Origin of the sequence: Azospirillum sp. TSH58 (assembly GCF_003119115.1) — a bacterium.
GTDB lineage: Bacteria > Pseudomonadota > Alphaproteobacteria > Azospirillales > Azospirillaceae > Azospirillum.
Map to the genome: position 1 here is coordinate 2502714 of NZ_CP022364.1, position 52502 is coordinate 2555215.

63 protein-coding genes and 2 tRNA genes (2 of these 65 cut by a window edge) are annotated in these 52502 nt (G+C 68.6%); 44 read left to right on the forward strand and 21 right to left on the reverse strand.

Annotation, left to right across the window (positions count from 1 at the left end):
- From rplV to TSH58p_RS15395, 17 genes are all read left to right on the forward strand, one after another.
- Window positions 1-197, forward strand: partial view of a 50S ribosomal protein L22 gene (rplV, locus tag TSH58p_RS15315; protein WP_035675046.1) — the 3' end only. Its footprint begins 199 nt before the window's first position; the window shows 197 of its 396 coding nt (coding positions 200-396); its start codon lies beyond the left edge, outside the window; the stop codon is at window positions 195-197.
- Window position 198: 1 nt separating this feature from the next.
- Window positions 199-975: a 30S ribosomal protein S3 gene (rpsC, locus tag TSH58p_RS15320; protein WP_014241032.1), complete on the forward strand. Its 777-nt coding sequence runs from the start codon at window positions 199-201 to the stop codon at window positions 973-975.
- 15 nt (window positions 976-990) lie between these two features.
- Window positions 991-1422 (forward strand): 50S ribosomal protein L16, encoded by a 432-nt coding sequence (gene rplP, locus TSH58p_RS15325; RefSeq protein WP_014241031.1) that lies wholly within the window; start codon window positions 991-993, stop codon window positions 1420-1422.
- Window positions 1419-1625: a 50S ribosomal protein L29 gene (gene rpmC, locus TSH58p_RS15330; protein WP_109070629.1), complete on the forward strand. Its 207-nt coding sequence runs from the start codon at window positions 1419-1421 to the stop codon at window positions 1623-1625. Before rplP ends, rpmC begins: the two co-directional genes overlap by 4 nt.
- Before the next feature lie 12 nt (window positions 1626-1637).
- Entirely contained in the window at window positions 1638-1892 is a 255-nt protein-coding gene (rpsQ, locus tag TSH58p_RS15335; RefSeq protein WP_014241029.1) for a 30S ribosomal protein S17, read from the forward strand.
- Window positions 1893-1909: 17 nt separating this feature from the next.
- A complete protein-coding gene (gene rplN / locus TSH58p_RS15340; RefSeq protein WP_012973215.1) occupies window positions 1910-2278 on the forward strand; it encodes a 50S ribosomal protein L14 in 369 nt (122 codons plus the stop codon).
- Window positions 2275-2595: a 50S ribosomal protein L24 gene (rplX, locus tag TSH58p_RS15345; protein ID WP_109070628.1), complete on the forward strand. Its 321-nt coding sequence runs from the start codon at window positions 2275-2277 to the stop codon at window positions 2593-2595. The genes rplN and rplX overlap by 4 nt, the downstream gene beginning before the upstream one ends.
- A gap of 11 nt (window positions 2596-2606) precedes the next feature.
- Entirely contained in the window at window positions 2607-3149 is a 543-nt protein-coding gene (gene rplE, locus TSH58p_RS15350) for a 50S ribosomal protein L5 (protein WP_094303024.1), read from the forward strand.
- A 19-nt stretch (window positions 3150-3168) separates the two neighbouring features.
- Window positions 3169-3474, forward strand: coding sequence for a 30S ribosomal protein S14 (rpsN, locus tag TSH58p_RS15355; RefSeq protein WP_038526805.1), 306 nt, complete (start codon window positions 3169-3171; stop codon window positions 3472-3474).
- 13 nt (window positions 3475-3487) lie between these two features.
- Window positions 3488-3886, forward strand: coding sequence for a 30S ribosomal protein S8 (gene rpsH, locus TSH58p_RS15360; RefSeq protein ID WP_035675041.1), 399 nt, complete (start codon window positions 3488-3490; stop codon window positions 3884-3886).
- Window positions 3887-3899: 13 nt separating this feature from the next.
- Window positions 3900-4433, forward strand: coding sequence for a 50S ribosomal protein L6 (gene rplF, locus TSH58p_RS15365; protein WP_014241025.1), 534 nt, complete (start codon window positions 3900-3902; stop codon window positions 4431-4433).
- An 8-nt stretch (window positions 4434-4441) separates the two neighbouring features.
- Window positions 4442-4804 (forward strand): 50S ribosomal protein L18, encoded by a 363-nt coding sequence (rplR, locus tag TSH58p_RS15370; RefSeq protein ID WP_014241024.1) that lies wholly within the window; start codon window positions 4442-4444, stop codon window positions 4802-4804.
- Window positions 4805-4816: 12 nt separating this feature from the next.
- Window positions 4817-5398 carry a 30S ribosomal protein S5 gene (gene rpsE / locus TSH58p_RS15375; protein WP_035675037.1) on the forward strand — a complete coding sequence of 194 codons (582 nt, stop codon included), beginning with the start codon at window positions 4817-4819 and terminating at the stop codon, window positions 5396-5398.
- 2 nt (window positions 5399-5400) lie between these two features.
- Window positions 5401-5592 (forward strand): 50S ribosomal protein L30, encoded by a 192-nt coding sequence (gene rpmD, locus TSH58p_RS15380; RefSeq protein ID WP_014241022.1) that lies wholly within the window; start codon window positions 5401-5403, stop codon window positions 5590-5592.
- Window positions 5593-5596: 4 nt separating this feature from the next.
- Window positions 5597-6082, forward strand: a complete 486-nt coding sequence (gene rplO / locus TSH58p_RS15385; RefSeq protein ID WP_014241021.1) for a 50S ribosomal protein L15 — start codon at window positions 5597-5599, stop codon at window positions 6080-6082.
- A 118-nt stretch (window positions 6083-6200) separates the two neighbouring features.
- Window positions 6201-7541 (forward strand): preprotein translocase subunit SecY, encoded by a 1341-nt coding sequence (gene secY / locus TSH58p_RS15390; protein WP_109070627.1) that lies wholly within the window; start codon window positions 6201-6203, stop codon window positions 7539-7541.
- Window positions 7541-8188, forward strand: coding sequence for an adenylate kinase (locus TSH58p_RS15395; RefSeq protein WP_109070626.1), 648 nt, complete (start codon window positions 7541-7543; stop codon window positions 8186-8188). The genes secY and TSH58p_RS15395 overlap by 1 nt, the downstream gene beginning before the upstream one ends.
- Window positions 8189-8304: 116 nt before the next feature.
- Here the strand turns inward: TSH58p_RS15395 and TSH58p_RS15400 are convergent, their stop codons facing one another.
- Window positions 8305-9063, reverse strand: a complete 759-nt coding sequence (locus TSH58p_RS15400) for a FadR/GntR family transcriptional regulator (protein WP_247874090.1) — start codon at window positions 9061-9063, stop codon at window positions 8305-8307.
- A gap of 109 nt (window positions 9064-9172) precedes the next feature.
- Window positions 9173-10087, reverse strand: coding sequence for a DMT family transporter (locus tag TSH58p_RS15405; protein ID WP_109070624.1), 915 nt, complete (start codon window positions 10085-10087; stop codon window positions 9173-9175).
- 185 nt (window positions 10088-10272) lie between these two features.
- Here TSH58p_RS15405 and TSH58p_RS15410 point away from each other — a divergent pair, with 185 nt between their 5' ends.
- The 5 genes from TSH58p_RS15410 to TSH58p_RS15430 all read left to right on the forward strand — a co-directional run bounded on the left by TSH58p_RS15410 (window position 10273) and on the right by TSH58p_RS15430 (window position 16561).
- On the forward strand, window positions 10273-11145 hold the full coding sequence (locus TSH58p_RS15410) for an N-formylglutamate amidohydrolase (RefSeq protein WP_109070623.1): 873 nt from the start codon (window positions 10273-10275) through the stop codon (window positions 11143-11145).
- A gap of 6 nt (window positions 11146-11151) precedes the next feature.
- Window positions 11152-12282, forward strand: a complete 1131-nt coding sequence (locus TSH58p_RS15415; RefSeq protein ID WP_109070622.1) for a carboxylate-amine ligase — start codon at window positions 11152-11154, stop codon at window positions 12280-12282.
- Window positions 12283-12454: 172 nt separating this feature from the next.
- A complete protein-coding gene (locus tag TSH58p_RS15420) occupies window positions 12455-13765 on the forward strand; it encodes an O-acetylhomoserine aminocarboxypropyltransferase (protein WP_109070621.1) in 1311 nt (436 codons plus the stop codon).
- Between the two features lie 10 nt (window positions 13766-13775).
- On the forward strand, window positions 13776-14573 hold the full coding sequence (locus TSH58p_RS15425; RefSeq protein ID WP_109070620.1) for an alpha/beta fold hydrolase: 798 nt from the start codon (window positions 13776-13778) through the stop codon (window positions 14571-14573).
- A 131-nt stretch (window positions 14574-14704) separates the two neighbouring features.
- On the forward strand, window positions 14705-16561 hold the full coding sequence (locus TSH58p_RS15430; protein ID WP_247874089.1) for a PAS domain-containing protein: 1857 nt from the start codon (window positions 14705-14707) through the stop codon (window positions 16559-16561).
- A gap of 95 nt (window positions 16562-16656) precedes the next feature.
- On the opposite strand, the gene TSH58p_RS15435 is transcribed toward TSH58p_RS15430, so the two are convergent.
- Entirely contained in the window at window positions 16657-17118 is a 462-nt protein-coding gene (locus TSH58p_RS15435; RefSeq protein ID WP_109070618.1) for an Hsp20 family protein, read from the reverse strand.
- A gap of 291 nt (window positions 17119-17409) precedes the next feature.
- On the opposite strand from TSH58p_RS15435, the gene TSH58p_RS15440 reads away from it, so the two are divergent.
- Entirely contained in the window at window positions 17410-17817 is a 408-nt protein-coding gene (locus TSH58p_RS15440) for a DUF1465 family protein (RefSeq protein ID WP_109070617.1), read from the forward strand.
- A 97-nt stretch (window positions 17818-17914) separates the two neighbouring features.
- On the opposite strand, the gene rpmE is transcribed toward TSH58p_RS15440, so the two are convergent.
- Window positions 17915-18139: a 50S ribosomal protein L31 gene (rpmE, locus tag TSH58p_RS15445; protein ID WP_014241009.1), complete on the reverse strand. Its 225-nt coding sequence runs from the start codon at window positions 18137-18139 to the stop codon at window positions 17915-17917.
- A gap of 237 nt (window positions 18140-18376) precedes the next feature.
- Between rpmE and TSH58p_RS15450 the strand changes: the two genes are divergently transcribed.
- Both TSH58p_RS15450 and TSH58p_RS15455 read left to right on the forward strand, forming a co-directional pair.
- Complete coding sequence (locus TSH58p_RS15450) at window positions 18377-20209, forward strand: ABC transporter transmembrane domain-containing protein (protein ID WP_247874088.1); 1833 nt, start codon at window positions 18377-18379, stop codon at window positions 20207-20209.
- A 64-nt stretch (window positions 20210-20273) separates the two neighbouring features.
- The gene (locus TSH58p_RS15455) at window positions 20274-21068 is read left to right on the forward strand and encodes a DUF2243 domain-containing protein (RefSeq protein ID WP_109070615.1); all 795 of its coding nucleotides are present in this window, start codon (window positions 20274-20276) and stop codon (window positions 21066-21068) included.
- Between the two features lie 15 nt (window positions 21069-21083).
- Here the strand turns inward: TSH58p_RS15455 and TSH58p_RS15460 are convergent, their stop codons facing one another.
- The gene (locus TSH58p_RS15460) at window positions 21084-22610 is read right to left on the reverse strand and encodes a class I SAM-dependent methyltransferase (RefSeq protein ID WP_109070638.1); all 1527 of its coding nucleotides are present in this window, start codon (window positions 22608-22610) and stop codon (window positions 21084-21086) included.
- Between the two features lie 296 nt (window positions 22611-22906).
- Between TSH58p_RS15460 and TSH58p_RS15465 the strand changes: the two genes are divergently transcribed.
- Window positions 22907-22982 (forward strand) — tRNA-Lys (locus TSH58p_RS15465).
- Window positions 22983-23058: 76 nt separating this feature from the next.
- Window positions 23059-23134, forward strand: a tRNA-Lys gene (locus TSH58p_RS15470).
- Between the two features lie 85 nt (window positions 23135-23219).
- Here TSH58p_RS15470 and TSH58p_RS15475 read toward each other — a convergent pair.
- The 7 genes from TSH58p_RS15475 to TSH58p_RS15505 form a co-directional block, all read right to left on the reverse strand.
- Window positions 23220-23675: a MaoC family dehydratase gene (locus TSH58p_RS15475; protein ID WP_109070614.1), complete on the reverse strand. Its 456-nt coding sequence runs from the start codon at window positions 23673-23675 to the stop codon at window positions 23220-23222.
- A gap of 219 nt (window positions 23676-23894) precedes the next feature.
- Window positions 23895-24218 carry a DUF1153 domain-containing protein gene (locus TSH58p_RS15480; protein WP_051657784.1) on the reverse strand — a complete coding sequence of 108 codons (324 nt, stop codon included), beginning with the start codon at window positions 24216-24218 and terminating at the stop codon, window positions 23895-23897.
- A 214-nt stretch (window positions 24219-24432) separates the two neighbouring features.
- Window positions 24433-25161 carry a flagellar hook assembly protein FlgD gene (locus tag TSH58p_RS15485; protein ID WP_109070613.1) on the reverse strand — a complete coding sequence of 243 codons (729 nt, stop codon included), beginning with the start codon at window positions 25159-25161 and terminating at the stop codon, window positions 24433-24435.
- 40 nt (window positions 25162-25201) lie between these two features.
- Window positions 25202-27271: a flagellar hook-length control protein FliK gene (locus TSH58p_RS15490; RefSeq protein WP_109070612.1), complete on the reverse strand. Its 2070-nt coding sequence runs from the start codon at window positions 27269-27271 to the stop codon at window positions 25202-25204.
- Window positions 27272-27496: 225 nt separating this feature from the next.
- On the reverse strand, window positions 27497-28012 hold the full coding sequence (locus TSH58p_RS15495; RefSeq protein WP_035675012.1) for a hypothetical protein: 516 nt from the start codon (window positions 28010-28012) through the stop codon (window positions 27497-27499).
- Window positions 28005-28388, reverse strand: coding sequence for a rod-binding protein (locus TSH58p_RS15500; protein WP_109070611.1), 384 nt, complete (start codon window positions 28386-28388; stop codon window positions 28005-28007). Before TSH58p_RS15500 ends, TSH58p_RS15495 begins: the two co-directional genes overlap by 8 nt.
- Window positions 28388-29581, reverse strand: coding sequence for a flagellar basal body P-ring protein FlgI (locus TSH58p_RS15505; protein ID WP_371732424.1), 1194 nt, complete (start codon window positions 29579-29581; stop codon window positions 28388-28390). Before TSH58p_RS15505 ends, TSH58p_RS15500 begins: the two co-directional genes overlap by 1 nt.
- 252 nt (window positions 29582-29833) lie before the next feature.
- Here TSH58p_RS15505 and TSH58p_RS15510 point away from each other — a divergent pair, with 252 nt between their 5' ends.
- Together TSH58p_RS15510 and dksA are read left to right on the forward strand one after the other, a co-directional pair.
- Window positions 29834-30250 (forward strand): flagellar assembly protein FliX, encoded by a 417-nt coding sequence (locus tag TSH58p_RS15510; RefSeq protein WP_014240995.1) that lies wholly within the window; start codon window positions 29834-29836, stop codon window positions 30248-30250.
- A 210-nt stretch (window positions 30251-30460) separates the two neighbouring features.
- A complete protein-coding gene (gene dksA / locus TSH58p_RS15515; RefSeq protein WP_035675009.1) occupies window positions 30461-30880 on the forward strand; it encodes an RNA polymerase-binding protein DksA in 420 nt (139 codons plus the stop codon).
- Between the two features lie 650 nt (window positions 30881-31530).
- Here dksA and flgH read toward each other — a convergent pair.
- Genes flgH through flgF form a run of 4 tightly spaced genes read right to left on the reverse strand, consistent with a single transcriptional unit; the run spans window position 31531 to window position 34679 of the window.
- Complete coding sequence (flgH, locus tag TSH58p_RS15520) at window positions 31531-32316, reverse strand: flagellar basal body L-ring protein FlgH (RefSeq protein WP_199230147.1); 786 nt, start codon at window positions 32314-32316, stop codon at window positions 31531-31533.
- 13 nt (window positions 32317-32329) lie between these two features.
- Window positions 32330-33100, reverse strand: coding sequence for a flagellar basal body P-ring formation chaperone FlgA (gene flgA, locus TSH58p_RS15525; RefSeq protein WP_109070610.1), 771 nt, complete (start codon window positions 33098-33100; stop codon window positions 32330-32332).
- Between the two features lie 44 nt (window positions 33101-33144).
- A complete protein-coding gene (gene flgG / locus TSH58p_RS15530) occupies window positions 33145-33930 on the reverse strand; it encodes a flagellar basal-body rod protein FlgG (protein ID WP_109070609.1) in 786 nt (261 codons plus the stop codon).
- Window positions 33931-33956: 26 nt separating this feature from the next.
- Entirely contained in the window at window positions 33957-34679 is a 723-nt protein-coding gene (gene flgF / locus TSH58p_RS15535) for a flagellar basal-body rod protein FlgF (protein ID WP_109070608.1), read from the reverse strand.
- 496 nt (window positions 34680-35175) lie between these two features.
- Here flgF and TSH58p_RS15540 point away from each other — a divergent pair, with 496 nt between their 5' ends.
- From TSH58p_RS15540 to TSH58p_RS15580, 9 genes are all read left to right on the forward strand, one after another.
- Complete coding sequence (locus TSH58p_RS15540) at window positions 35176-35697, forward strand: flagellar basal body-associated FliL family protein (RefSeq protein ID WP_109070607.1); 522 nt, start codon at window positions 35176-35178, stop codon at window positions 35695-35697.
- An 18-nt stretch (window positions 35698-35715) separates the two neighbouring features.
- On the forward strand, window positions 35716-36798 hold the full coding sequence (fliM, locus tag TSH58p_RS15545; protein ID WP_035674995.1) for a flagellar motor switch protein FliM: 1083 nt from the start codon (window positions 35716-35718) through the stop codon (window positions 36796-36798).
- On the forward strand, window positions 36795-37505 hold the full coding sequence (locus tag TSH58p_RS15550) for a DUF6468 domain-containing protein (RefSeq protein ID WP_109070606.1): 711 nt from the start codon (window positions 36795-36797) through the stop codon (window positions 37503-37505). The genes fliM and TSH58p_RS15550 overlap by 4 nt, the downstream gene beginning before the upstream one ends.
- Window positions 37502-38455: a MotE family protein gene (locus TSH58p_RS15555; RefSeq protein WP_109070605.1), complete on the forward strand. Its 954-nt coding sequence runs from the start codon at window positions 37502-37504 to the stop codon at window positions 38453-38455. Before TSH58p_RS15550 ends, TSH58p_RS15555 begins: the two co-directional genes overlap by 4 nt.
- Window positions 38456-38657: 202 nt before the next feature.
- The gene (locus tag TSH58p_RS34675; protein ID WP_109070604.1) at window positions 38658-38996 is read left to right on the forward strand and encodes a general stress protein; all 339 of its coding nucleotides are present in this window, start codon (window positions 38658-38660) and stop codon (window positions 38994-38996) included.
- 462 nt (window positions 38997-39458) lie between these two features.
- A complete protein-coding gene (locus tag TSH58p_RS15565; protein ID WP_109070603.1) occupies window positions 39459-40169 on the forward strand; it encodes a protein phosphatase CheZ in 711 nt (236 codons plus the stop codon).
- Window positions 40170-40173: 4 nt separating this feature from the next.
- Window positions 40174-40860, forward strand: coding sequence for a hypothetical protein (locus TSH58p_RS15570; RefSeq protein WP_247874087.1), 687 nt, complete (start codon window positions 40174-40176; stop codon window positions 40858-40860).
- Window positions 40857-41594: a flagellar motor protein MotB gene (locus TSH58p_RS15575; RefSeq protein ID WP_109070602.1), complete on the forward strand. Its 738-nt coding sequence runs from the start codon at window positions 40857-40859 to the stop codon at window positions 41592-41594. Before TSH58p_RS15570 ends, TSH58p_RS15575 begins: the two co-directional genes overlap by 4 nt.
- A gap of 5 nt (window positions 41595-41599) precedes the next feature.
- The gene (locus TSH58p_RS15580; protein WP_109070601.1) at window positions 41600-45073 is read left to right on the forward strand and encodes a hypothetical protein; all 3474 of its coding nucleotides are present in this window, start codon (window positions 41600-41602) and stop codon (window positions 45071-45073) included.
- 98 nt (window positions 45074-45171) lie between these two features.
- Here TSH58p_RS15580 and TSH58p_RS15585 read toward each other — a convergent pair whose 3' ends face one another.
- The 5 genes from TSH58p_RS15585 to TSH58p_RS15605 form a co-directional block, all read right to left on the reverse strand.
- A complete protein-coding gene (locus tag TSH58p_RS15585; RefSeq protein WP_109070600.1) occupies window positions 45172-47070 on the reverse strand; it encodes a potassium transporter Kup in 1899 nt (632 codons plus the stop codon).
- A gap of 213 nt (window positions 47071-47283) precedes the next feature.
- Window positions 47284-48057, reverse strand: coding sequence for a flagellar type III secretion system pore protein FliP (fliP, locus tag TSH58p_RS15590; protein ID WP_162600041.1), 774 nt, complete (start codon window positions 48055-48057; stop codon window positions 47284-47286).
- Window positions 48054-48419 (reverse strand): flagellar biosynthetic protein FliO, encoded by a 366-nt coding sequence (locus TSH58p_RS15595; protein WP_109070599.1) that lies wholly within the window; start codon window positions 48417-48419, stop codon window positions 48054-48056. The genes fliP and TSH58p_RS15595 overlap by 4 nt, the downstream gene beginning before the upstream one ends.
- A gap of 8 nt (window positions 48420-48427) precedes the next feature.
- The gene (locus TSH58p_RS15600; RefSeq protein WP_109070598.1) at window positions 48428-48805 is read right to left on the reverse strand and encodes a hypothetical protein; all 378 of its coding nucleotides are present in this window, start codon (window positions 48803-48805) and stop codon (window positions 48428-48430) included.
- Window positions 48802-49137 (reverse strand): EscU/YscU/HrcU family type III secretion system export apparatus switch protein, encoded by a 336-nt coding sequence (locus tag TSH58p_RS15605; RefSeq protein ID WP_109070597.1) that lies wholly within the window; start codon window positions 49135-49137, stop codon window positions 48802-48804. The genes TSH58p_RS15600 and TSH58p_RS15605 overlap by 4 nt, the downstream gene beginning before the upstream one ends.
- A 225-nt stretch (window positions 49138-49362) precedes the next feature.
- Between TSH58p_RS15605 and flgB the strand changes: the two genes are divergently transcribed.
- The 6 genes in view from flgB to flhB are tightly spaced (at most 57 nt apart) and all read left to right on the forward strand, a layout consistent with a single transcriptional unit that may run on beyond the window.
- Window positions 49363-49767 carry a flagellar basal body rod protein FlgB gene (gene flgB / locus TSH58p_RS15610; protein ID WP_109070596.1) on the forward strand — a complete coding sequence of 135 codons (405 nt, stop codon included), beginning with the start codon at window positions 49363-49365 and terminating at the stop codon, window positions 49765-49767.
- A gap of 57 nt (window positions 49768-49824) precedes the next feature.
- On the forward strand, window positions 49825-50235 hold the full coding sequence (gene flgC / locus TSH58p_RS15615) for a flagellar basal body rod protein FlgC (RefSeq protein WP_109070595.1): 411 nt from the start codon (window positions 49825-49827) through the stop codon (window positions 50233-50235).
- Between the two features lie 37 nt (window positions 50236-50272).
- On the forward strand, window positions 50273-50572 hold the full coding sequence (fliE, locus tag TSH58p_RS15620; RefSeq protein ID WP_014240969.1) for a flagellar hook-basal body complex protein FliE: 300 nt from the start codon (window positions 50273-50275) through the stop codon (window positions 50570-50572).
- Window positions 50573-50617: 45 nt separating this feature from the next.
- Window positions 50618-50938, forward strand: coding sequence for a flagellar biosynthetic protein FliQ (locus tag TSH58p_RS15625; protein ID WP_109070594.1), 321 nt, complete (start codon window positions 50618-50620; stop codon window positions 50936-50938).
- Window positions 50935-51705 (forward strand): flagellar biosynthetic protein FliR, encoded by a 771-nt coding sequence (gene fliR, locus TSH58p_RS15630; RefSeq protein ID WP_014240967.1) that lies wholly within the window; start codon window positions 50935-50937, stop codon window positions 51703-51705. The genes TSH58p_RS15625 and fliR overlap by 4 nt, the downstream gene beginning before the upstream one ends.
- A gap of 15 nt (window positions 51706-51720) precedes the next feature.
- Window positions 51721-52502: the 5' portion of a flagellar biosynthesis protein FlhB gene (gene flhB / locus TSH58p_RS15635; protein ID WP_109070593.1), read on the forward strand. It continues 295 nt past the right edge of the window; only the first 782 of its 1077 coding nucleotides appear in the window; it begins with the start codon at window positions 51721-51723; its stop codon lies beyond the right edge, outside the window.

Below are 52502 nucleotides of genomic sequence, written 5' to 3' on the forward strand. Positions count from 1 at the left end.
TCGCCAACGCCGAGAACAACCATCAGCTCGATGTGGACCGCCTGTACGTCTCCTCGGCGACGGTCGGCCGCGCCCTGGTGATGAAGCGCTTCCACGCCCGTGCCCGTGGCCGCGGCGCGCGGGTCGAGAAGCTGTTCTCCAACCTGACGATCATCGTGCGTGAGCGCGAAGCCGCCGCTGCCGAAGGGGCCGAGTAAGATGGGTCAGAAAGTCAATCCGATCGGGCTGCGCCTCGGCATCAACCGGACCTGGGACAGCCGTTGGTTCGCCAAGCGCGACTACGCCAACCTGCTGCACCAGGACCTGAAGCTGCGCGGCTATCTGCAGGGTCGCCTGCAGCAGGCCGGCTGCTCGCGCGTCATCATCGAGCGTCCGGCCAAGAAGGCCCGCGTCACCATCCACTCGGCCCGTCCGGGCGTGGTGATCGGCAAGAAGGGCGCGGACATCGAGAAGCTGCGCACCGAGCTGTCGAAGATGGCCGGCGGCGAGGTGAGCCTGAACATCATCGAGATCCGCAAGCCGGAGATCGATGCCAAGCTCATCGCCGAGAACATCTCCAACCAGCTCGAGCGCCGTGTCGCCTTCCGCCGCGCCATGAAGCGCGCGGTCCAGTCGGCCATGCGTCTGGGCGCCCAGGGCATCCGGATCAACTGCTCCGGTCGTCTCGGCGGCGCTGAGATCGCCCGTCTGGAGTGGTACCGCGAGGGCCGCGTTCCGCTGCACACCCTGCGTGCGGACATCGACTACGGCACCGCGACCGCGAAGACCACCTACGGCACCTGCGGTGTCAAGGTGTGGGTCTTCAAGGGCGAGATCATGGCGCACGACCCGATGGCCCAGGACAAGCGCATGGGCACCGAACCGGTGTCGACCGATGGCGAGCCGCGTCGCGAGCGTCGCGAGCGTGGTGACCGTGAGGAGCGTGGGGGCCGCGGTCGCGGCGACCGTGACCGCTCCGAGCGGGCTGACCGCTAGTAAGGGGCACGAGCGATGCTTTCTCCGAAGCGTACCAAGTACCGCAAGGCCCACAAGGGCCGCATCCACGGCAACGCGAAGGGCGGCACCCAGCTGAACTTCGGCTCCTTCGGCCTCAAGGCCCTGGAGCCGGAGCGCATCACGGCCCGTCAGATCGAGGCGGCCCGCCGCGCGATCACCCGCGCTATGAAGCGTCAGGGCCGCGTGTGGATCCGCGTGTTCCCCGACCTGCCGGTCTCCACCAAGCCCGCCGAAGTCCGCATGGGTTCCGGTAAGGGCACGCCCGAGTACTGGGCGGCCCGCGTTCATCCCGGCCGCATCCTGTTTGAGCTGGACGGCGTGCCCGCGGATGTGGCAAAGCAGGCGTTCGCCCTGGCGGCCGCCAAGCTGCCGATCAAGACCAAGCTGGTGACCCGCCTCGGCGGCGGTGAGGAGGTGGCGGCATGAAGCCCGTCGACGTTCGTGCGAAGAGCACCGAGGAGCTGAACGATCAGCTCCTCCAGCTCAAGAAGGAACAGTTCAACCTGCGTTTCCAGCGGGCCTCCGGCCAGCTGGAGAATACCGCGCGGGTGCAGGTGGTGCGTCGCGACATCGCGCGCATCAAGACGATCCTCGGCGAGCGTACGCGCTCGGCCGAAGCCGGCAAGTAAGGAGGGCTACCTATGCCTCGCCGCGTTCTGCAGGGCACGGTGGTCAGCGACAAGGGCGACAAGACGGTTATCGTCCTGGTCGAGCGCCGCGTCATGCACCCCGTGTACAAGAAGTTCATTCGTCAGTCGAAGAAGTACGCCGCCCACGATGAGGGCAACCAGTTCAAGGTCGGCGATACCGTTTCGATCATCGAATGCCGCCCGATCTCCAAGCGCAAGCGCTGGACGGTCGTGCTTGAGTCCGCCGCCGTTAGCGGCGCCGCGTAAACGGAAGGGTACAAACCATGATCCAGATGCAAACCAACCTGGAAGTCGCCGACAATAGCGGGGCGCGCCGGGTGCAGTGCATCAAGGTGCTTGGCGGGTCCAAGCGGAAGGTGGCCACCGTCGGCGACGTCATCGTCGTCTCGGTCAAGGAGGCCATTCCGAAGGGCCGCGTCAAGAAGGGCGACGTGCATCGCGCCGTCATCGTCCGCACCGCGAAGGAACTGCGCCGGGAGGACGGATCCGCGATCCGTTTCGACCGCAATGCCGCCGTGCTGATCAACAAGCAGGGCGAGCCGATCGGCACGCGTATCTTCGGGCCGGTCACTCGTGAGCTTCGCGGCAAGAAGTTCATGAAGATCATCTCGCTGGCGCCGGAGGTGCTGTGATGGCCGCGAAGATCAAGACCAAGGACAAGGTCGTCATCCTTGCCGGCAAGGACAAGGGCAAGACCGGTGAGGTCCTCAAGGTCATCCCGGCGGAAAACCGTGTCGTCGTGCAGGGCGTGAACGTGGTGAAGAAGCACCAGCGTCCGAGCGCCACCTCGCAGGGCGGCATCGTTGAGTTCGAGGCGCCGATCAACGTCTCGAATGTTGCTCATGTCGACCCCAAGGACGGCAAGCCGACTCGCGTCGGTTTCAAGATCCTTGAGGATGGCCGCAAGGTGCGTGTCGCCAAGCGGTCCGGCGAAGTCATCGACGTGTGAGGACCGGACCAATGGCTGCACGTTTGAAGGAAGTGTACGACTCCAAGATCCGCGCCGCGCTCAAGGCTGAGTTCGGCTACGCGAACGACATGGAAGTTCCGCGGATCGAGAAGATCGTCATCAACATGGGTGTCGGCGAGGCCGTCGGCGACTCCAAGAAGATCCAGAATGCGGTGAGCGAACTGACGGCGATCAGCGGCCAGAAGCCGATCGTCACGAAGTCCCGCAAGTCGATCGCGCAGTTCAAGCTGCGTGAGGGCATGGCGATCGGGTGCAAGGTCACGCTCCGTCGTGACCGCATGTACGAGTTCCTGGATCGCCTGGTCACGATCGCGTTGCCGCGTGTCCGCGACTTCCGCGGCATCCCCGGCAACAGCTTCGACGGCCGTGGCAACTATGCCATGGGCGTGAAGGAGCAGATCATTTTCCCGGAGATCGACTACGACAAGATCGATCAGATCCGCGGCATGGACATCATTTTCGTCACCTCGGCGAAGACCGACAAGGAGGCCAAGGCTCTCCTGAAGGCCTTCGACATGCCGTTTGTGGCCTGATTGGCTGGAGCACGACCCCATGGCTAAGACCAGTGCCATCGAGAAGAACAAGCGTCGCACCAAGCTGGTGAAGCAGTTCGCCAACAAGCGTGCCCGCCTGAAGGCCATCGCTTCCGACCGTTCCCTCCCGCCGGAAGAGCAGTTCGCCGCCCGCCTCAAGCTGGCTGAGCTGCCGCGCAACTCGTCGAAGGTGCGCATCCGCAACCGCTGCGAAATGACCGGCCGTCCGCGGGCGTTCTATCGCAAGTTCAAGCTGTCCCGCGTCACCCTCCGTGAACTGGCCTCGACCGGCCAGATCCCGGGGATGGTGAAGTCGAGCTGGTAAGGAGGGTCGGAAAATGTCTTTGAGCGATCCGCTCGGCGATATGCTGACCCGCATCCGCAACGGTCAGCACGCCCGCATGTCTGTTGTGCAGAGCCCGGCGTCGAAGCTGCGCAGCAACGTGCTTGAGGTTCTCAAGCGCGAGGGTTACATCCGCGGCTACTCCGAGGAGGAGCTGCGCCCCGGCATCAAGAACCTGAAGATCGAGCTGAAGTATCACGAAGGCGAGCCTGTGATTAAGCAGATCGCCCGCGTGTCGAAGCCCGGCCGCCGCGTTTATTCGAAGATCACCGATCTGCCCCGCGTCTTCAACGGCCTCGGCATCGCGATCCTCTCCACGCCGCGCGGCGTGATGTCGGACAATGAGGCCCGCGCCGCCAACGTCGGCGGTGAAGTCCTCTGCCGCGTGTTCTAAGGGGGACCCTTCGATGTCGCGCATTGGAAAGCATCCCGTGCCGGTTCCGGCTGGTGTTGACGTTTCCGTCAACGGCCAGCAGGTGTCGGCCAAGGGCAAGCTGGGTTCGCTCAGCCTGACCCTCATCGACGACATCACGGCCAAGCTGGAAGACGGCAAGGTCGTGGTCGCCCCGGCGAACGACAGCAAGCGCGCCCGCGTCATGTGGGCAACCTCGCGCACCCTGATCAACAACATGGTCACGGGCGTCAACCAGGGCTTCACCATCAACCTCGAGATCAACGGCGTCGGTTACCGTGCCGCCGTGCAGGGCAAGGAGCTGGTCATGCAGCTCGGCTACTCGCACGACGTCAAGTACCCGATCCCGGAGGGCATCACCATCAAGTGTGACAAGCCCACCGCGATCTCGGTGTCGGGCTTCGACAAGCAGAAGGTCGGTCAAGTCGCCGCGGAGATCCGCGGTTGGAAGAAGCCGGAGCCCTATAAGGGCAAGGGCATCAAGTACGAGACCGAGACGCTCATCCGCAAGGAAGGCAAGAAGAAGTAAGGTCCGCCATGCTCAAGCCAAAGCAACTCCACGAGCGCCGCAAGCAGCGCGTGCGCGCGCAGATTGCCAAGAAGGCCGGCGGGCGGGCTCGCCTCTCGGTTTTCCGGTCCAATCTGCACATCTACGCCCAGATCATCGACGACGAGAACGGCCGCACGGTCGCCTCGGCGTCGTCCGTGGAAAAAGAGCTGCGCGAGCAGCTCAAGCACGGTGGGAACGTCGAAGCCGCCCAGAAGATCGGTGCGCTCATCGCCGAGCGCGCCAAGGCGGCGGGCGTCACCGAGGTCGTGTTCGACCGTGGTGGCTACATTTACCACGGCCGGGTCAAGGCCCTGGCTGACGCCGCCCGCGAGGGCGGGCTGTCGTTCTAAGGAGGCTCCGAAATGGCACGTGAAAGAGGCGAGCGGAGCGACCGTGATCGGCAGCCGCGCGATCGCGACCGGGAAGAGAGCGAGCTGATCGAAAAGCTCGTCGGCATCAACCGCGTCGCCAAGGTTGTGAAGGGTGGCCGTCGCTTCGGCTTCGCCGCCCTGGTGGTTGTCGGTGACGGCAAGGGCCGCGTCGGCGTCGGATCGGGCAAGGCCCGTGAGGTGCCGGAGGCGATCCGCAAGGCGACCGACCAGGCGAAGCGCGGCATGATCCGCGTTCCGCTCCGCGAAGGCCGCACGCTGCACCACGACTCCAACGGTCACTTCGGTGCCGGCAAGGTCGTGCTGCGCACCGCTCCGGCCGGTACCGGCATCATCGCCGGCGGTCCGATGCGCGCGATCTTCGAGGCCCTGGGTGTGCAGGATGTGGTGACGAAGTCCATCGGCACCTCCAACCCGCACAACATGATCAAGGCGACCTTCGACGCGCTGTCGCAGGTTTCCAGCCCGCGCAGCGTCGCCGCCCGCCGCGGCCGTCGCGTGAGCGACATCCTCGGCAAGCGTGAAACCGGCGCCGCCGGTGCGCAGGAGGCTTGATCATGGCCGAGAAGAAGACCGTCATCGTCACCCAGACCGGCAGCCCGATCGGTCGTAAGCACGACCAGCGCGAGACGCTGGTCGGTCTGGGTCTCAACAAGCTGCACCGGACCCGCGAGCTGGAGGACACTCCGGCCGTGCGGGGCATGATCGCCAAGGTCGCGCACCTGGTCCGCGTCGAGAACGAGGGCTGAACCCATGACGAAGCTGAACGATCTCCGGGACAACCCCGGTGCCCGTAAGGAGCGCATGCGCGTCGGCCGCGGTATCGGTTCGGGCAAGGGCAAGACCGGCGGCCGTGGCGTCAAGGGTCAGACCTCGCGCACCGGCGTGGCCATCAACGGCTTTGAAGGCGGCCAGATGCCCCTTCACCGCCGCCTTCCGAAGCGCGGTTTCCGCAACATCTTCGCGAAGGAATACTCGGTCGTGAACCTGGGCCTGGTCCAGAAGTTCATCGACGCCGGCAAGCTCGACGCCAGCCAGACCATCGATGCGGTGGCTCTGGAAGCGGCGGGCGTCACCGGCAAGGTGAAGAAGGACGGCATCCGTCTGCTGGGCAAGGGCGCCCTGACGACGAAGGCCAGCTTCACCGTGGCCGGCGCCTCCAAGTCGGCTGTGGAAGCGGTCGAGAAGGCGGGTGGCAGCGTCACGCTGACCGCGTCCGCCGCCGAAGCCGCCGAGTGATCGGAAGCCCGCGCTTGCGCGCGGGCACCTTCCGGCACTAAATGAAGCGAAGTTGCGAGGGGCGGCCTGCATCCTGCAGGACCGCCCCGTTCGTGCATTAGGGACAGGGATACGACCCATGGCATCAGCGGCCGAGCAGCTTGCCGCGAACATTAATTTCGGGGCCTTCTCCAAGGCGACCGAGCTGAAGAAGCGGATCTGGTTCACCCTTGGTGCCTTGATCATCTACCGCCTGGGCACCTACATCCCGATTCCGGGCGTCAACCCGCAGATCCTGGCCGATATTTTCCGGCAGCAGGGCGGGGGCATCCTGGGCATGTTCGACATGCTGGCCGGCGGCGCGCTGCACCGCATGACGATCTTCGCGCTCAACATCATGCCGTACATTTCGGCCTCCATCATCGTGCAGCTTCTGACCGCGGTGTCGCCGCAGATGGAAGCGCTGAAGAAGGAGGGCGAGTCGGGCCGCAAGAAGCTGAACCAGTACACCCGCTACGGCACGGTGCTGCTGGCGACCGTGCAGGCCTGGGGCCTTGCGGTCGGGCTTGAGGCGATGACCGGCGCATCCGGAGCCGCGGTTCCCGAGCCGGGGCTGTTCTTCAAGATCGCCACGGTCATCACGCTGGTCGGTGGAACGATGTTCCTGATGTGGCTGGGCGAACAGATCACCGCCCGCGGCATCGGCAACGGCATCTCCCTCATCATCTTCGCCGGCATCGTCGCCGAGCTGCCGCGCGCTCTGGTCAGCACGCTGGAGCTGGGCCGCACCGGCGCGCTGTCCACGCTGTTCATCGTCTTCCTGCTGCTGATGGCGGTGGGCGTCGTGTTCTTCATCGTGTTCATGGAGCGCGCGCAGCGCCGTCTGCTGATCCAGTACCCGAAGCGGCAGATGGGCAACCGCGTGTTCGGCGGCGAAGCGTCGCACCTGCCGCTGAAGCTGAACACCGCGGGCGTCATTCCGCCGATCTTCGCGTCGTCGCTGCTTCTGCTGCCGCTGACCGCGGTCGGCTTCGCCGGCGGCGAGGGTCCGGAGTGGCTGCAGACCGTCACGCGCTATCTGGCGCACGGCACGCCGCTCTACATGATCCTGTATTCGGCGCTGATCATCTTCTTTTGCTTCTTCTACACGGCCATCGTCTTCAACCCCGCGGACACGGCCGAGAACCTGCGTAAGTATGGCGGCTTCATTCCCGGCATCCGTCCGGGCAAGAACACCGCGGACTACATCGACTATGTGCTGACCCGTCTGACGGTGATCGGCTCCGCCTACCTTGTGGCGGTTTGTCTCCTCCCCGAAATCCTGATTTCCCAGCATTCGGTTCCGTTCTATTTTGGCGGCACCAGCCTGCTGATCGTGGTCACGGTGACGATGGACACGGTCGCGCAGATTCATTCCCATCTGCTGGCCCACCAGTATGAGGGGCTGATTAAAAAAGCGAAGCTTCGGGGGAGAAAGTAATGAATCTCATTCTGCTCGGACCGCCGGGCGCCGGGAAGGGGACCCAGGCGCGGCGTCTCGAAGACACACGCGGACTCGTCCAGCTTTCCACGGGCGACATGCTCCGCGCGATGGTCGCCGAGGGCGGTCCGCTGGGGCAGCAGGCGAAGGACATCATGTCCGCCGGCAAATTGATGCCGGACGCGCTGATGGTCGAAATCATCGCTGAGCGCATTTCCAAGCCGGATGTCGCCAATGGCTTCATCCTCGACGGTTTCCCGCGCACGGTCGCCCAGGCCGAAGCGTTGGACAGCATGCTGTCGGAGAAGGGTCTCAAGCTCGATCATGTCATCGAGATGAAGGTCGTCGACGACATCCTGGTGGAGCGCATCACCGGCCGTTACACCTGCGCCAAGTGCGGCAAGGGCTATCACGACGTCTTCGAAAAGCCGAAGGTCGAGGGCGTCTGCGACGTCTGCGGCAGCACGGAGTTCAAGCGTCGGGCCGACGACAACGCCGATACGGTGAAGACCCGTCTCGCCCAGTATCACGAGCAGACCGCGCCGATCCTTCCCTACTATCAGAGCCGCGGTGTTCTGAAGACGGTGGACGGCATGGCCGAGATCGACGACGTGACCAAGCAGATCGAGGGCATCCTGGCCGCCTGACCGGGATCGTCACGGTTCGCTGAACAGAAAAAGCCGCGGGGTTCTAAGAACCCCGCGGCTTTTTTCATGCGCCGATGATGGAGCGGGGAGGGCGGTCCTCCCCGGTTGCCTTGGCTCTATGGGTTGGCGTCGGTGTCGGGGCGGGACAGGTCTTCCGCCTTCCGGCTCAGGTCGTTGTAGCGGTCGAGCACCCAGCCGAGGTGATCGGTGGCCGCCGCCGCGGCGGCATCGGCGTCGCGGCGCCGGATGGCGTCATAGATGGCGCGGTGATGGTCGATCATCAGCGCCTCGCGGCCCAGCGCGAAGGGCTCGGTGTGATGGTACTCCATCATCTGGCCGAGGATGTCGCGGATGGTCGCCAGCAGATGCAGGTAGACCGGGCTTCCCGCCGCCTGGGCGACGGCGAGGTGGAAGTCCATGTCGTCGGCCGCCTGCTTGCCGTCGCGGCCCGTCTCGCCCATTGCGGCGAGGACCCGCCCGATGTGGTCGATCTGTTCCTGGGTCGCGCGTTCGGTGGCGCGCCGGGCCGCCCAGCTTTCCAGAGCCTGCCGGATTTCCACGAGATCGCAGAGGTTGGCGTGCTTCACCCGGACCATTTCGGTCAGGGCACCGTCCATGGCCCCGGCGGAGGACACCACCCGGGTGCCGCCGCCCTGCACGGCGGTCAGGAAGCCCTGGGTCTTCAGCTTCTGCAGGGCCGCGCGCACCGACACCCGGCTGACATGGAGCTGCTCGGCCAGCTGGCGTTCACCGGGCAGGCGCTCACCCGGAACGAGTTCGCCGCGGGCGATCCGTTCGAGGATCCGCTCCGCCACCCATTCGGAAATGCGCTGGGAGGAGGCCGGTACGTGGTGGGGTTCTTCGGTGTCGGACACGGTGGCATGCCCTTTCATCAGCAATCGGTCATAGGTCGTACCCGAGTCGGGCAAATCACGTCAACTCGCATCCGGACGGCGGCGTATGGTGCGCGTCGCCCGTGGCGCTTTATCGGCTCCCGCGGCGCGCCACCAGGATTCCGGCCAGCACGATGGTCCCGCCGACAGCCTGGAACGCCCCGAGCGGCTCGGCGAGCAGCGCCCAGGCCAGCACCGCCGCCGCCGCCGGCTGGAGCAGCAGGCTGACGGAGGAGAAGGCGGCGGGCAGATGGGCCAGCGCGTAGGCGATCAGGCTCTGGCCGCCGGCGTGGCTGACCAGGGCGAGCCCGAGAAGCACGCCCCAGCCGCCGAGCGAGCCGGCGATCAGGCTTTCGCCCGACAGCAGGGCGATGGGCAGCAGGGCGAGGCCGGTGACCACGCCGCTCCAGGTCATGATGGTGGCGGTGGAGAACTCCGACCGCAGGCGGCCGACCATCAGGAAGTAGCCGCTGTAGAACACCGCGGTCAGCAGCCCCAGTGCGTCGCCGAACAGATGGTCCGGGCTCAACTGCAGGCTCTGCCCCATCAGCACGATGGCCCCGCACAGGGCCAGCCCAAGGCCGGTGAGGAAGGTGCGGCTGAACCGCTCCTTGAACACCAGCCAGGACACCAGCGTCACGAAGATCGGCGCGAAATTGGCGAGCAGCGTGGAGTTGGCGACGGAGGTGTAGCGGATCGACCAGTGCCAGATGGCGAGGTCGCCCGCGAAGAACAGTCCCGCGGCGGTCAGCCGGGCGTAGTCGCTGAGCGACGAGGGCTTGCGGGACCGCACGCCGCCCTTCGGCTCCATGGCCATCCAGACCCACAGGGCCGGGATGGCGAAGGCCAGGCGCCAGAAGGCGGTGGCGCTCGGCCCCAGTTCGGAGAGGCGGACGAAGATGGGGGCGAAGGCGATTCCCAGCGCCCCGGTCAAGAGGGCGATCAGTGCGATCCGTTGCGCGGCGTCAGCGCGCGCGGCGGGGGCGAGGGTGCTGGCGTCCGGCATGGCGTCCGTTATAACGGACGCAACCTGCGCGCGCCACGTCCCCCCGCCGCATGGCTCATCTGCGGAAGGCCCGGATTGTGGGACATTGCCTTTGTCTCGGGATCATCCACCGGTCCGGGCCGTTGCCATCGGACCAGCCGGCGGGAACTTCCGCCGCGACCGAGACCCTGCAATACTGTGCCATCATGACGCAGCGATTCCCCAGCAAGCCCGCCGAACATCCCCGACCGGTGACCCTGCCGTCGCCGCCCCGCGCCGCGCCGGCCGCGCCGCTGCTGGGGCCTGACGATCCGCCGCCGGTCACCGTCCTGCGCCCGGAGTCGGACAGTCCCGTTCTGCTGCTGTGCGACCACGCCTCGCGGGCCATTCCGAAGGCGCTGGGGACGCTGGGGCTGGACGAGGCGAATCTGTGCCGGCACATCGCCTACGACATCGGCGCTGCGGAGGTGACACGGCGGCTGTCGGCGCGGTTCGGCGCGACGGCGGTGCTGTCCGGCTATTCCCGGCTGGTGATCGACCCGAACCGCGCGCTGGACGATCCCACGGCGATTCCGGTGGTCAGCGACGACGTGGTGATCCCCGGCAACCGGGCCTTGGACCGGACGGAGGAGGAGCGCCGGGTCGAGGCCATCTTCCGGCCCTATCACGAGGCCGTCGCCGCCGAGGTCGCCCGGCGGCGGGAGCGCGGGCAGGTGCCGGTGCTGCTGTCGATCCACAGCTTCACGCCCGCGATGCGCGGAGTCGCCCGGCCCTGGCACGTCGGCATCCTGTGGGACCACGACCCGCGCATCCCCATTCCGATGATCGAGCGTCTGCGCGCCGAAGGGCGCTGGTGCGTCGGCGACAACGAGCCCTATTCGGGCCGGACCACGCTGGGCGGCACGGTGGAAAGCCACGCCACCCCCGCCGGTCTGCCCAACGTCCTGGTCGAGGTGCGTCAGGACCTGATCGCCACGCCGGAAGGGGCGGAGCTGTGGGCGACGGTGCTGGGCGATGCGCTGGAGCCGATCCTGGCCGACCCCGATCTCTACCAGATCAAACTGTTCCCGCGGGAGTGAGCGTTCATGGAGCCGGCCTTCACGCTGGGGCTTGAGGAAGAGTATCTGCTGGTGGACCGCAACTCGCGGGACATCGCGCGCAACCCGCCGGACGAGATGCTGGCGGCCTGCCAGGAGCAGGCGCCGGGCCAGATCCATCCGGAATTCCTGCGCTGCCAGATCGAGGTCGGCACGCCGGTCTGTTCCGATCTGAAAGAGGCGCGGGCGGAGCTGGCGCGGTTGCGCGCCACGGTGGCCGGGGTGGCGCGCGCGCACAATCTGGCGCCCATCGCCGCCTCCACCCATCCCTTCGCCGCGTGGGAGCCGCAGAAGCACACCAACCGCGACCGCTACAACATGCTGGCCCGCGACCTGGGCGCTCCGGCGCGGCGTCTGATGATCTGCGGCATGCACGTCCATGTCGGGATCGAGGACGACGATCTCCGGATCGACCTGATGAATCAGGTCCGCTATTTCCTGCCGCATCTGCTGGCGCTGTCGACCTCCTCGCCCTTCTGGCGGGGGCAGGACATGCAGCGGAAATCCTACCGGCTGGCGGTGTGGAACGAGTTGCCGCGCACCGGCATGCCCGACAGCTTCCAGAGCTTCGGCGAGTACCAGCAGCAGGTAAATGTGCTGGTCAACGCCGGCATCATCGAGGACGCGAGCAAGCTGTGGTGGGACATCCGCCCGTCCCAGCGCTTCCCGACTCTGGAGATGCGGATCACCGACGTCTGCACCCGCCTGGACGACGCGGTGACGGTGGCGGCGCTGTTCCGCTGCCTGCTGCGGATGCTGTGGCGGCTGCGGCTGCGGAACGTGACGTGGCGGCCCTACAAGAACCTGCTGATCGGCGAGAATCGCTGGCGCGCCCAGCGCTACGGCCTGGACGAGGGGCTGGTCGATTTCGGGCGCGGCACCATCGTTCCCTACGCCGACCTGATGGAGGAGCTGATCGAGCTGACCCGCGAGGACGCGGAGCGGTTCGACTGCGTGGCGGAGGTCGCCAACGCCCGCGACATCATCCGCCGCGGCACCAGCGCCCACCGACAGGTGGCCATCTACCGCGAGGCGCTGGAGCAGGGCGCCACCGGCTGGGAGGCCCTGGCCCAGGTGGTCGATTGGCTGGCCGAGGAGACGATGGTCGGGGTGGAGTGAATTGCTTCGAAATCCGGGGCAACTTTCGGAAACCCACTACTTGACCTTTGCGTCATCCAGCCATACCCTCCCCGCAAATCAGCTCACCGAGTTGAGCAGGGCAGGCAAAAAAACGAAGCAGCAGGGGCCGCTCGCACCACGGGCGGCCCTTACCTTTTTCAGGGGGAAGGGAATGGCCGACGCCAAGTTCCTCAAGTTCGACACGCTGAGCCTGCACGCTGGCCAGAGGCCCGACCCGGCCACCGGGGCGCGGGCGGTGCCGATCTACCAGTCCACGTCCTACGTCTTCGACGACACCGACCACGCCGCCTCGCTGTTCAACCTGGAACGGCCGGGGCACATCTATTCCCGCATCTCCAACCCCACGGTGGCGGTGCTGGAGGAGCGGCTGGCGGCTCTGGACGGTGGCGTCGGCGCGGTCTGCACGGCCAGCGGCCAGGCGGCGCTGACGCTCGCCATCATGACGCTGATGGACGCCGGCGGGCACATCGTCGCCTCCTCCTCGATCTACGGCGGCAGCCGCAACCTGCTGGCCTACACCCTGCCGCGATTCGGCATCACCACGACCTTCGTGAATCCGCGCGACCTCGACGGCTTCCGCGCGGCCATCCGGCCGGAGACCCGGCTGCTGTTCGGCGAGGTGCTGGGCAATCCGGGACTGGAGGTGCTCGACATCCCCAGCCTGTCGGCCATCGCCCATGGGGCCGGCCTGCCGCTGATGGTCGATGCGACCTTCGTCACGCCCTATCTGTGCAAGCCGCTGAGCGTCGGCGCCGATCTGGTCATGCATTCCTGCACCAAGTGGCTGGCCGGGCACGGCGTCGCCATCGGCGGGGTGGTGATCGACGGCGGCACCTTCGACTGGGAGGCGTCCGGCAAGTTCCCGACCCTGACCGAGCCCTACGCCGGCTATCACGGCATCGACTTCGCGGAGGAGTACGGGCCGGCGGCCTTCGTCATGCGCGCCCGCGCCGAGGGGCTGCGCGACTTCGGCGCCTGCATGAGCCCGATGAACGCCTTCCAGATCCTCCAGGGCGTGGAAACCCTGCCGCTGCGCATGAAGGGCCACATCCACAACACCCGCAAGGTCCTGGGCTTCCTCGAATCGGAGGCTTACGCGGAGAACGGCAGCGTCGCCTGGGTCACCCATCCGGAACTGCCCGACCATCCCGACCACCGGCTGCGCGCCCAACTCCTGCCGCACGGCGCCGGGTCCATCATCTCCTTCGGGATCAAGGGCGGGCGGGAGGCCGGGCGGCGCTTCATCGAGAAGCTGGCGCTGTTCTCCCACCTCGCCAACGTCGGCGACGCCAAGTCGCTGGTCATCCACCCCGCCAGCACCACCCACGCCCAGCTCGACGCCGAGGCGCTCGCCGCCGCCGGGGTGGGGGAGGACATGATCCGCCTGTCCATCGGGCTGGAGGATTGCGACGACCTGATCGACGATCTGCGCCAGGCGCTGCGCGCCGCGACGAAGGCGTGAGGAGGCTGCCATGGACCTGACCGTCAACGGCCAGAGCGTTTACGCCCACACCGGCGGGCGGCCCTTCGACCCGCTGCTCCCGGCGATCGTGCTGATCCACGGCGCCGGCATGGACCACACGGTGTGGAGCCTGCAAAGCCGCTACCTCGCCCATCACGGTCGGTCGGTCCTGGCGGTGGATCTGCCGGGCCATGGCCGCTCCGCCGGGGCGCCGCTTCCCTCCATCGAAGAGTTGGCGGATTGGATCGTGGCGCTGCTGGACGCGGCGGGCGTGGCGAAGGCCGCGCTCGCCGGCCATTCCATGGGAGCCCTGGTGGCCCTGGAAACCGCGGCGCGGCATGGCGACCGCGTCGAATCGCTGGCCCTGCTGGGGGTGGCGGAAACGATGCCGGTCCATCCCGACCTGCTGGCCGCCGCGGCGCTGAACGACCCGTCCGCCATCGAGCTGGTCATCGGCTGGGGGCATGGCCCGCGCGGGCATGTCGGCGGTGCGGCGGCGCCCGGATTGTCGCTGGTTCCCGGCGGGCGCCGGCTGATGCAGCGGGCGCGGCCCGGCGTGCTCGGCGTCGATCTGGGGGCTTGCAACGCCTACGTCCGGGGCGGCGAGGCCGCGGCGGCGGTGTCCTGCCCGGCGCTGTTCCTGCTGGGCGGAGTCGACCGCATGACACCGGCGAAATCGGGCAAGATGCTTGCCGCCAAAGTCAGTGGTTCCGAAGTTATTCAGCTTTCCGGCATAGGCCATATGGTTATGACGGAAGCACCAAACGCAACCACAGATGCTTTTGCGACTCGGTTTTCTGCGCGCTAGGCCTGCTGTTTCTTCGTTGATTACAGCGCCATCATGAATCGTTAACAGATTCACGTCTTACTGTTCTGCGTTGGAGTGGCGATGCGGAATGGTGAACTGTGCGGAGTCTTGAGCGGTCTGTTCATGCCCTGATGGAGGCTGTTGGCGACGTCGTCGCCGTGCTGTCGCCGGACGGGCGGTTCGCCGAGGTGGGCGCCGCGTCGCTGCGCGTGTTCGGCACTCCGCCGGAGGCGCTGCTGGGGACCGCCGTGCTGGACCGTGTCCATCCGGAAGACCGCGACGAGGTCGCCCGCTGCCTCGCCCGACACGGCCACCGGGCCTCCGCCACCCCCATTGGCCCGTTCGCCTGCCGGCTGCGCCACGCGGCGGGGGGATGGCGCCGCATGGAGGTGACGGCGTTGAACCGGCTGGACGACCCCGACATCCGGGGGATCGTCCTCAACGCCCGCGACGTGACCGACCGGGTGGAGGCCGAGCAGCGGCTGCGGGCGAGCGAAACGCTCTACCAGACGCTGGCCCGCTCCGCCCCGGTCGGCATGTTCCAGACGGATCGCGACGGCGCCATCGTCTCCGCCAACCCGCGCTTCGCCGACATCGCCGGGCTGTCGCCCGACGCCCTGCACGGTCATGGGTGGCGCGCCGTGCTGCATCCGGACGACCGTGCACGGCTGGAGGCCGACTGGGCGGAAGCGTGGGCGTCGGGGCAACCAATTCTGCTGAACCTGCGCTTCCGCGGGGCGGATGGCGGGATCACCCACGCCCTGTGCCAGGTCTCGCCGCTGGCCGACGCGGACGGACGGGTGCAGGGCTGGGTCGGCACGCTGACCGACATGACCGAATATGTGCGGACCGCCGACGCGCTCCTGATGGCGGAGGCCCGGACCAACGCCATCGTGGACGCCGCGGCCGACGCCATCGTCACCATGGACGGGGAGGGCATCGTCCACAGCTTCAACCCGGCGGCGGAGGCGATGTTCGGCATTCCCGCCGCGGACATGCTGTGGAGCCGGATCGACCGGCTGATCCCGGACATCGTCGGGCTGCTTCAGGATGGCGGGCTGGCCGTCTACCAGCCGGGCGGCCAGGCCCAGGGCGCCGGCGCCGTGCGGGAGGCCGAGGCGGTGCGGGGCGGGGGCGGCCGCTTCCCCATCGAGCTGTCGGTGAGCGCGGTCGAGACGGGCGGGCGCCGCGTCTTCACCGGCATCATCCGCGACATCACCGCGCGCAAGCGGGCCGAAAGCGACCTGATCGCCGCGAAGGAGGCCGCCGAATCGGCGGACCGCGCCAAGTCGACCTTCCTCCAGATCATGAGCCACGAACTGCGGACCCCGCTGAACGCGGTCATCGGCTTTGCCCAGGTGATCGAAATGCGGCTGCTCGGCGCGCAGGAGGTGGACCGTTACATCGACTATGCCGGGTCGATCCGCCAGTCGGGCGAGCATCTGCTGGCGATCATCGACGACATCCTGGACATCACGACCATCGAGGCCGGCGGGCTGCGCCTGAACGAAACCCCCATCGCTCCGCCCGCCCTGGTGGGGGAGGCGCTGAATCTCGTCGCCATCCAGTCGGGCAAGCGCGGCGTGCCGATCCACATCGAGCTGGAGGATGGCCTGCCGATGCTGTCCGGCGACGCGCTGCGCCTCCGGCAGGTGCTGGTCAACCTGCTGTCGAACGCCGTCAAGTTCTCCAATCCCGGCGAACCGGCCGTCATCCGCGCCCGTCGCGCGGGGGATGGCGGGCTGGAACTGTCGGTGACGGACACCGGGATCGGCATCGCGGCGGAGGATATTCCGAAGGCGATGACCCCCTTCGCCCAGGTCGACCAGTCGATGGCGCGGCGCTACGAGGGGATGGGGCTCGGCCTGTCCATCTCGAAACGGTTGGTCGAGGCGCATGGCGGCACGCTGCGGGTCGACAGCGCGCCGGGGCGGGGGACCACGGTGACGGTGGCCCTGCCGCCGGGCCGGATTGTGGCCGACGCATGAGCAGGACGGCGGCCTCCGGCGGACACAAAAACGGCGCCCCGGTTTCCCGAGGCGCCTTTCGGACACGCGGTGCTCGGACCTGTGGAGGTTCGCCGTTACGCGGCCTGCTGGGTCAGCGCGGGCTTCGCCGCGCCGTTGGTGCCGATCTGGATGGTCCGGGGCTTCATCGTTTCCGGCACCTCGCGCACCAGATCGATGTGGAGCAGCCCGTTCAGCAGATTGGCGTTGCCCACCTTGATGAAGTCGGCAAGCTGAAAGCGGCGCTCGAAAGCGCGGCCGGCAATACCCCGGTAGAGGAATTGGCCGGTCTCCTGTTCCTTCTTAGCTTTCCCTGTGACCACCAAAGAGTTCTGCTGAGCGGTGATCTCCAGGTCCTCCGGGCCAAAGCCGGCGACGGCCATGGTGATCCGGTAAGCGTCGTCGCCCGTCTTCTCGATGTTGTAGGGCGGGTAGGACGCGGCGGCCTCGTCGCCGGTCATCGCGTTCTCCAGGAGACGCGAGAGGCGGTCGAACCCGACGGTCGAACGGAACAGGGGCGAAAGGTCGTAGGAGCGCATGACATATCCTCCAAATGAGCGATACAGCGATCGGAGACCACGATCATCGTCGGTCCCCCGGTTTGCGGTTCCGGCGAACCCCAACTGGGCGTCCGCCGACACCGCGACAGATAAGCGAGCCCCCCAGCCGTTCAAGAGGGGGGCTTTCAAGAGCGCGCTTTTTGAAATTCGCCGGTCCGCGCCGCCGTCCAGTGGGCGGGCGGTGGGGGACCACAACCACTCATCGATTGTTAATCAGTTGCGGCGAGGCTCGGAATCGGGCCATTCGGCCGCGGGAGGGGTACGGCCGTGATGGAAACACCGACCTTCTTCAACGGGACTTATGATGAGACGATGGCGCTGCTGATCGAGGCGCGCAATTACATCGCCTATCACGACGCCGTCAGCCATCGGGCGCTGCCGCCCCAGGTCCGGCTTCAGATCTCGTACGAATCCATGCGGGTGACCAGCCGCCTGACCCAGGTGATGGCCTGGCTGCTGGCGCAGAAGGCCGTCCATGCCGGGGAGATGACCCGCGAGCAGGCGGCGAGCGACGACTTCGCCCTGTCGGGCGGGGACATCTGCACCGATCCCTCCGGCCCCGACAACGAGCAGCTTCCGGAAGGCCTGCGCAGCCTTCTGGAGCGCAGCCACCGGCTCTACATGCGCGTCGCCCGGCTGGACGAGCGCGCCCGCGACGCGGTGGCGCTGGCCGGCTGACGGGCCGGCTTCCCGATAAACCGCAAGCAGAAGCCGCAAACGCGAAAAGGGCGCCCGGCGAACCGGACGCCCCTTTTCGTTTTGCGGGCGAAGAAGCTTACTTCTTCAGGCCGAAGCTCGCGAAGCGCTTGTTGAACTTGGCGATCTGGCCGCCCGTGTCCAGCAGCTTCTGCACACCGGTCCAGGCCGGGTGCGACTTCGGGTCGATGTCGAGGCGCAGCGTATCGCCCGGCTTGCCCATCGTGGAGCGGGTCTTGAACGTGCTGCCGTCGGTCATCACCACGTTGATCTCGTGGTAGTCGGGATGGATATCAGTCTTCATGGCCGGGGTTCCTGCAAAGCGAGCGCGGTCTATAGCAAAGCATGCGGCATGATGCAACCGCGTTCCTTCGCCGGAAAGGCGGCCGGTCCTTAAGGCTCTCCGCTGTGCTGTGCCGCCGTGCCTGCCTGGTTCAATCCGCCGACCGCACCATACCTTGTTCATAGGCCCCCCCCTTGCTATATGCCGGGTTTGCCCCCGTGCACCATCCGCACATTGTCCTGCCGCTGGGGAGCCCCGGTGTCCCGTCATTCGTCGAAGTCCGATCCGGTGTCCGAAGGGACGCCTTCCGCCGCAACGCGCCGCCGCAACCTGTCGCCGCTTCGCCGGCTGTTTCCCTTCCTGTGGCCCTACCGGCTGCAAATCCTGGGTGCCATGCTGGCCCTGACCGTCGCCGCCGGAACCGTGCTGGGGCTGGGGCAGGGCATGCGCGTCCTGGTCGACCAGGGCTTCGTCGCGGGCGATTCGGCGCTGCTCGACCGGGCGCTTCTGGTCCTGCTGGTGGTCATCGTGCTGATGGCCGCCTCGACCTTCGGGCGCTTCTATCTGGTGAGCTGGATCGGCGAGCGGGTGGTGGCCGACATCCGCCGCGCCGTCTACAACCACGTGGTGAAGCTGTCCCCCGGCTTCTTCGAGACCACCAAGACCGGCGAGATCCTGACGCGCCTGACCACCGACACCGAGGTGCTTCAGACCGTGGTCGGCTCCTCCGTCTCGATCGCGCTGCGCAACACGTTGATGTTCGTCGGCGGCACGGTGATGCTGCTGGTGACCTCGCCGAAGCTGGCCGGGCTGGTGTTCCTGGGCGTGCCGGTGGTCATCCTGCCGATCATCATCCTGGGCCGGCGGGTGCGCGCCCTGTCGCGGGCCAGCCAGGACAAGATCGCCGACCTCGCCTCCTTCGTCGAGGAGACGCTGGGCGCCATCCGCACGATGCAGGCCTACACGCACGAAACCATCGACCGCCGCCTGTTCGGCGCGCGGGTGGAGGACGCCTTCGCCACCGCCCGGCGGCGGGTGACGGTGCGCGCGATCATGACGATGATCGTCATCGTGCTGGTGTTCGGTTCGGTCGGCCTGATCCTGTGGATCGGCGGGCACGACGTGCTGGCTGGGCGGCTGACGGTGGGGCAGCTCTCGGCCTTCGTCATCTATTCCGTGGTCGTCGCCGGTTCGGTCGGGGCGATCAGCGAGGTGGCCGGCGACCTTCAGCGCGCCGCCGGCGCCACGGAGCGGCTGTTCGACCTGCTGGACACCGAGCCGGAAATCCGCGCCCCGGCCGTCCCGCGCGCCCTGCCGGAACCGGCGCAGGGGGCGCTGTCCTTCCGCGACGTGCGCTTCCACTACCCGTCGCGGCCGGACTGGGCGGCGCTGAAGGAGTTCTCGCTGGAGATCGAGCCGGGGGAGACGGTGGCGCTGGTCGGCCCGTCGGGCTCCGGCAAGTCCACGGTGTTCCAGCTTCTGCTGCGCTTCTACGACCCGCAGGCCGGGGCGGTCACCCTGGACGGGGTGGACGTCCGCGACGCCGACCCGGTGGAGGTGCGGCGCCGGCTCGGCCTCGTGGCGCAGGACCCCGTGGTCTTCTCCGCCAACGCCTGGGAGAACATCCGCTACGGCCGTCCGGACGCCACCGACGCGGAGGTGCTCGCCGCCGCCGAGGCCGCCCACGCGCTGGAGTTCCTGCAGGCGTTGCCGGAGGGGCTGGACACCTTCCTGGGCGAGAAGGGCGTGCGCCTGTCCGGCGGCCAGCGCCAGCGCCTGTCCATCGCGCGGGCCATCCTGCGCGACCCGCCGGTGCTCCTGCTCGACGAGGCGACCAGCGCGCTCGACGCGGAGAGCGAGCGCATGGTGCAGGACGCGCTGGACAAGCTGATGACCCGGCGCACCACCATCATCATCGCCCACCGGCTGGCGACGGTCCTGAACGCCGACCGGATCGTGGTGATGGAGCAGGGGCGCGTCGTCGCCACCGGGCGCCACGCCGATCTGGTCCGCGAGGGCGGCCTCTACGCCCGCTTGGCGGCGCTCCAGTTCGACCGCGCGGCGGACGAGGCCGGGCTGGTCGGCGGCTGAGGAGCCCTCCGCCGTTCGGACGCCGAATCGGGAACCCGTCCGCGCGTGCGGCGGTTGTCGGGCCATGTCCACCGACGCGGCGCATTCTCACTCACCGGCACGGGCGGCAGCGGGCCTCCCCTGGGCGGGGTACCTGCTGGGCTTCGGGCTGGGCGGCTTCTTCGACGGAATCCTGCTGCATCAGGTGCTGCAATGGCATCACCTGCTGTCGGCGGTCGAGTCCTCCGCCGTTCAGGACATCCGTGTCCAGATCCTGGCGGACGGGCTGTTCCACGCCGCGATGTACGTCGTCGCGGCCGGCGGCCTGTGGCTGCTGTGGCGGAGCCGGCGCCGCTTCGCCGAACCGGGGGCGGACCGCCTCCTGTTTGCCAACGCGCTGATCGGCTTCGGCGTCTGGCACATCCTCGACGGCGTTCTGTCCCACTGGATTCTCGGCATCCACCGCATCCGCATGGACTCGGCGACCCCGCTGCTCTGGGACCTGCTGTGGTTCGTCGTTTTCGGCGTCGCTGTCGTCGCGGCGGGCTGGCGGCTGCGGCGCGGCGGGGGAGGCGGCGGTGGCCGCGCCGCGCCCGTCGCCCTGGCGCTGGCGGTCCTGATCGCCGGGCCGGTCGCCGCCCTGCCGCCGCCGGGCGTGACGACGGTGATGGTGCTGTTCAAGCCCGGCACGACGGCGCCGGACGTGTTCGCCGCCGTGGCGGCGGTGGACGGGCGGACGGTCTGGCAGGACCCCTCCGGCCAGCTCTGGGCCATCGATCTGGGCGAGCAAGGCAACCCGACGGCGCTCTACCGGCACGGCGCCCTGCTGGTCAGCAACACGCTTCTGCCGACCGGCTGTCTCGACTGGTTCCGGACCTGACGCGCCGCCTTCCGGTCACGCCACGCCGAGGCGGTGCAGGGTGGGCAGCCGCAGGCGGGTGAAGCGGTCGAACCGGGCGCGCAGCTCCGCCACATTCGCCTCATCGCCATCGAGCCGCGCGCCGTCGCGCGACAGGGCGAGTCCATCCGCCGACAGCGCTTCCCAGGCGGTCGCCGCCGGGTCGGCGCCGGTGCGCCGGGCCAGCAGGAACAGCGCCTCCAGCCGCGACACCGCGACGCCGGAGCCGAGGACGGGCGACGCCAGCGTGTCCAGCGCGTCGTCGCGGCGGTTGCGGTCCAGGATGGCGGCGTTGAAGCGGTCCGCCTGGAGCGCGCGCGCCGCCTGACCGGTCTCGGGCAGGGCGGGCGCCACCAGGGCGAGGCTGGTCAGGATCATCAGCGCGCGCAGCACGGCCTCCTCGCCATGGCGAGCGAGGGCGGGCAGGGCGGCCAGCTCGGCGAGCGTGGGCGTGCCGGTGGCCAACGCCTCGGCCAGCGGGCCATGCAGGTCCTGCGGCAGCGGCACGCGCCCGACCGGGGCCAGCACCACCTCCGGCAGATCGTCGGGCGGCACCAGAAGGGCGAAGCGGGTGGCGCGCAGCCGGTCCCGCCGCTCCGCCGGGGTCAGCCGTTCCGCACCCTTCACGAACAGGTCGCGGCGGAAGGCGCGGTTGGTCAGCAGGTCGCGCAAGGTTTCGCGGTAAGCCGGGTCGCGCGCCTCGGCCAGCAGGGACAGGGCGTCCGGCGGCAGGGACAGCTCGTCCATCTGCTCCATCGGGACGGCGGGGGCGGCGAAGTCCAGCTTGGCCGCGGCCAGCTCCCGCGCCACGTCGGCGTGGTAGAAGGCCGTCCAGTCGCGGTTCAGATATTCGTGGGCGATGTAGTTGGGCGACTTGCGCTTCAGCGAGTCCAGCCGCGCCGGCAGCGCGTCGGCCTGGGCGAACCAGCCGGCGTTCAGGGCGGTCAGGCGGCTGGCGAAGGCCACGGCCTCCTCGATCCGCTCCGGCAGCGGGCCGGTGCGGTCGGCGCAATGCTCGACCAGGACGCGGCGCATCGGCATGTAGGCGAGCGTGCCGGGCAGGGCGTTGTAGCTGACGAAGACCAGCCCGCCGGGCTTCAGCCGCCGCTTCAGCAGGTCCACCAGGATCGCCCGGTTTTCTGCGCTGACCCAGGACCAGACGCCGTGCAGAGTCACGACGTCCAGGTCCTTGGCCCCGCCCTGGGCGTACTCGGCGAAGCTCTCCTCCAGGAAGGCGGCGTTGCCCAGCCCGGCCTCGGCGGCGAGCCGCTGGGCACCGGCGATGTGGCCGGGGTTGAAGTCCACCGCCTCGAACCGGGCGTCGGGATGGCAGCCCGCCAGGACGGCGCTGCTCACCCCGTGGCCGCAGCCGATCTCCGCGCAGGCGAAGGACCCCGCGAGGTCCATCGGAGGCCGCCAGCCGCGCAGGGTCAGCGCGAAGGACAGCAGCGCCGGCGACAGTTCCCGGTAGAAGGCGTGGATGTAGCCGATCCCGCCCACATAGCCCTCGGTCCAGCCCTGCATGATCCCCAACCCCTCCGTCATCCGCTGGGGAAGGGTGATAGCGCCGGGCTTGGCAGGCTGTCAAAGAAGGCGGCCAAAGAGGGCGGTCATGAAGGGTGAATCCGCAGCCGGAACGAGCCCCGCAAAAAAATGCGATCCTATCCATTTTGGTATCGACAAGCCCCGGACCCTTCGCTATAAACCGCGCCACACCGGCCGGGACGACGGCTTGGCCGGACAGGAACCCTAGTCGATACGGTCAGGCACCCCCTGACGCAGAGACGAAGGCTCCGGTGCCGGTGTGAACGAAAAGTGATGGGCGCATAGCTCAGTTGGTAGAGCAGCTGACTCTTAATCAGCGGGTCCAAGGTTCGAGTCCTTGTGCGCCCACCATCACTTTCCGGATCGAAAGGGATCACTCCCAGGACCCCTTTCACGCCGCCGGGCATTCCAATGCTCGGATGGGAATGGGCGCATAGCTCAGTTGGTAGAGCAGCTGACTCTTAATCAGCGGGTCCAAGGTTCGAGTCCTTGTGCGCCCACCATTCCCTCAGAGCGGCACGACAGCGATGCACACAAAAGGGCTGCCCTCGGGCGGCCCTTTGTGCGTTTGGGGCTCTGCTTACGCCATCAACTCCTACCGGCGCCGGGGCGGCAGGGGACGAGCAGGTTCGCGGTCATCTGCTGCACGATCTCGCCATCCTGGTTGAGGGTGGTGGTGCGCACGCGGGCGATGCCGCGGTCGGGGCGCTTGGCCGATACGCGGACCTCCAGGATCTCGCTTTCGATGCGCAGCACGTCGCCGGGGCGGGTGGGCTTGGGCCAGCGGATGTCCTCCACCCCCATCCCGACGAAGCCGCCGGCCAGGGCGCCGTCCCCCGTGACGATCATCCGCATGGTCAGCCCGGCGGTGTGCCAGCCGCTGGCCGCCAGCCCGCCGAAGACGCTGTCCCGCGCCGCTTCGGGGTCGAGGTGGAAGGGCTGCGGGTCGAACTGCCGCGCGAAGGCGACGATGTCCTCCTCCGTCACGGTCACCGGGCCGCCGGTGAAGCGGTCACCGGCGGTGAGGTCGTCAAGATAGCGCATTGGTCGGCGGACTCCCGTGGCTGGCTGCACCGTCGCTTTGCGTTAACCTTTGCGGGGCGGGAACGAAAACGATACCTGCCACGTAAAAATTGCAAAGCAGCCGGGACGCAAAATGTCGGGGCGGAAAACGCCCGCCGGCAGGGCGCCGGGACACAAAACAACGACGCCGCAGGGCGGGCCTGCGGCGGTCTGGTCCGGTCGGACGGCGAGCGGAATCGCTTATTCGGCGGCGGTGCTGGCCATGCGGCTGCGCACGGACGGCGGCGGCTGGTTCCCGCGATAGTCCTGCAGCCGCGTGGCGCGCAGGCCCCGCATGCCGTGGCTGTCGATCAGCCGTTGCCAGGACAGGAATTCTTCCACGGACAGGGTGTAGCGGCGGCACGCCTCCTCGAGGCTGATCAGCCCCGAACGCACGCCGGCCACGACCTCCGCCTTGCGCCGCATCACCCAGCGCTTGGTGTCCGGAGGGGGAAGATCATTTTCTGTCATCGGCCGTCCTGCTGGACCGATGACCGACGCTCCACTGGAGCCATCGTCGCTCATTTCAAGCTCGCGAGATGACATGCGCGGACGCTCCACCATCAGCAGTGTATTCCACGATTTGGTGGTAACCTACCCCTTCTCCGCTTAACAAAAGCCTAAACGATAGGGTTAATGTTTTAAGCATAAAAGGCGTGGCGCATAGGTCCATCCGGACCCATGCCCATGCCTTTGCCCATGCGTTCGGACGACGCCTATGAGGGTTTTGAGAAGGCCCTCAGTACACTTTGGAGAGCTTGGACAGCGGAACCTCGACGCTGCCCACGGAGACCACCGTTTCGCCGTCCTTGTTGGACCCGATGCCGTTGACCGTGCCGAAGGTGAAGGGGGTCGCCTTGATGATGTCGTCCTTCTTCTCGGACACCGGGGCGATGTTCAGGCGGTACTGGCCCGGCTGGACGGCGTTGCCGCCGTCGTCCTTGAAGTCCCAGTTCACGACATGCTTGGTGCCGGCGGTGGTCTCACCGGTCATCGACCGGACGACGCGGTTCTTGCTGTCCAGGATGTCCACGCGCACCGACTTGGCGGACTTCTCCAGCTCGTAGGCCAGCGGGGCCGCCGTCATGCCCTGGGTGTAGTCGAAGCTGTCGCCCTCGAAGGTCACCGTGCGGCCCAGATAGGCGAGGTTGGTCGAGTTGGTCGAGGCGTTCTGCAGCTTCAGCAGCTTGTCCAGGCGGCTGTTGGTCCCGATGTTCTGCTCCACGTTCGCGAAATCGACCAGCTGTTTGGTCATGTCGTTCGTGTCCATGGGCTTCAGCGGGTCCTGGTTCTGCATCTGCGTGGTCAGCAGCTTCAGGAAATGCTCGAAATTGTCACCCAGCCCCTTCACCGCGGTGTCGAGCTTCTGCTCGTCGGCGGTCTTGGTGGTCTTGGTGGAGGTGTCGGTCTTCGTCTTGGTCTGGTTCAGATTCCAGCTGCTGCCGTAGTCGGTGTTGGTGGTGGCCATGGTCGTGGTCCTTCGCTGGAATGGCTGCGGCTGGTCTGAATCAGGCTTGGATGTCGACGCGGCCCGGGGCCAGCGTCAGGGTGTAGGCGGCCTGCGCATCCTCCACTTCGCCGGTGCCGCCGCCGAGGCCGCGGCCCCGCCGGCCCGAGCCGCCCTGCCGTCCCGAATCCTGGAACGACTGGCCGCCTTCACCGCGCAGGCTGAAGTTGAGGCTGTTGCTGTCCGCCTTCAGTCCAGCGTCTTGCAAGGCGCGTTCCAGGTTGCGGCTGTCGCGCTGCAGCAGTTCGAGGGTCTGGGCCTTTTCCACGGCGACCGACGCGGTGACCCGCCCGTCCTGGCCGATCTCCAGCTTGATGTCGATGCGGCCCAGCTCGGCGGGGCGCAGGTTGATGGTGAACTGGTCGTTGCCGTCCGACACGTTCTTGGTGATGTGGACGGCCACCTGCTCCTGCACGCCCATCGGCAGGCCGGCGGACCCGCGGGACGGGCGAAGCTGGGTGGTGGTCAAGCCCGTGTCCACGCCGCTCGCCGTGTGCACGCCCTCGATCCCGGCGAAAACCGGGTGCGTGGGGGTGGTGGGGTGCGACGCGCCGTCGGTCGGCGGGGCGGCGTCCGTTGCGGCGGCGGACGCGGCGGCGGTCAGGAACGCGCTTTGCCCGGCAGGCTTTGCCGGGTCGGCAACCGGTGCCTGGGGCGCCGGCGGCTGCGTCAGGGCGGCGTTGCCGCTCGGGTCCTGGTTGCCGCGGTTGCCGGCGTTGGCTCCGGCATCGCCGTCCGCTCCGGTCCGGGTCGCGCCCTTGGCCTTGGCCGCGGCGAGATCGGTCAGGGATTGCGGCAGCGGCGCGCTGTCGTCGTTCGGCAGGTCGGCGAGGGGGAGGGCGCCGGAGGGCAGCGCGTCGGCGGCCTGCGCCGGCTTGTCCTTGGCGGCGGCGTCCCCGGCCTCGGCGTGGGGGGCGGGCACTTCGGTCGGCGGGCCGCCCGCCGGGCCGGCCGTCACCGGCACGGCGTCCGCCATCGTCGGGGGCGTTTCCGCGACCGGCTTGGCCGTGGCCGCGGCCTTCACGGAGCCGTCGGAGGCGGCCTTGGCCGTGCCATCCTGATGAGGGGTGGCGGTGGCTGCCAGGGCAGCGGCCAAAGCCGCTTCAGCGGCGGCGGCGTCAACGGCCGAAGGAGCCTCCGCATCGTCCGGAGTCGGGGTGCCGGGGGGCGTGGTCCCGGCCGGGGCCGCCGCATCGGTCGCGCCGACGGCCGCCGCGTCATCGCTCTTGTCGGCCTCGCCATCCGGCGTGCCGATGGCCACCGGGGCGACGGCCAGCGACAGGGCGGCCTGCGTGTCGGTCAGGGTGGTGGACTGGTCGGCGGTGACCAGCTCCACGGTGGTTTCGGTCACCGTGACGGTCAGGTCGAGGATCACGGCCTCGCCGTTCCCATCCTCGGCCGCCTGATCGCCGGCGCCGTCCTGCGTGGCGCCATCGCCCATCGCGCCGCTGGACTCCTCCGGCGGAGTCTCCTCCGCCATGTCGGCCAAGGAGGCGGCATCGGCGGGCATCGGCTTGGCGGCGGTGTCGTCCGGCGCCGCCTTGGCGCCGGCGGCCTTCGGGTCCTTTGCCGCGTCCTTCGCTGCATCCTTCGCTGCGGCGTGGTTCGCGGCGGCGGCCTCGCGCCGCTCTGTGCGCGTCGCGTGGGCGGAGTCGCCGGCCTTGGCCGCGTCGGACGCGCGGGCGTCCCTCCGCTCGGCGGTGCGCTGGGCCTCGTCCTTGCGGGCGGCACGGGCGTCGGCCTGGGCGGTGGCTTCGGAGGCTTGGCGCGGCTTGGCCGGTTCCGCCCGGATGGGGTCGGGGCGGGACGGCGGACCGCGCTCCGCAACCTTGCGGTCGGCGGCCCGGTTGGCGGCCGCCTGGTCGGCGGCTCCCGCCGCGGCGGTGCGCCGGTCCTGCGCCGCGGCCTCCGCCTGGATCTGATCGCGCTTGCGGGTGGCGGCCTCGCTGATCAGCCGGTCCATCATCGAGGCGAACTTGTCGCTTCGCGGGGCCGTGTTCTGGCTGGAGGAGGTCTGGCCCCGGACCAGGCTTTCGAACGCGGAGGGCGCGATGTTCGTTTGGATGGCCATGGAAGGGATTCCCCGAAGCGGACAGGTGCACCCCATCCGGAAGCAACTAACGGGCCAGTTTCAGGGCGGGGCCGGCCTGTCCATCCGCGCCTCCGCGCCCGGCAGTTCCGTCCGCAAGGCGGCAATTTCCGCCGGGTGACCGGCGCTTCTTGCCGGACCCGGCAACGCCGAAGGGCCGCCCGGTCGGACGGCCCTTCCTGCGGATACCGGCGGTTCCGATGCGGGTCAGAGCCGGGTGTTCAGGGTGGCGGAGGTGGACGGCCCATGGCTCGGCGTGACGTAGGTCGCGCGGGGCGGCACCGGGGCGGTGCCGTAGGCGGGGGTGGTGGTCTGCCGGGCGCGGTTGATGGCGCCGACCACCGTGTCCACCAGGATCTTCTGCGCCGCGCTGTTCCGGCGCAGCGCGTCGGCGTTGGCGGCGGACGCCTCGTACAGGCCGCGCGTGGCCTCGCGCAGCTGGGCCTTGGCCTCGTCGGGCAGGGCGGCCATGCCCTCGCGGTCCACGCGCAGCAGGCGCGACACCTCCTCGTAGACCAGCATCATCGGCTGCTTCTCGCGCCCCAGCCGGGCCAGCTCGGCGCTGGTGCAGTGGCGCATCACGGCCTCGGTCTCGCGCGCCAGATGCGCGCTCAGCCGGTTCATCAGCTCGACCAGCGCGGCGGCGCGCTCCTCCGCGTTCTTGGGCAGATTGGCGGCGGGAGCCTTGGACGGCTGCGGGAAACGGACGTCGACCTTATCCATGGTTGCCCTCCTGTGCGCGTAGAAGCTCGCGGTAAACCTGATCGGCGATGCCGAACCCGCCGCTGCGGGATACCTGCTTGCCGTACTCGTTGGTCAGCATGGAGCGGAACATCTCCTCGGCATGGCCGCCGCCGAAATTCTGGTCCACCTCGATCCCGTCGAACATGTGGCCCAGCATCTGGGAGACGAAGACGCTCTCGAACTCGTTGGCGGACTGGCGGATCTTGGCGCGGATCGCCGGGTCCACCTTGCCTTCCGCCGTGTTGGGATCGGCCAGATCGGTCCGCACCGCCGTCCGGACGCCCGCCTGGGCGCGCTCGGCGGCGGCGGGCAGGCGCGGGGGCGGAAGGCCGGGAAGGGAAAGCGTCGTATCCATCAGATCACCTCGATCTCCGCCTGCAGGGCTCCGGCGGCCTTGATCGACTGAAGGATGGCGATCATGTCCCGGGGACCCACGCCAAGCGCATTCAAGGATTGTACCAACTCCTGGAGCGTCACCCCGGAATTCATCACGGCGAGGCGGTTGTTCGACTGGTCGTCCACCTGGATGTCGGTGCGCGGCACCACGGCGGTCTGGCCCTGGCTGAAGGGGCCGGGCTGGCTGACCTGCGGCGTCTCGGTGACGCGGATCGTCAGGTTGCCCTGGGCGATGGCGACGGTGGAGATGCGGACGTTCTCGCCCATCACGATCACGCCGGACTTCTCGTCCACCACCACGCGGGCGACCTGGTCGGGGGTGACGCGGAGCTGCTCGATCTCGGTGATCAGGCCGACGATGTCGCCGCGCCGCGCTTCCGGCACGCTCAGCAGGACCGAGGACGGGTCGGTGGCCTGCGCGCGGTTGCCGCGGAGCTGGATGTTGATGGCGGTCGCCACGCGCTGGGCCGTGGTGAAGTCCGGGTTGCGCAGCGACAGGCGCAGCACCGGCAGCTCGGCCAGCGAGAACTGGATCTCGCGCTCGACGATGGCGCCCGAGGAGATGCGGCCCGAGGTGGGGACGCCGCGCGTCACGCTGGCCCCCTGGCCCTGGGCGGAGAAGCCGGACACCGCGATCGGCCCCTGGGCCACGGCGTAGACCTCGCCGTCGGCGCCCAGCAGCGGCGTGACCAGCAGCGTGCCGCCGAGCAGGCTCTTCGAATCGCCCATCGCCGACACGGTGGCGTCGATGCGCGTGCCCTGGGCGGAGTAGGGCGGCAGGGTCGCCGTCACCATCACCGCCGCCACGTTCTTGGTGCGCAGGTTGGTGCCGCGGGTGTTGACGCCCATGCGCTCCAGCATGCCGACCAGGCTCTGCTCGGTGAAGGGCGAGTTGTTGAGGCTGTCGCCCGTGCCGTTCAGGCCGACCACCAGGCCGTAGCCGATCAGCATGTTGTCGCGCACGCCCTCGACGTCCACCACGTCCTTGATCCGCGCCGACGACGCCGAGGCCGGCGCCGACAGCGCGAGCAGCGCCGCGGCCAGGGCCGCCAGCATCGCGACCGCACGCAGCAGGACGGCGGCGCGGGGCAGGACGGCATGGCGCAGGGCGGCATGACGCAGTGCGGCGCGGGGCAGGGCGGTGGCGGTCATGGCGGGGACACTCCTCAACGGCTGTCCCTTCCTATACAAACGGCGTGCCAGAGCCGCGGGCGGCAGGCGAAGGGTAGGATCGGCAAGGGGAAGCGGCGGCGGCGGATGAAAAGGCCGGAAATTGGCACCGCGTCCAACCGCTTTATGTCACGGAAGCGGGGCAATTTTTGCCCGATTGCGGCAAACCTTGACCAGATGTTAAGGTGCTTCCATCTAGAGTATCGCGCTTTTCCGAAACCGGTTGCACGGAACATGAAAGTCGAAGGCCCCGGAAAACTTCGCGGCAGCAGCTCGGTCCGGCGCACGGGGAAGGCCGAAGGCTCGTCCGGTGCGTCCTTTTCCAAGCAGCTCGTCGGCGAGACCAACACCGCCCAAGGCGTCCACGCCGCGGCGCCGCTGGCCGGCATCGCCAGCGTGCTGGCGTTGCAGGAGGTGGACGACGCGACGGCCCGCGCGTCGCGCGGCAAGATGCGCGCCGAGGAGATGCTCGACAAGCTGGAGGAGATCCAGCACGGGCTTCTCGCCGGCACGCTTCCGGCGCAGAAGCTGATGGACCTCGTGAAGGTGGTGCAGTCGCGCCGCGTCCATGTGGACGATCCGCGGCTGGCCGACATCCTTGACCAGATCGACCTGCGCGCCCAGGTCGAGCTGGCGAAGCTCACCCCCTGAGCGCCTTTTCCGGCTTCGTCGCCCACGGCCCCGGTCCTAGGACCGGCTTTTCGGCATCGGCCGTACGGCCATCGCCGAACCTTTCACAAAACTTTGCTTCTCCAAGGGCTTGTTCGCGCTTCGATAGGCGAAGCGCAGGGTTGCGGTTGCCGATGCGCCTACCTATACTCCGCGCCGCCCGGATCACCCTTTTGCGTTGGATGCTCTCGGATGTCGTCTCCGCTTCTGCCTAAGAACTACACCCCGTCGGAAGACGAGGAGTTCATGAATCCCGTGATGCGGGAATATTTCCGCCAGAAGCTGCTGCGCTGGCGCGCGGAGCTGCTGGCCGAATCCAGCGAGACCCTGAGCAGCCTTCAGGAAGGCGGCATCCAGGAACCGGACATCGCCGACCGCGCGTCGGCGGAGACCGACCGGGCGCTGGAACTTCGCACCCGCGACCGCGAGCGCAAGCTGATCTCCAAGATCGACGCGGCGCTGGAGCGGTTGCAGGATGGGTCCTACGGCTATTGCGAGGAAACGGGGGAGCCCATCTCCGTCCGCCGCCTCGACGCCCGTCCCATCGCGACGCTGAGCCTGGAAGCCCAGGAGCGGCACGAGCGCATGGAGCGCACCCAGCGCGACGACTGACGCGGCGCTCGCCCGCGTCACTGGCCGCGCTTCTTGGACAAAAGCCCCCTCCGATCCCGGCGGGGGCTTTTTGTCCGTGTGCTGGCATGTCGCGGCGGTCATCACTGCCGGACCGGCCATGGGCTCCGCGACATCCTGGCTGGTTGCATCCCGGCTGTGGGCTGGGGAATGGGCGGCCCGCCCCTCTGTCGGAGCTTGGTTCGCTCGGGCCGGCCGCGGGCCCGCTGCAATGAGCCGTCAAACTACCGGCCCCGGCCGGTCCCGGCCAGCCTGGGAAACGGCTTGCCACTCCCTGCCGCCCCCAACCACCAAAAGACGAACGTCTTTCGATGACGCCTCGCCCTTCGGCGTGGCGCATTTGCGCCTGCCGAACCGCTCCGATAAGCGCCGGCGCTCCGCCGGGATGACCCCACGCCACTCCGAGCAAGCGAGTCGCGACGCGGAACCGGTGGCGGGGCGCTGAGGGGGGCAGGAAGGAGGCGGCAGGAAGGGCGCGGCAAATCCAGCCGGGCTGCAGAAACTGCCTGACCGTGCGCGTGGGGAACGGCCGGGGCCTCTGACCACCGCTCCGGAAGGGAGTGGTGTCCCTTCCGGAGCGGTGGACGGTGCTTTCCGGCCCCGCGATTCCGGCCCCGCGTTCCCGGAACGTCTTAGAAGGGCATGATGATGTCGAAGAGCTGCTGGCCGTAGCGGGGCTGCTGCACGTCGGTGATCTGGCCGCGTCCGCCGTAGGAGATGCGGGCCTCGGCGACCTTCTCGTAGCTGATGGTGTTCTGCGCGGTGATGTCCTCCGGCCGGATCACGCCGGTGATGATCAGGTCGCGCACCTCGTAGTTCACCCGGACCTCCTGGCGGCCCTGGATCACCATGTTGCCGTTGGGCAGGCTCTGGGTGACCAGCGCCGCCACCTTCAGGGTGATCTGCTCCTTGCGGTTGATGGCGCCCTTGCCGTCGTTCGAGGTCGAGCTGGAGAGGTCGAGCAGGCTGTCGGCGCTCACCCCGTCGGGAAGCGCGCGCTGCAGGGCCTTGCCTTCGAAGCCGAGGAAGCTCGGCATGCCGGCCTTCTCGGAGTTGCCGCGGGTGCGGGTGGTCTGGTTGTTGAGCTGGGCCTGATCGTTGATCTGGATGTCGACGGTCAGCAGGTCGCCGACCTTGGCCGCGCGCTGGTCCTTGAAGAAGGCCTTCGCGCCGGTCCGCCACAGGGAATTCGGGTTGCGCTCCGTCGGCAGCGGGGTGGGCATCGGCAGGCTGACCGGCTGGTAGCCGGGCTGGGCCTGCGGGTCCTTGATCTTGGTGAGCTCGGGAGCGGAGCCGATGTCCGCCACGCGCGACATGGCGTTGCAGGCGGGGAGGCCGGCGGCGACGGCGGCGAGCAGAGCGAAGCGGAAGGCCGTGCGGACCGTGGTCTTGGGGGCGGTCATTCGGAAGGCGGGCATGGGAGCTTTCTCCTTACTTCGCAATCACGCCGGGCTTTGCCACGGCGACGATGTTGGGGCCGGCGACGGTCGCTTCGAGGATGCGGTTCGACTGGGTGTTGACGACGCGGATCACGTCGCCCCGGCCGCCGTCCTGCAGGGCCTTGCCCTGGACCGACAGGGTCAGGTTCTCGGTGGCCAGCGTGATGGTGACCAGCGCCCCCTTGTCCACGACCCGGGGCGACTGCAGGTCGCGCAGCCGGACCGGCTGGTTCACGGGAACGCCGCGCCGCGGCGTCAGGCCGATGAGCTGGGCGTCGGTGGCTGCGATGTCGCTGCCGGCGAGGTCGGCGCGCACGTCCTGCCAATCCACGTCGCCGGGGCCGATCACGTCGCCGGGCGCGATGCGCCGCGACAGCACCGGCACCTGCACCACGCCGTAGGCGCGGCCCGACACCGGAAGGCGGACCACCGGGCGGGTGTCGGCCACGATCATCTCCGCGGCGAAGCGGCCCTGCACCGGGTTGTAGTAGAGATTCTCCACCGTCAGGCTGCCGGCGCCCGCCGGAGCGCGCAGCTCCACCGCCCGGTTGTCCAGCTCCATCTGCAGGCGGCCCGTGGTGATCTGGCGGGACAGCGCGTCCGACAGCGCCGCCTCGACATGGGCCGGGCTGTAGACCACCGCTTGCGGCGCCGCGGTCGCGGAGGCCGTGCCGTCCATCGTCTGGGCGAGGGCCGTCGGGCCGCCGGCGAGGGCGGCGGCGAAAAGGGCGGTGCCGAGGATGCGGAGGGCGGGGCGGGACATGGCGGAAATTCCTTGCGAGAACGGGCCTTACGACGGAGTCGGGATCAGCGGAGCTGCGAGGCCTGCTGCATCATCTCGTCGGTGGTCTTGATGACCTTGGAGTTCATCTCGTAGGCGCGCTGGGCGGAGATCAGGGTGGTGATCTCCTGCACGATGTTGACGTTGGAGGTCTCCAGCGCGCCCTGCACCACGCGGCCGAAGCCGGGGGCGCCGGGGTTGCCGCCGACCGCCTCGCCCGACGCGCCGGTCTGCAGGAACAGGTTGTCGCCGACGGCTTCGAGGCCGGCCGCGTTGGCGAAGGTGGCGAGCTGGATCTGGCCGACATTCTGCTGGGCCACCTGGCCGTCCAGCTTCACCATCACCTCGCCCGACGCGTTGATGGCGACGTCCACGGCTTCCGCCGGGATGGTGATGGCCGGCTGCACCGGATAGCCGTCGGCGGTGACGATGATGCCCTCCGGCGACAGCTTGAAATTGCCGGCGCGGGTGTAGGCCGTGTCGCCGCTGGGGAGCTGCACCTGGAAATAGCCGGAGCCGTTGATGGCGACGTCCAGCTTGTTGTCGGTGACCGTCAGGTTGCCCTGCTCCAGCACGCGGGCCACCGCGGCGACGCGCACGCCCGCACCCACCTGCACGCCGGTCGGCACGATGGTGCCGGCGTCCGACGAGGTGGAGCCGATGCGGCGGAGGTTCTGGTAGAGCAGGTCCTGGAATTCGGCCCGCTGCTTCTTGAAGCCGGTCGTCGTCGCGTTGGCGATGTTGTTCGAGATGGTTTCGACGTTCAGCTGCTGGGCGATCATGCCGGTGGCGCCGATGGCGAGGCTGCGCATGGTCCTTACTCCTTAAACGCGGTCGATCAGGCCGTGCGGCCCAGCTTCTGGATGGCGCTGCGGATGCGCTCGTGCTCGTTCTCGATCAGCTTCTGGTTGGACTGGTACTGGCGCTGGATCTCGATCAGCGCCGTCATCTCGACCACCGGCTTCACGTTCGAATTCTCTAGCATTCCCTGTGCCACCTTCGTGTCGGCGGGGGCCGCCTGCGGCTCCTCGTCGCTGACGTAGAGGCCGGCCCCGACCTCGGTCATCAGCTGCTCGTTGCGGAAGGTGACGATGTTCAGCCGGCCGACCTGACCCAGCTCGGTGGAGACGGTGCCGTCGCCGGACACCATGATGTCCCTGGTGCCGTTCGGGATGGCCAGGGGCTGGCCGTTGTCGCCGAGGACCGGCAGGCCGCCGCCGTCGACGATCTGGCGCTGGTCGTTCAGGCGGAAGTTGCCGGCGCGGGTGTAGCGCGGGCCGCTCGCCGTATCGACGGTGAAGTAGCCGTGGCCGGTCAGCGCCAGATCCAGCGGGTTGCCGGTCTGCATCATCCCGCCGGCCGAGAGGTCGCGCACCACGGCGCGGTCCTGCACGAAGCTGATCTGCTCGTGCATGCCCGGACGCTCCAGGAACTCCGTGAACAGCATGCGCTGCTGCTTGAAGCCCGTGGTGTTCATGTTCGCGATGTTGTTCGAGATCACGTCCAGCTGGCGGCGCAGGGTCATCTGGCGCGACAGGGACACGTAGATCGGGTTTTCCATCGGCGGCCTCTTTCCATTCGGGCCGGGGGAGCGTCCCGACCGGCGCAAATGGCAATGCACGGTGCGTGCCAGCGGCGGAGAGTGCCGGAAAGACCACGATGACGGTCGGTGGCGCTGGCGGGGAAGCGTCTGCCGGGCAAGAACTGCCGGTGGGCTGGCAAGGGCTGCCGCCCGACGCCGGGCAAAAGCGTCCCGTTTCCGCGGCGCGGACGGCGCGCGGTTCGCAAGGCCGCTCCCTCCGCCGGAAGCGGGCGGACGGTCGGCGGACGAGGCGGGGCAGGGCGGTGCGGAAGGGGGGTGCGGGCGTGGCTCGGGCGTTCGCTCCTCGGTTGACGGGGATCTCCGGCGATGCCCCAATCAAGAACCGTGCCGCCGCCTGTGGTTGCGCTTCTGTCACAGCCCCGGACCGTGCCTGAAAGGCTTTGTTAACTATCCGAAAGATAGGGTTGCTGGGCTGGTAAGGCCACGCTCCGCCACCGCTCGCGCTTAGGATTCCATGACCGCGCACGCTGAAGACGACGTTCCGACCGATGGCCTGCCGCGCAAGAAATTCAGCGGCAAGAAGCTGGTCCTGTTCGTCATCCTGCCGCTGGTGCTGCTGATCGGCGCCGGGGCGGGCGTGTATTTCAGCGGCCTGCTCGATTCGCTGCTCGGCAAGAAGGAGGAGCACGCGGAGGTGCCGGCGGAACCGGCGCAGCCCGATCCGCACGCGGCCCCGGTCTTCTACGACCTGCCGGACATGCTGGTGAACCTGAACAGCGCCGGCAAGCGTCCGGCCTTCCTGAAGATCAAGATCTCGATCCAGCTTGCGAAGGGCGAGGACATACCGGCGATCGAGCATGTGCTGCCGCGCATCATCGACAACTTCCAGGTCTATCTGCGCGAACTGCGGCTGGAGGATCTGAAGGGGTCGGCGGGCATGTACCGCCTGCGCCAGGAGCTGCTGATGCGGATCACCGCGTCCGCCCACCCGGTGAAGGTCAAGGACGTTCTGTTCAAGGAAATGCTGGTCCAGTAGGGGCGGCGGAAACGGGCCATGAGCAACACCGAGGAACTGAGCGAAGAAGAACGCCTTGCCGCCGAATGGGCCGCCCTCGCCGAAGACGGCGGCGACATGGGCGACATGGCGGACATGGGCGGCGGCGGTTCGACCCGCGTCCTGAACCAGGACGAGATCGACAGCCTGCTCGGCTTCGACCAGGGCGGGGCCGGGGACGGCGACAACTCCGGCATCATGGCGCTGGTCAACTCGGCGCTGGTCAACTACGAACGCCTGCCCATGCTGGAGGTGGTCTTCGACCGCCTCGTCCGCATGATGTCCACCAGCTTGCGCAACTTCACCTCCGACAACGTCGAGGTCAGCCTCGACCAGATTTCCTCGGTGCGCTTCGGCGACTATCTGAACTCCATCCCGCTGCCGGCGATGCTGTCCGTCTTCAAGGCGGAGGAGTGGGACAACTACGGCCTGATGGTCGTGGACTCGGCGCTGATCTACTCCATCGTGGACGTGCTGCTGGGCGGGCGGCGCGGCACGGCGGCGATGCGCATCGAGGGCCGCCCCTACACGACCATCGAGCGCAACCTCGTGGAGCGCATGGTCCATGTGGTGCTGTCCGACCTGTCCGCCGCCTTCGATCCGCTGTCGCCCGTGACCTTCCGCTTCGACCGGCTGGAGACCAACCCGCGCTTCGCGACCATCGCGCGCCCGGCCAACGCGGCGGTGCTGGTCAAGCTGCGCATCGACATGGAGGATCGCGGCGGGCGCCTGGAGCTGATGATCCCCTACGCGACGCTGGAGCCGGTGCGCGAGCTTCTGCTCCAGATGTTCATGGGTGAGAAGTTCGGCCGCGACTCGATCTGGGAAACCCACCTCGCCTCGGAGCTGCTGGTCACCGACGTGGACATCTCCGCGGTGCTGGACGAGGTGACGATGACCCTGCACGACGTGCTGAACTGGCGCGTCGGCACGCGAATCCTTCTGAACGCCACGCCGGACGGCACCATCGAGCTGCGTTGCGGCGACGTTTCCATGTTCCAAGGCCGCATGGGCCGCAAGGGCGGGCACATCGCCGTGCGGATCGAGCGGGAGCTGCCCAAGCAGGAGGTCATGCGGCTATGAGCCCGACCCTCACGCTCGTCCTCGATCTGGTGATGGTGGGGCTGCTCGCCGCGACCATCGCCTACGCGATCATCCTCAACCGGCAGATCATCAAGCTGCGGGAGAGCCGCGGCGAGATGGCCGAGCTGGTGCGCGGCCTCAACGAGGCCATGTCGCGCGCCGAAACCGGCGTGCGCAGCCTGAAGAAGACGGCCCACGAGACCGGCGACGACCTTCAGCGCACGGTCGCCAAGGCGCAGACCCTGCGCGACGAGCTGGAATTCATGATCGAGGCCGCCGACGCCATGGCCAACCGGCTGGGCAATGTCGGTGGGGAGCGGCCGAAGCCCGGCCCCGCGGCGCGTCCGGCGGCACGCCCCGGCCTGTCCGCCCGTCCGCCCGTGGCCTCCCGCCCGGCGGTCGCCCCGCGCCCGATCGTCGAGGATGATCTCGGTCACGACGACCACGATCTCCACGATCACGGGCACGACGACCATGATCTCCACGATCACGGCCACATCGACCACGACGATCACGACGACCTGCCGCCGCTGCGCTCCGCCGCGTTCCGGAACGAGCCGCTGCGCGCCGATCCGTCGCGGGCCGAGTCCCTGGCGCGCCGCCCGACGACGGCGCCCGATCCCATCCTGCGCGAGGGCGAGAGCCTGTCCCGCGCCGAGCGTGAACTTCTGCAAGCCATCGAGAACGCCGGCAAGGGGGTCGGATGAGCGACGCCACCAGCACGAAAGGCGCATCCTCCGCGCCCGGCGGAGAGCCCAAGGTCGTGATCCGCCCGGCCGGGGCCACCCCGACCGGGGTCCGCACCAGCCAGAGCGTGGCCGCCCAGCCGCCGGCCCAGGGCGCCGCGCAAGCCGCGGCCCAGGCCGCCGCCAAAGCCGCCGCCAAAGCGAAGCCGAAGGCCAAGGCGAAGGCGAAGCGCAAGCCGGCGGTCCCGCGCCGCCCGCTGTCGGAGCGGATGCGCGAGAAGATGAAGGCGTGGCGCTTCCGCATCCTGCCCTTGACCATCTTCGTCGCCGTCCTGATGCTGGGGGTGCGGGTCGGCGACCTGTGGCGGATCACCACGCGCGACGCCCGCTTGCCGGAGTTCCCGGCGACCCTGGCGCAGGGGCAGAGCGCCCTTCCGGCGCCGCCCATGCAGCTTGCCGCCAACGGCGCCAAGCCCTCCCCCGAACCGGCCCAGGGCGGGTCCAGCAACGGCGCGCCGCCCAACCCGACGCCGCCGGACAACGCCGCCCTCGGCCCGGTCAAGAACGAGGAGCTCCTCCAGCATTTCGCCGAGCGCCGCGCCGAGATCGAGCGCCGCACCAAGGAACTGGAGCAGCGCGAGGCCCTTCTGACCGCCGCCGAGAAGCGCATCGACCAGAAGGTGCAGGAGATGGAGAAGGTCCGCACCGACATCCAGAAGCTGATGCGCCAGGGCGACGAGAAGCAGGCCGCCCAGCTCGAAAGCCTCGTGAAGATCTATGAGACGATGAAGCCCAAGGAAGCCGCCCGCATCTTCGAGGAGCTGGACATGCCCGTCCTGCTGGGGGTGGTGGAGAAGATGAAGGAAACCAAGACGGCGCCGATCCTGGCCGCGATGGACCCGCTGAAGGCCAAGGAACTCACCTCCGCGCTCATCGAGCGGCGCGGTCTTCCCGCGGCACCGAGGAACTGAATACACCTTCTGACTGTGATGACGGGAAGAAGGGCATGTCCGGGCGGCCGGTCATACCCGCCGCCCGCGATGAACCTACTGAATATACGTACACGTACTGTCAGGATGGTAGACGGCCTGCGACGGTCGGCTTCGGTTCATGTTGGCTCCGGCGTGTTCGGGCAACGCAAGTTCGCCCAACCGCAAGAAGGAAGGAGACAAGATGAACGACCAGAACAAGGGCCGCAGCTCAGGCGGCCAGCATTCCGGCGGCAACTTCAAGAACGATCCGGAACGCGCGGCGGAAGCCGGCCACAAGGGCGGCCAGGTTTCCGGCGGCAACTTCAAGAACGACCCGGAGCGTGCCTCCGAGGCCGGCCAAAAGGGCGGTCAGGCGTCCGGCGGCAACTTCAAGAACGATCCGGAGCGTGCGTCGGAAGCCGGCCACAAGGGCGGTCAGGCGTCCGGCGGCAACTTCAAGAACGACCCGGAACGCGCATCGGAAGCGGGCCGCAAGGGCGGCGAACACAGCCATGGTGGCGGGCGGAGCGGCGGGAGCTGACCGCCGGGACTGTTTCACCGCAAGGGTTCCGTTCCTGACTGTTTCAGTGGCGGACCAGCCTGACGGGACAGTCGCTCTGCGAAACGGTGAAGAAGGGCCGCTCCCAAGGCGGCCCTTTGTCCGTTTGCGGACTTCGATTGAAACAAATTGCCGCATCTCTCTTTAAAGTTCGACAATGGCGAGCGTTGGTTGAACGCCTGCGGGCGCAGAGCAACGCTTCCGCTTTCTTTCCGGCGGCGTGATTCCGTTCCGTCTTTGCGTTGCGACGTTTCAGGCGCTTAACGGCGTGTTAACCGAGCGAAATTAGGGTTGGAGAGGCTGACGAGGCTCCGAGTCGGCGGCGGCCGTGCGAGGACGCGAGGTTGGGTCGGACCCGCTTCGGGCGTCTGCGTCCGGGCCGGCCGACGCACCCGATCGCACGCAGGCCGGACAAGACCACGGAACGCTCACATCGGAACGCACATGGCCCCGCCCGTTTCCTCCTCGCTCGCCGACCAGAAGCTCCTGCGCCAGCAGCTCGACGCCGCCCACGCCGAAGCGGCCCAGCCGCTGACCCGCGAGGAGGTGACGGACATCGTCCGCTCCATCCTCGGCAGCATGGACGGCGACATCTCCGCCACCGACCTGCGCCTCTACAAGGAGGTGGTGGACCTCGCCCGCTTCATCGAGAGCGCCAAGCAGGAGCTGGCGGCGCTCCAGCCCGCGGAAATCCGCGACCAGCACATCCCCAACGCCACGGATGAGCTGGACGCCGTGGTCGGCGCCACCGAGCAGGCCACCTTCGCCATCTTCGACGCCTGCGACGTCATCACCGGCATTTCCGGCCAGATCGACCCGGAGAACTCCGCGAAGCTGACCGAGCAGGTGACCAAGATCTTCGAGGCCTGCAACTTCCAGGACATCACCGGCCAGCGCATTTCCAAGGTCGTGCGCACGCTGAAGCACATCGAATCGAAGGTGGACATGATCGTCGCGGCCTTCGGCGACGAGGTGCGGCAGAACCACACCCGCCCCGCCGCTGCGGCGGCGGTGGTCCACGCCGATCCGGCGCCGAACTTCGCCACCGACCGTGCGGCGGACGATCCGGAGGCCGGGCTGCTGCACGGGCCGCAGATGACCAGCGCCGCCATGGACCAGGACGAGATCGACCGCCTGCTGGCGAGCTTCGATTAATCCGATGGCTGCGCCCGGCCACAGGAAGCCGGACCTGTCGGGCAGCCGGCCGAACCCGAACAACGGAAGCATCGTGCTTCTGCTGTCGCTGTTCCTGCTGCTGCTCGTCTTCTTCATCGTGCTGAACGCCCAGTCGGTGCAGACCGCCCAGCGGGTGCGCACGGTGCTGGTGTCGCTGGAGCGCAGCTTCCCCGCCTTCTACATCGACCCCCGCCTGCGCGAGCCGGCCGACCCGCTGGCGTCGCGCGCCGGCACCGTCTTCGCCGTGCAGCGGCTGGACGGCCTGGGCAACCTGTTCGCCACCGCCATTGCCGTGGCGAAGGTGGACAGCGTCACGCCGGGCCGCCTGCTGGAGGTGCGTCTTCCCGCCGACGAGCTGTTCCTGCCCGGCACCGCCGACCTGCGCCCGGACCGCATCGGCCTGATCGACCGGGTGGCCGACGCGCTTCTGCAGAACCGGCCCGGCGAACGGATCGAGCTGGACGCGCTTCTGTCCATCGGCCCGGCGGGCGGCCCCAGCCATCCGCCCGGCCCGGTGGTGCGGGCGGGCGCGCTCGCCCGGCTGCTGATCGCCGACGGGGCGCCGTCGGACGCGGTGACGGTGGGCATCGAGCGCGGCGCGCCCGGCGCCGTCCGCCTGCTGTTCAGCCTGCGCGCCATGGACGATCCGCCGGGGGGAGGGCGCCGATGATCCGCCTTCCCAAACTGCCCAAGGCCGAGGACAAGAGCGGCGGCCACAACCGGACGATCTGGCTGATCAGCTTCACCGACCTGATGTCGCTGCTGCTCGCCTTTTTCGTGCTGATGTACTCGATGAGCGAGCCGGAGGCCCAGCGCTGGACCGGGCTGGTCAAGTCGCTGTCGTCGGCCCGCTCGACCGCGGTCACGCCCTCCGCGACGCCGCCCGAGCCGAAGGCCGCTTTCAACGCCGCCACGGTGGAGTCATATTCGGCGATCAACCTGGATTATCTCAGCGCCCTGCTGCGTACCCAGACCGCGGCCAACGAGGATCTGGCGGCGGTGGAGGTGCGGCGGGAGGACGACCGCGTGGTGATCGGCCTGCCGGCCCATGTGATGTTCGATCCGACCGGCGGCAGCTTCACCGACCAGGGGCGTCGGGTCCTGTATCTGCTGGGCGCGGCGGTGGGCCGGATCGGCAATCGGATCGAGGTGGTCGGCCACGCCGAGCGGGAGGACCAGTCCGCCGGGCTGGCCTGGGAACGCGCCCTGACGCGCGCGGTTGCCGTTGCGGCGCTGCTGCGCGAGACGGGCTACAAGCGCGACCTCGTGGCGCGCAGCCTGATGAGCGAACCGCCCGGCATCGATCCGGTGCCCGGCGGGGCGCGGGTGGATGTGGTGGTGCGCGAGGAGACGGCGGGGCCGCCGGTGTCCGGGGCGGCCACCGACGCGGAGCCGGAGGAGTGAGTCGGATGGGGCGGGGCGGGGCATACCGGCGCTGGCTGAGCGGCTTCGTGGCCGCCACGGCCCTGCTTGCCGCCCAGATCGCCGCCTCGCCCGCCGCCTGGGCCGTCGACGTGCCGGTGCGCGCCGCCACCCACAAGACCTTCGGGCGTCTGGTCTTCGACTGGCCGCGCCAGACCGGCTACAGCGCGTCGGTGGAAGGCAACACGCTGGTCGTCCGCTTCGACGAGCCGATCAACGCCGCGCTGGACCGTGCGGTGGCGGCCTTGCCCGGCTATCTGTCCGGGGTGAGGATCGGCGGCGACGGCAAGACGGTGACCTTCGACCTGAAGCGGCCGGTGACACTGAAGAGCTTCCGCAACGGCAACGCCGTGGCGCTGGACCTGACCCCCGCCGCGGAGGCGCCGGCGCAAGCTCCGGCCCAGAACGCCAAGGCGGAGGCGCCTGCCGCTCCCGCCACTCCCGCCGCGGCCCCGGCGCGTTCGGCGGGACGGGTGGCGGTCAGCGCGGCCGACACGCCGGAGCAGAGCCGCCTGTCCTTCACCTGGCCGGAGGGCGTCAACTACACGCTGCGCCGCGACGGCGCGTCGGCCACGCTGCTGTTCGACCGCAACGGCAACGCCGATCTGGCGCCGGTGGCCAGGACGACCCTGCGCAACATCCAGAATGTCGAGCAGTTCCGGCAGGCCAACGGCGCTCTGGCCGTCACCTTCGCGGTGCCGCAGGACGCCGAGGTCAAGGACAGCAAGTCGGGCCGGTCCGTGGTGATCGACGTACAGAATCCGGGCACGCGCGCCGGTCTGCCGACGGGCGACGCCGCGAACGCGACCCCGCCGTCCGGCGCCACCACGACCACGGTGCGTCCGCCGTCGGCCGAAGCCGCGGCGCCATCGCCCGCGACGGCGACACCCCCGGCCGCCGCGCCCGCCGCCGCACGGCCGGCTGCGGCGCCTCCCCCGCCGAAGGAGGTCGCGGCGGCCCCGGCACCCGCCAAGCCCGAAGCCGCCAAACCCGACCCGGCCAAACCCGACCCGGCCAAACCCGACCCGGCCAAACCCGACCCGGCGAAGGCCGAACCGCAGGGGCCGACGCTGGTGTTCGACGCGGGCGGCCCGGCCTCCATCGCCGTCTACCCGCGCGCCGGCCATCTCTACATCGTGTTCGACAAGCCCCTGCCCATCGGCGCCGGAAAGGCCCTCGGCGGCGGAGCCGGGACGGTCGGCGCGATCGAGCCGGTGCCGGCCACCGGCGGCAGCGCCTTCCGCACCAGGATCGGCGCGCTGGTCTGGCCGAAGATCGAACGGCAGGGGACGAGCTGGAAGATCACGCCGACGAGCCGCCTGACCGGCACGCCGCCCTTCGCGCTGAAGATCGATCCGGAGCCGGATTTCCTGCTGGGCGCCCGTCTGCTGGTGCGCGCCGCGGACGCGGCGACCGTGGTGACTCTGTCCGATCCCGACGTCGGCGACCGCCTCCAGGTCGTGCCGCTGCCGGTTCCCGGAAACGCCATTCCCGAATCGCACCGTTATGCGGACCTGGAACTGCTGCCCAGCTACCAGGGCGTCGTCGTGCGGCCGATCGCCGACGCCGTCACCGTGCGTCCGGTCAAGGAAGGGGTGGAGGTGACGGCGGCGGGCGGCCTGCACCTGTCGCCCATGGCCGACGCCGGAAACCGCCCGGCCGCGGCGCAGACGGCGTCGCTTCCGCCGAAGCCGTCCCCCGGCGGCGCGTCCAACACGCTGACGCCGCCCACCGACCCGAAGCCGGTGCCCTCCGGACGCCGCCTGTTCGACCTGCCGGCCTGGAAGAAGGGCGACCTCGACCATTACACCGAGGCGCGGCAGAACCTTCAGCTCAACATCGTCAACGCGCCGGACTCCGAACGGCCCCGCGCCCAGCTCGACCTCGCCCGCTTCTATCTGGCCAACGGCTTCGGGCAGGAGGCCATCGGCATGATGGATGTGCTGCAGGAGGCCCAGCCCGACCTGGAGGGCTGGCCGGAATTCCGCGCCCTGCGCGGGGCCGCGCGTTTCCTGGCGGGAAACACCGACGCCGCGGCGGAGGATTTCGCCCATCCGAACCTCGCCAACAACGGCGAGGCCGCGCTGTGGCGCGCCGCCATCGCGGCGGACCGCAACGATTGGCCGGCGGCCCAGGCCGGCTTCAAGGCGGCGGCGCCGATCCTGAACTCCTACCCCGACCCGATCCTGACCAAGCTGGCGACCCGCGCCGCCGAGGCCGCGCTGAAGACCGGCGACGCGCCCTTCGCCAAGCGGCTGCTCGACCGCATCGTCGAGCGCGGCGGCACGGACGCGGAGGAGCGGCCCGACGTCCAGTATCTGCGCGGCCTCTATTACGCCCAGACCAACGAGCCGGAGCGGGCGCTGGAGCAGTTGACGGCCTCCTACAACAGCCTCGACCGCTATTACCGGGCCAAGGCCGGGCTGGCGCTGGTGAACCTGCAACTGGCGGAAGGCCGCATGTCGCCCCCCGCCGCGGCGGAGCGGCTGGCCGGGCTGACCTTCACCTGGCGCGGCGACGAGCTGGAGATGCAGATCCGCCAGCGCATGGGCGAGGTGCTGATCGCCGCCGGCCAGTACGCCGACGGCTTCAACGCCATGAAGGAGACCGCCGCCCTGGTTCCCGACACGCCGCGGGCGGAGGAGATCACCCGCGAGATGTCGCGCATCTTCGCCGACCTCTACAAGGACGGGGCGCAGAAGCTGCCGACCATCGAGGCGCTCCAGCTCTACGACCAGTTCCGCGAGCTGACCCCGGTGGGGGAGGCGGGCGACGAGGTGATCCGGCAGCTTGCCGAGCGGCTGATCTCCGTGGACCTGCTGAACCGGGCCGCCGACCTGCTGCAGCATCAGGTGGAATACCGCCTGTCCGGCGAGGACAAGGCGCGCGTCGGCACCCGGCTCGCCTCCGTCCGCCTGCTCGACAACAAGCCGGAGGACGCCCTGCGCGCGCTGGAGCTGTCCAACGTGCCGAACCTGCCGGCGGATCTGGTGGGCGAGCGCCGCCTGATGCAGGCCAAGGCGCTGGCCGAGCTGGGCCGGGGCGACGAGGCGCTGCTGCTGCTCTCCGAGGACGACAGCAAGCCGGCCAACTCGCTGCGGGTGGACATCGCGTGGCGCGCCCAGAAATGGGAGGCCGCCGCCTTCGCCCTGAACAAGCTGATCGGCCCACCGCCGCCGCCGACCCAGCCGATCAACCCGGCAACCTCGCAGCTCGTCCTGAACCGCGCGGTGGCGCTGGCGCTGGCCGGGGACGGAACGAACCTGAACCTGCTGCGCAAGGAATTCGGCTCGGCGATGACCAACGGTCCCGACGCCGACGCCTTCCGCGTGCTGACCCGGCCGGAGCAGGCGCTGGGCCTGATCGACGTCAACACCGTCCGCTCCCGCGTCGCCGAGGTGGACGTGTTCCAGAAGTTCCTCAAGAACTACCGCGGCAAGCAGAGCGCGGCGATCAACTGAGCCCGTCTCCGGAACGCTTCCCCTCAACGAAAAAGCCCCTCTCCGATGGACAGGGGCTTTTTCATTGGCGCGGCGGCGAAGCGTCAGAGCTGGGCCTTTCAAAGCTGGACTTGGGTGCCCAGCTCGACCACGCGGTTCGGCGGGATCTTGAAGAAGTCGGTGGCGCTGACCGCGGTGCGCGACATCACGACGAACAGCTTCTCCCGCCACTGGGCCATCTGCGGGTTGATGCGGGGGATCAGCGTCTCGCGGCCGAGGAAGAAGGAGGTGGTCATCACGTCGAACTCCAGCCCGAACGCCTTGCACAGCCGCAGCGCCTTGGGGATGTTCGGCTCCTGTGAGAAGCCGTAGCGGACCGTCAGGCGGTAGAAGCCGTCGGCCAGCCCTTCCAGGACGACGCGCTCCTTGGCCGGGACGCGGGGCACGTCCTCGACCATCACGGTCAGGAAGACGATGCGCTCGTGCATCACCTGATTGTGCTTCAGGTTGTGCAGCAGGGCGATGGGCACCGTGTCGGCGCTGGAGGTCAGGAAGATCGCCGTGCCCTTCACCCGCTGGATGTCGGAGGACTTGGCGTGCCGCTTGATGAAGCTGTCCAGCGGCAGGGAATCCTCGGCCAGACGGCGGTTCAGGACGGCGCGGCCGCGGCGCCACGTCGACATCAGCCCGAGAGTCACCGCGGCGATGACCAGCGGCACCCAGCCGCCGTGCGGGATCTTGACCGCGTTGGCGAGGAACAGCGCCAGATCGACGCTGAGGAACAGGGCGCCCAGCGCCAGACAGGCCGGCAGGCTCCAGTTCCAGCGGCGGTGCGCCACGACCAGCGCCAGGATGGTGGTGATGACCATGTCGCCGGTCACCGCGATGCCGTAGGCGGTCGCCAGCCGGCTGGAGGACTCGAACCACAGAACCAGCCCGATGACCGCGAACAGCAGACCCCAGTTGGCGCGCGGGATGTAGATCTGCCCGCCTTCCTCCTGCGAGGTGTGGCGGATGTCCAGCCGCGGGCACAGGCCGAGCTGCACCGCCTGCCGGGTCAGCGAGAAGACGCCGGAGATCACCGCCTGGCTGGCGATCACCGCCGCGCAGGTCGACAGCAGGACCATCGGATAGAGGCCCCACTCCGGCACCAGCAGATAGAAGGGGCTGCGCACCGCCGTGGGGTCGCTCAGCAGCAGGGCGCATTGGCCGAGATAGTTCAGAAGCAGCGCGGGCAGCACCACGGCCAGCCACGCCACCTTGATCGGGCGGCGGCCGAAATGGCCCATGTCGGCGTAGAGCGCCTCGCCCCCGGTGACGGCCAGCACGACGGCGCCCAGCACCAGGAAGCCGATCCAGCCGTTCGAGGCGAAGAAATGCACGGCGTGGCGCGGGTCGAGCGCGGCCAGGACCTGCGGCTCCTTGACCAGCTCGATCAGGCCGAGCAGGCCCAGCGTGGCGAACCACGCGACCATGATCGGGCCGAACAGCCGCCCGACCTTCTCGGTGCCGCGGCTCTGGATCGCGAACAGGGCGATCAGGATGCCCACGGTCACCGGCACGACGACCCGCTCCAGCGCCGGCTGCGCCACCTCCAGCCCCTCCACCGCGGAGAGGACGGAGATGGCCGGGGTGATCATGCCGTCGCCGTAGAACAGGGCGGCGCCGAACAGGCCCATCGCCATCAGGCCGGACAGCCGTCCGGTGGAGTCGGGCCGGCTGTTGGTCGCCAGCGCCAGCAGGGCCAGGATGCCGCCTTCGCCCTTGTTGTCGGCCCGCATGACGAACAGCACGTATTTCACCGTGACCACGAGCACCAGGGCCCAGAAGACCATGGACATGATGCCGAGGATGTTCTCCGGGGTCAGGGCGAGCCCATGCTCCGGCGAGAAGCATTCGCGCAGCGTGTAGAGCGGGCTGGTGCCGATGTCGCCGTAAACGACGCCAAGCGCACCGAGGGTGAGCGCGGCCAGCCTGCCCTTGTCGGGTGCCGCGGCTTTCAGGGTCGTGTCTGACATGTGGGACGTGGAAGGAAGTCCGTTGGGAGTCCGAGCGGGGGACGAAGAAGCCACAAGCTGCGGGTACGGCGGCGGTCGGTGCGCTCGCGCGGGCCGATCCTCTTACGCTCTTCCCTGATCCAATACTAGCGCAAGCCGATGCGCCCGTCCGCAGGCGGTTTCACCTGCGACGATCTGTGCCGGACGCCGCCGCCGGCCTTCTGAACGAGGCGCCTACAGCGTGCCGAAACTGCGGGCCAGCGATCCGGCGATCAGGTACCAGCCGTCCACCAGCACGAAGAAGATGATCTTGAACGGGATCGCCACCATGGTCGGCGGCAGCATCATCATGCCCATCGACATCAGGATGGACGACACCACCATGTCGATGATCAGGAAGGGCAGGAACAGCAGGAAGCCGATTTCGAAGGCCCGCTTGATCTCCGAAATCATGAAGGCGGGGACCAGAACGTGCAGCGGGGTCTGCTCGGCGTCGGTCACGTTCTCGATGCGCGCCATGTCCATGAACAGGCGCAGGTCCTTCTCGCTGGTGTGCTTCAGCATGAATTCGCGCAGGGGGGCGACCGTGCGGCGGAACGCCTCCGTCTCGTCGATGTCCTGGTTGATCAGCGGCTGGATGCCCTGGTTGTAGGAGCGCTCGAACACCGGGGCCATGACGAAGAAGGTCAGGAAGACCGCCAGCGACATCAGCACCGTGTTCGGCGGCACCTGCTGGATGCCCAGCGCCGAACGCAGGAAGGACAGCACGATGACGATGCGGGTGAAGGCCGTCATCATGATCAGGATCGACGGCGCCAGCGACAGCACCGTGATCAGCGCGACCATCTGGACGATGCGCCCGGTGGTCGATCCCCCGGCGTCGCCCAGGTCGAAGGTCATGCTCTGCGCCAGGGCCGGCCCGGCGGCCAGCGCCCCGGCCACCCCGATCGCCAGCGCCAGCAGGCCGGCGAAGGCCAGCCGTTTGGTCGTGCCCCTGCCGGTGGTCATGACCGTTCCCCGGCGGGCGGCAGGGCGGCGGACGGCGGGAGAGCGGACGGCGAAAGAGCGGACGGCGGGGCGGAGGCCTCGGCCAGCGCGCCCTGGAAGCCGCCGCGCGGCGCCTGGTCGACCACCTGGTCGCCGAAGGCGCTCAGCAGCAGCAGATGCTCGCGGTCGTCGCGGCGGACCAGCACCAGCCGGCGCTTGCCGTCGAGCGGCAGCACCTCGACGACGCCCAGCCGGCGCTGGCGTCCCGACGTGGCGGTCATGCCGCCGAAACCGATGCGGCGCATCACCCAGGCCACCAGCACGATCAGCGCGATGACGAAGGCGAGGGCGAGAACGAATTGGATGTACTGGTCGAGGCCCATGGATCAGGTCAGCTCTGTCGGGACGGCGAGGCCGGCGGGTCGGGCGGAAGGTCGCCGGGCGCGGCGGGAGCGCCGCGGCCATAGGCGGCGCTGGCGCGCTGGCGCGCAGAGTGGGGATCGTGGCGCCCTTCGGCGGCGGCGGCCAGCGTCTCCCTCTGGCGGGTCAGCGCCGCCGCGACGGCGTCGAGCGTCGGCAGCAGGTGTTCGAGGGCGGCGGCCAGCTCGGCGTCGCCGCGGGCGGACTGCGCCTCGGCGCACAGGGCGGCGACACGGGTGTCGAGCCCGGTCAGGTCCGCCGCCAGTCCGGCCTCCATCTGGGCGCGGGTCTCCTCCAGCGCGGCGGCCAGCGCCCGGATGTCGCGGCGAAGCGTCGCGGTGCCCGTCACGGCGCCTCTCCAACGTCCGGTTCCGCCGCCGCCGCCGCTGCCGGCAGCGTGCCGTTGGCGCGGTAGACGTAGGCGAGGATCTCCGCCACGGCGGCGATGGCCTCGATGGGGATTTCCGAGTCGATGTCCACCGCCGACAGGATCTGCACGAGGTCGGCGTCCTCGCGCACCTTCACTCCGTTGGCGAAGGCCAGCTCCAGGATCTGTTCGGCCACATGGCCCTTGCCGGTGGCGACCACGCGGGGCAGGGACTGGTCGCCCAGCTCATACTTCAGCGCGACCGCGACGGGGCGGTTGGGGAGGGGGCGGTGGTTCGGAGTCGGCTCGGACAAGGGGCTCCTGCCGGATGGCCTGTGTCGATGGGCGTATCCTGGCGGAACATGCTTAACGAAGCATGAAGCTGAAGCGCGGCGGGGACGGGCGGAGCGATGCCATGGGTGGGATTCATCTTTGATTAACTGAAACGGCGGAAGATCGGAATGCTGTGATGCATCCCGCCTGTCTCGATGCGCGCCTTCGCGTGTCCGGGCGGCAGGCCCTCAGACCGGAACCCGGCGATGAATCTCGAGAATCTCGGCCTCTTCAAGCTGATGTCGCGCAAGATGGGCTGGCTGACCGAACGCCAGAACGTGATTGCTGCGAACATCGCGAACGCCGACACGCCGGATTACAAGGGCCGGGACCTGAAGCCCTTCACCTTCCGCGACGCCCTGTCCGACAGCCGCCGCCTCCAGCCCGCCGCGACCAACGCCTCGCACCTTCAGGGAACGCGCGGCGCGGGCGGGCTGAACCAGGAGCAGCGCCAGCGCAATCCCTACGAGACGGCGCCGGACGGCAACAACGTGGTCCTGGAAGAGCAGATGCTGAAGCAGGGCCAGACCGGCATGGACTACCAGACGATCACGAACCTCTACAAGAAGCAGGTCAACCTGCTCCGCTCCGCCATCCGCAGCGGCGGTTGAGGAAAGTCGGCGCTCAGGCGGGGTTCGGGGCGCCAAGCTCGGAGAAGGAGGCGGAACATGGATCTCTACACGTCGATGGCGGTGTCCGCGTCCGGCATGAAGGCGCAGGGCACGCGCCTGAAGACCATCGCGGAAAATCTGGCCAACGCCAACACCACGGCGGAGACGCCGGGCGATCTGCCCTACCGGCGCAAGGTCGTGATGTTCCAGAACGCCCTGGACCGCCAGATGGGGGTCGATCTCGTCCGCGTCGCCAAGATCGACGTGGACAAGAAGGACTTCGAGCGGCGCTACGACCCCTCGCACCCGTCCGCGGACGCCGACGGCTACGTGCTGCTGCCCAACGTCAATTCGGTGGTCGAGGCGATGGACATGCGCGAGGCGCAGCGCTCCTACGAGGCCAACCTGTCGGCGGTGGACAGCGCCCGCCAGATGCTGATGCGCACCATCGACATCCTCCGCGCCTGACGCGGCGACGCATTTTTGAAGGAAGGACGAACGTCCCATGGTCAACCCGATCAACGCCGCCGCGGCCTACGCGAACACGGCCGCCTCCACGACCGGGCCGGGCATGGCGCCGCGCAACGGCGTCAGCTTCGGCGATGTTCTGGAGCAGACCGCCAAGGAGGTCATCGGCGACCTGAAGCAGGGCGAGACGATGACCGCCAAGGCCGCCGTCGGGCAGGCCGACCTGACCGACGTGGTCCAGGCCGTCACCAACGCCGAGGTGACTCTGCAGACCGTCACGGCCGTGCGCGACAAGGTGCTGTCGGCCTACCAGGAAATCCTGCGCATGCCGATCTGACGGCGGCTTGCGGACCCTGAGCGAAAGCGCCCCGAGCGAACCATCATGAGCGAAACCGACGTCATCGAGATCTGCCGCACCTCCATCGTCACGCTGGTGTTCGTGGTGGCGCCGGTGCTGGTCGCCATGATGGTGGTCGGCACGGTCATCTCGGTGTTCCAGGCGGTCACCCAGATCAGCGAGCAGACGCTGGCCATGGTGCCGAAGGTGCTTCTGGTCTTCGGCCTGTCGATCCTGCTGATGCCCTTCATGCTGGGCGAGCTGCGCTCCTTCTTCGAGCATGAGGTCGCCGACCGCATCGTCGCCATCGGCACCGGAGCCAACAGCGTCCCCAACGCCGGAAACCTGCCCGGCGGCGGCGGATGAACCTGCTCCAGCAGTTCCTGGGCGACCAGATCTTCCTCTGGCTGCTGGTGTTCGCGCGCGTCGGGACGGCCTTCAGCATCATGCCGACCATCGGCGACGCCTTCGTCTCCACCCGCACGCGCCTTCTCTTTTCCGTCGCGGTCAGCGTTCTGGTGGCGCCGGTTTTGGGCGACCGCATGCCGCCGATGCCCGACAACATCTTCCGCCTGTTCGTCCTGATCGCCGGGGAGGTGACCGTCGGCATCTTCATGGGCACCGTCGCCCGCCTGCTGATGGGCGCCCTGGAGGTGGCCGGGACGATCATCGCGCTGCAGTCCGGCCTGTCGAACGCCCAGATGTTCAATCCGGCCATGGCGTCGCAGGGGTCGCTGCCCGGCGCCCTGATGGGGTGGCTGGGGCTGCTGCTGATCTTCATCACCAACCTGCACCATCTGCTGATCATGGCGGTGGTGGACAGCTATTCGACCTTCGCGCCGGGGGCGGCGATCCCCATCGACGACATGGCGAACGTGGTCGGGCAGCTGGTCGGCAAGTCCTTCATGCTCGGCGTGCAGATGGCGGCGCCGTTCCTGATCTCGGGCATGCTGTTCGCGCTGGCGCTGGGGCTGCTGAACAAGCTGGCGCCGCAGATCCAGGTGTTCTTCCTCTTCACCTCGCTCCAGGTCGCGCTGGGGCTGTTCATGTTCGCCCTGACGCTGGCCGCGATGATGATGTTCTGGCTGACCCATTTCGAGGCCGCCTTCGTCGATTTCCTGAGACCGGGCTGAGCGGGGAGAGATCCGGTGTCCGAAGACGCGGATGAATCATCCAAAACAGAAGATCCGACGCAAAAGAAGCTCGACGAGGCCCACAAGCAGGGCCAGTACGCGATGACCCAGGAAATCGGCAACTGGCTGATGATCGCCGCGGCGCTGGTGATCCTGGTGACGACCCTGCCCGGCACGCTGAAGGGCATGGTGCCCCGCCTGAACTTCTTCTTCGAGAACCTGGACCAGATTCCCATGGACCAGGGCGGGGTCGGGGCGGTGCTGATGCGGGTGATGAAGGACATCCTGTGGGCGCTGTGGCTGCCGATCCTGTTCCTGCTGTTCGCCGGGGTGATCGGCACCATCGGGCAGAAGGGCTTCAACGTCTCGTGGGAGCTGATCGCGCCGAAGCTGGGGAAGCTGAATCCGATCTCCGGCATCGCCAATTTGTTCAGCGCCCAGAAGGGCGTCGATCTGCTGAAGAGTCTGGCCAAGGTCGCGGTGGTCGGGGTCGTCGCCTACATCGCGCTCCAGCCGATGATGCTCACCATCGAGCATTTCATCGGCATCGACATGATGATGCTTCTGCGCGAGATGGACGGCCTGACCTTCCGGCTGCTGGCCGGCGTGCTGGCCATCCTGACCCTGATCGCCGGGGCCGACCTGTTCTGGCAGCGCCACAGCTTCGACAAGAAGATGCGCATGACCAAGCAGGAGGTGAAGGACGAGCACAAGCAGGCCGAAGGCGACCCGCATGTGAAGGGCCGCATCCGCCAGTTGCGCTTCGAGCGGGCGCGCAAGCGCATGATGGCGGCGGT

What these genes read in the sequence shown, in the direction of transcription:
- dksA (WP_035675009.1), top strand. Translation starts at nt 30,461, where the DNA reads ATGTCGTCTCCGCTTCTGCCTAAGAACTACACCCCGTCGGAAGACGAG.
- TSH58p_RS15490 (WP_109070612.1), bottom strand. Translation starts at nt 27,271, where the DNA reads ATGGCCATCCAAACGAACATCGCGCCCTCCGCGTTCGAAAGCCTGGTC.
- TSH58p_RS15585 (WP_109070600.1), bottom strand. Translation starts at nt 47,070, where the DNA reads ATGTCAGACACGACCCTGAAAGCCGCGGCACCCGACAAGGGCAGGCTG.
- rpmC (WP_109070629.1), top strand. Translation starts at nt 1,419, where the DNA reads ATGAAGCCCGTCGACGTTCGTGCGAAGAGCACCGAGGAGCTGAACGAT.
- rplF (WP_014241025.1), top strand. Translation starts at nt 3,900, where the DNA reads ATGTCGCGCATTGGAAAGCATCCCGTGCCGGTTCCGGCTGGTGTTGAC.
- TSH58p_RS15455 (WP_109070615.1), top strand. Translation starts at nt 20,274, where the DNA reads ATGTCCACCGACGCGGCGCATTCTCACTCACCGGCACGGGCGGCAGCG.
- rplR (WP_014241024.1), top strand. Translation starts at nt 4,442, where the DNA reads ATGCTCAAGCCAAAGCAACTCCACGAGCGCCGCAAGCAGCGCGTGCGC.
- TSH58p_RS15410 (WP_109070623.1), top strand. Translation starts at nt 10,273, where the DNA reads ATGACGCAGCGATTCCCCAGCAAGCCCGCCGAACATCCCCGACCGGTG.
- rpsH (WP_035675041.1), top strand. Translation starts at nt 3,488, where the DNA reads ATGTCTTTGAGCGATCCGCTCGGCGATATGCTGACCCGCATCCGCAAC.
- TSH58p_RS15405 (WP_109070624.1), bottom strand. Translation starts at nt 10,087, where the DNA reads ATGCCGGACGCCAGCACCCTCGCCCCCGCCGCGCGCGCTGACGCCGCG.
- flgH (WP_199230147.1), bottom strand. Translation starts at nt 32,316, where the DNA reads ATGCCCGCCTTCCGAATGACCGCCCCCAAGACCACGGTCCGCACGGCC.
- rplP (WP_014241031.1), top strand. Translation starts at nt 991, where the DNA reads ATGCTTTCTCCGAAGCGTACCAAGTACCGCAAGGCCCACAAGGGCCGC.
- TSH58p_RS15485 (WP_109070613.1), bottom strand. Translation starts at nt 25,161, where the DNA reads ATGGCCACCACCAACACCGACTACGGCAGCAGCTGGAATCTGAACCAG.
- rplE (WP_094303024.1), top strand. Translation starts at nt 2,607, where the DNA reads ATGGCTGCACGTTTGAAGGAAGTGTACGACTCCAAGATCCGCGCCGCG.
- TSH58p_RS15395 (WP_109070626.1), top strand. Translation starts at nt 7,541, where the DNA reads ATGAATCTCATTCTGCTCGGACCGCCGGGCGCCGGGAAGGGGACCCAG.
- fliM (WP_035674995.1), top strand. Translation starts at nt 35,716, where the DNA reads ATGAGCAACACCGAGGAACTGAGCGAAGAAGAACGCCTTGCCGCCGAA.
- fliP (WP_162600041.1), bottom strand. Translation starts at nt 48,057, where the DNA reads ATGACCACCGGCAGGGGCACGACCAAACGGCTGGCCTTCGCCGGCCTG.
- rpsE (WP_035675037.1), top strand. Translation starts at nt 4,817, where the DNA reads ATGGCACGTGAAAGAGGCGAGCGGAGCGACCGTGATCGGCAGCCGCGC.
- TSH58p_RS15415 (WP_109070622.1), top strand. Translation starts at nt 11,152, where the DNA reads ATGGAGCCGGCCTTCACGCTGGGGCTTGAGGAAGAGTATCTGCTGGTG.
- rpsN (WP_038526805.1), top strand. Translation starts at nt 3,169, where the DNA reads ATGGCTAAGACCAGTGCCATCGAGAAGAACAAGCGTCGCACCAAGCTG.
- TSH58p_RS15500 (WP_109070611.1), bottom strand. Translation starts at nt 28,388, where the DNA reads ATGGATACGACGCTTTCCCTTCCCGGCCTTCCGCCCCCGCGCCTGCCC.
- rplN (WP_012973215.1), top strand. Translation starts at nt 1,910, where the DNA reads ATGATCCAGATGCAAACCAACCTGGAAGTCGCCGACAATAGCGGGGCG.
- TSH58p_RS15460 (WP_109070638.1), bottom strand. Translation starts at nt 22,610, where the DNA reads ATGCAGGGCTGGACCGAGGGCTATGTGGGCGGGATCGGCTACATCCAC.
- TSH58p_RS15565 (WP_109070603.1), top strand. Translation starts at nt 39,459, where the DNA reads ATGGCCCCGCCCGTTTCCTCCTCGCTCGCCGACCAGAAGCTCCTGCGC.
- flgF (WP_109070608.1), bottom strand. Translation starts at nt 34,679, where the DNA reads ATGGAAAACCCGATCTACGTGTCCCTGTCGCGCCAGATGACCCTGCGC.
- TSH58p_RS15570 (WP_247874087.1), top strand. Translation starts at nt 40,174, where the DNA reads ATGGCTGCGCCCGGCCACAGGAAGCCGGACCTGTCGGGCAGCCGGCCG.
- TSH58p_RS15595 (WP_109070599.1), bottom strand. Translation starts at nt 48,419, where the DNA reads ATGGGCCTCGACCAGTACATCCAATTCGTTCTCGCCCTCGCCTTCGTC.
- flgA (WP_109070610.1), bottom strand. Translation starts at nt 33,100, where the DNA reads ATGTCCCGCCCCGCCCTCCGCATCCTCGGCACCGCCCTTTTCGCCGCC.
- TSH58p_RS15425 (WP_109070620.1), top strand. Translation starts at nt 13,776, where the DNA reads ATGGACCTGACCGTCAACGGCCAGAGCGTTTACGCCCACACCGGCGGG.
- flgG (WP_109070609.1), bottom strand. Translation starts at nt 33,930, where the DNA reads ATGCGCAGCCTCGCCATCGGCGCCACCGGCATGATCGCCCAGCAGCTG.
- rpsC (WP_014241032.1), top strand. Translation starts at nt 199, where the DNA reads ATGGGTCAGAAAGTCAATCCGATCGGGCTGCGCCTCGGCATCAACCGG.
- TSH58p_RS15480 (WP_051657784.1), bottom strand. Translation starts at nt 24,218, where the DNA reads ATGAGCGACGATGGCTCCAGTGGAGCGTCGGTCATCGGTCCAGCAGGA.
- TSH58p_RS15435 (WP_109070618.1), bottom strand. Translation starts at nt 17,118, where the DNA reads ATGCGCTCCTACGACCTTTCGCCCCTGTTCCGTTCGACCGTCGGGTTC.
- rplO (WP_014241021.1), top strand. Translation starts at nt 5,597, where the DNA reads ATGACGAAGCTGAACGATCTCCGGGACAACCCCGGTGCCCGTAAGGAG.
- TSH58p_RS15430 (WP_247874089.1), top strand. Translation starts at nt 14,705, where the DNA reads ATGGAGGCTGTTGGCGACGTCGTCGCCGTGCTGTCGCCGGACGGGCGG.
- TSH58p_RS15575 (WP_109070602.1), top strand. Translation starts at nt 40,857, where the DNA reads ATGATCCGCCTTCCCAAACTGCCCAAGGCCGAGGACAAGAGCGGCGGC.
- TSH58p_RS15540 (WP_109070607.1), top strand. Translation starts at nt 35,176, where the DNA reads ATGACCGCGCACGCTGAAGACGACGTTCCGACCGATGGCCTGCCGCGC.
- fliR (WP_014240967.1), top strand. Translation starts at nt 50,935, where the DNA reads ATGAACCTGCTCCAGCAGTTCCTGGGCGACCAGATCTTCCTCTGGCTG.
- flgC (WP_109070595.1), top strand. Translation starts at nt 49,825, where the DNA reads ATGGATCTCTACACGTCGATGGCGGTGTCCGCGTCCGGCATGAAGGCG.
- TSH58p_RS15475 (WP_109070614.1), bottom strand. Translation starts at nt 23,675, where the DNA reads ATGCGCTATCTTGACGACCTCACCGCCGGTGACCGCTTCACCGGCGGC.
- TSH58p_RS15550 (WP_109070606.1), top strand. Translation starts at nt 36,795, where the DNA reads ATGAGCCCGACCCTCACGCTCGTCCTCGATCTGGTGATGGTGGGGCTG.
- TSH58p_RS15580 (WP_109070601.1), top strand. Translation starts at nt 41,600, where the DNA reads ATGGGGCGGGGCGGGGCATACCGGCGCTGGCTGAGCGGCTTCGTGGCC.
- TSH58p_RS15510 (WP_014240995.1), top strand. Translation starts at nt 29,834, where the DNA reads ATGAAAGTCGAAGGCCCCGGAAAACTTCGCGGCAGCAGCTCGGTCCGG.
- TSH58p_RS15505 (WP_371732424.1), bottom strand. Translation starts at nt 29,581, where the DNA reads ATGACCGCCACCGCCCTGCCCCGCGCCGCACTGCGTCATGCCGCCCTG.
- rpmE (WP_014241009.1), bottom strand. Translation starts at nt 18,139, where the DNA reads ATGAAGACTGATATCCATCCCGACTACCACGAGATCAACGTGGTGATG.
- fliE (WP_014240969.1), top strand. Translation starts at nt 50,273, where the DNA reads ATGGTCAACCCGATCAACGCCGCCGCGGCCTACGCGAACACGGCCGCC.
- secY (WP_109070627.1), top strand. Translation starts at nt 6,201, where the DNA reads ATGGCATCAGCGGCCGAGCAGCTTGCCGCGAACATTAATTTCGGGGCC.
- rpsQ (WP_014241029.1), top strand. Translation starts at nt 1,638, where the DNA reads ATGCCTCGCCGCGTTCTGCAGGGCACGGTGGTCAGCGACAAGGGCGAC.
- TSH58p_RS15625 (WP_109070594.1), top strand. Translation starts at nt 50,618, where the DNA reads ATGAGCGAAACCGACGTCATCGAGATCTGCCGCACCTCCATCGTCACG.
- flgB (WP_109070596.1), top strand. Translation starts at nt 49,363, where the DNA reads ATGAATCTCGAGAATCTCGGCCTCTTCAAGCTGATGTCGCGCAAGATG.
- TSH58p_RS15420 (WP_109070621.1), top strand. Translation starts at nt 12,455, where the DNA reads ATGGCCGACGCCAAGTTCCTCAAGTTCGACACGCTGAGCCTGCACGCT.
- rpmD (WP_014241022.1), top strand. Translation starts at nt 5,401, where the DNA reads ATGGCCGAGAAGAAGACCGTCATCGTCACCCAGACCGGCAGCCCGATC.
- TSH58p_RS15495 (WP_035675012.1), bottom strand. Translation starts at nt 28,012, where the DNA reads ATGGATAAGGTCGACGTCCGTTTCCCGCAGCCGTCCAAGGCTCCCGCC.
- TSH58p_RS15440 (WP_109070617.1), top strand. Translation starts at nt 17,410, where the DNA reads ATGGAAACACCGACCTTCTTCAACGGGACTTATGATGAGACGATGGCG.
- TSH58p_RS34675 (WP_109070604.1), top strand. Translation starts at nt 38,658, where the DNA reads ATGAACGACCAGAACAAGGGCCGCAGCTCAGGCGGCCAGCATTCCGGC.
- TSH58p_RS15555 (WP_109070605.1), top strand. Translation starts at nt 37,502, where the DNA reads ATGAGCGACGCCACCAGCACGAAAGGCGCATCCTCCGCGCCCGGCGGA.